Below are 57,671 nucleotides of genomic sequence, written 5' to 3' on the forward strand. Positions count from 1 at the left end.
GATAATTTATCTTTTACTAAACTTGCTTTTGTTCCTACTTCCCATTGGTTTGCATGTTCGGGATCAAAGTATGCAAAATATTTGGTTCCGTTTAGATCTGTGTTTTCCACAGGCTCTACATTTTGGAATCCGTTCATATAATTGGCGAAAATTGAAATTTTGTCTTTAATAGGCTGATAAACTAATCCTAACTTTGGAGATAGGGTAGTAGTTGCCTTTGATTTTTCAACTGCATAAGCTGTAGGATTTCCTGTAAAATGATCTACTCTTAAACTTAACATTGCAGATAGATTCGGTAGAATATTTACAACATCGGAAACATAAGCACTGTATATTTGTGTTTTCATGCTTCCAATCTGCTGGCTTGTTGCGGCTAAAGCGTTATCTACTGCCGGTTTTGTTAATGTTCCTGCTGCTGTGTCGCTTTGGTTAACTAATGAAACTGTTCCAAAATCAGCCCATCCTGTTCCTCCAATTAAAAATTCTCTTTGGAAATAATCTAAGCCAAACAATAATTTATTTTTTACGCTTCCGATATTGAATGTTCCTACAAAATTCTGTTGAATGGCTGTCGTATTTGTTTCTCCACCAAGTTTAGAGATATATCTTGTGAATTCATCTCCGTTTGCAGAATCCCACAGGTAATGATTATAACCGTCAGTTTTTGTATTACCTCGTGATAAAATAGTGCTTGAAGTCCAGTTGTCTGAAATTCTATATTGAGCCTGTGCTTGTATATTAAATGTTGAATTTTTTATACTTAAATCATTGGATGTGAAAGAATTTTTGTAATTCTGTTCAAATATATCAATAGAGCTAAACGATAAAGGGCTGTATCTGCTCAAGAAAATCATTGGAGCATTTGCAGCGTCAGACTTTTTTATTTCTGTATTTACAAAAAATGTCAGTTTATCATTTACAATGTATTTAATTGATGGATTCACGTAAATAGATTCGCTAAAACCTGCATCCTGAAAAGAATTTTGTTTTTGATAAGCAGCATTTATTCTTGCAAACATACTTTTTCCTACGGGCGTATTTACGTCTGCTGTAACTCTGTTCAGACCGTAACTTCCTGTAATATATCCAACCTCACCACCAAAATGATTGTAAGGCTTTTTAGTAATAACATTTAAAAGACCACCATAAGAAATAACGCTACCACCATAAAGTGTACCTGAAGGTCCTTTAATAGCTTCAAGCACTTCTATTCCTGCAGGATCTAAGGTTCCGTTATTGAATGCAGGCATTCCGTTTACAAGATTAGGTTGTAATGAAAACCCTCTCATTGAGTAATATTCACCACCATCATTTCCTCTACCTGTAGATTCCCAAAGTCTTGCAATACCTGTAATGTTTTTAATAGCGTCATTAAAGTTTGTAACTACTTGTTCCTTAATTACATTTTTATTAACAGTATTGTAAACCTGTGGATTTTCAATGTCTTTTAGAGGCATTTTGTTTGCAGAAGGACTATCTTTTGTCAAATATCCTGTAATAACAACCTCGTCAATTTTATCAGCCTTCAAAGTATCAGCTTCTTGAGCGTAGCTTAATAATGATCCTAATATTGAAACACCAACCAATGTTTTTTTCATGAAAGTCAAATTTTCTGCAAATATATTCTTTTTAATTATTCTAAATAAATTACCGCGTTGATATTTGTCATATTATTTTCCAAATATTATTCAATAAATAAGAAAAACCCGCTCCAATAAGAACGGGTTTTTGTGAAATTTATAATTTTTATCTCTTATGCGGGAATTTCTCCTTTATATAAGAAACTGATAATTTCTTTATTCATCTTATCAACCATCTCGCTGAATAGGTGGAAAGATTCCTGCTTGTAAATCACCAAAGGATCCTTCTGCTCATAAACAGCACCCTGAGAAGATCTTCTCAGATCATCCATTTCACGAAGGTGAAGTTTCCAGTTCTCATCGATAATTGATAAGGTAATATTCTTTTCAAAATCATTAATAAGACTATCGCAATGAGTTTCATAAGCTTCCTTCAGATCCGTAACAATTGTTGTGGTTTTGTGACCATCTGTGAAAGGAACCTGAATCATTTTAAACATAGAACCCTGATTCTGGTAAACATTCTCAATAATCGGGAATGATTTTTCTTTCAATAAGTTCAGCTTCATTTGATAGTCTTCCTGAGCTGCTTTGAAAACAATATCGGTAAGATCTGCAACCTGTTTAGATTTAAAATCATTTTCAGAAACCGGAGATTGCATGGTGAAATTCTTGATGATTTCAAACTCAAAATCTTTGTAATTTCCGGAAGCCTTTCCTTTAGCTACAATAGAATTTGCCACATCAAAAATCATGTTGGTAATATCATATTTTAAATGATCACCGAACAATGCATTCTTTCTTCTTTTGTAGATAACGTCACGCTGCTTGTTCATTACGTCATCATACTCAAGAAGTCTTTTTCTTACCCCAAAGTTGTTTTCTTCTACTTTTTTCTGAGCTCTTTCGATAGATTTTGAGATCATAGAATGCTGAATAACTTCACCTTCTTTATGACCCATTCTGTCCATCATTTTAGCGATTCTTTCAGAACCGAATAAACGCATCAAGTTGTCTTCCAGAGAAACATAGAACTGGGAACTTCCAGGATCTCCCTGACGTCCCGCTCTACCTCTCAACTGTCTGTCAACACGTCTTGAATCGTGTCTTTCTGTTCCGATAATTGCTAAACCGCCTGCTTCTTTTACTTCTTTGGAAAGCTTAATATCGGTACCACGACCTGCCATATTGGTTGCAATCGTTACAACTCCCGGTTGACCAGCTCCAGCAACAATTTCTGCTTCTTTTTTGTGAAGTTTCGCATTCAAAACCTGATGCTGAATCTTTCTTAAACTTAGTGCTTTTGATAATAATTGTGAAATCTCAACAGAAGTTGTACCCACCAATACCGGTCTTCCTGCTGCTGTTAATCTTTCGATTTCTTCAATTACAGCGTTATATTTTTCTCTGTTGGTTTTATAAACCAAATCTTGTCTATCATGTCTTTGGATCGGACGGTTGGTTGGAATTACCACAACGTCTAATTTATAGATCTGCCAAAGTTCTCCGGCTTCAGTTTCAGCAGTACCGGTCATCCCCGCAAGTTTGTTGTACATACGGAAATAGTTCTGAAGGGTAACTGTTGCAAATGTCTGAGTTGCTGCTTCGATTTTTACATTTTCTTTAGCTTCAATTGCCTGGTGAAGACCATCTGAATAACGTCTTCCTTCCATGATACGGCCTGTCTGCTCATCAACAATTTTTACCTCACCGTCAATTACCACATATTCATCGTCTTTTTCAAATAATGTATATGCCTTTAGCAATTGGCTCATAGTGTGAACTCTTTCAGATTTTTCTGCAAATTCTGAGAATAATTTTTCTTTAGCTTCGAATTCTTCTTCTTTAGATAAATTTTTAGCTTCTACTTCAGCGATTTCAGTTCCGATATCCGGAAGTACGAAGAAATTTTGATCAGAGTTTCCTTGAGACATGTATTCAACACCTTTGTCTGTAAGGTCAACCTGATTATTTTTTTCTTCAATTACGAAGTAAAGGTCTTTATCTACAATCGGCATATCGCGATTGTTATCCTGCATATACTGAGCTTCAACTTTCTGAAGCAATGCACGGTTTCCGCTTTCCGATAAGAATTTAATTAATTGTCTGTTTTTAGGAAGACCTCTGTAAGCCTGAAGCAATTTGAATCCTCCTTCTTTTGTGTTTCCTGCAGCGATTAATTTTTTAGCTTCATTAAATATTGCAGAAACAGTTTTTTTCTGAACCTCTACGATTCTGTCGATAGAAGGCTTCAGAACATCAAATTCCTGTCTGTCACCCTGAGGAACAGGTCCTGAAATAATCAATGGTGTTCTTGCATCGTCTACTAAAACAGAGTCAACCTCATCGACGATAGCAAAGTTCAGTTCTCTTTGTACCAATTCTGAAGGTGAAGTTACCATGTTATCTCTCAGGTAATCAAAACCGAATTCATTATTGGTTCCGTAAGTAATATCTGAGTTGTATGCCTGTCTTCTTCCGTCTGAGTTCGGTTGGTGATTATCAATACAGTCAATCGACATTCCGTGGAATTGGTACAATGGTCCCATCCAAGCCGAGTCTCTTTTTGCAAGATAGTCGTTTACGGTTACCACGTGAACTCCTCTTTCGGGAAGTGCATTTAAATAAATAGGAAGTGTTCCTACCAAGGTTTTACCTTCACCGGTTGCCATTTCGGCAATTTTTCCGCTGTGAAGAATGACCCCACCGATGAACTGTACATCATAATGCACCATATCCCAAACGACGGGTGTTCCGGCTGCATTCCATGTGTTTTTCCATACGGCCTGATCTCCTTGTATTTCAATGAAATCTTTTCCTGCTGCTGCCAATTGACGATCCCAGTCTGAAGCAGTTACACGAATTTCTCCGTTTTGTGCCCATCTTCTGGATGTTTCTTTAATCAAAGCAAAAGCTTCAGGAAGAACCTGCAAAAGAACTTTTTCTTCAATTTCGTAAGAATCTTTCTTTAAAGCTTCGATTTTAGAAAACAGAGCTTCTTTCTCATCAACATTGGTAGAGTTTTTTATTTGCTCTTTAATTTGTTCTATCTGCGCTGTGATACTGGCTGTCGCTTCTTTGATTTTAGATTTGAATTCGGCAGTTTTCTCTCTCAAACCATCATCAGATAATTCTCCGATGTTTGGTTCAACAGCTTTGATTTTTGTTACAACTTTTTTTACTTCCTTTAGGTCCTGCGCTTTTTTGTCTCCCAAAAACCCTTTAAGAACTTTATTTAAAAAACTCATAGAATTTGATTTAAGCTTAAAGTTTAGATGCTTTAAGCATATTAAAATTACACGCTTAGTGTGTATGTTATATTTAAAAAGCTTTAAGTGTACTACTTAAAGCTTATGCTTTGTCTTAATATTCGTCTTCGTTCCACAGATAATCTTCGTCTGTAGGATAGTCGCTCCAAATCTCATCGATCGCATCGTAAATTTCACCTTCATCTTCGATTGCCTGAAGGTTTTCTACAACTTCCATCGGTGCACCAGTTCTGATGGCATAATCGATAAGTTCTGCTTTTGTCATCGGCCAAGGTGCGTCGCTTAAATATGAAGCTAATTCTAATGTCCAGTACATAATTTTTTATTTTTTTGCAAAAGTATAAAAATAGGTTATATTATAAACTTTTTTATGACTTGATTTTCAATTCTTTTTATTAAACTTTTAATGCTTTCTGTGCCATTATACATTTATAGGGCATTTCCTGCATATTGCTGTCATTTTCTCAAAAACCATTCCACAAATTTTTTTGTGCCATTTTGGAAGTTGGTGACAGGATTATAGCCTACTAAATTCTTTGCTTTGGTAATATCTGCATTGGTTTTTGTGACATCGCCGGGTTGCATTGGCAGATTTTTTCTGATGGCAGATTTTCCTAAAAGTGTTTCCAAAGTTGAAAGCATTTCGTTTAAATTGATAACCTGGCTTTCTCCTAAGTTTATAATTTCGTAAACACCGGAATTTTTCTCAAGATATTGAGATGATTTTACGATCCCGTCGATGATATCATCAATATAAGTATAGTCTCTTGCCGTTGTTCCGTCGCCATAGAACGGGATTTCTTTGTCTTCAGAAATGAGTTTTGTAAATTTATGAATGGCCAAATCCGGTCTTTGTCTCGGTCCGTAAACCGTAAAAAATCTTAATTGAAACATATCAATTCCGTATAAACCGTGATAAACGTGTCCTAAAATTTCACCGCTTTTTTTGGTAGCTGCATAGGGAGAAATAGGTTTATCTACATTGTCGGTTTCAGAGAAAGGCGTTTTTTCATTGTTGCCGTAAACGCTCGATGAAGATGCACAAATAAATTTCTTAATGCCGAACTGTTTGCAAAGCTCCCAAAGATTCATCGTTCCGCGAACATTCACCTCTTCGTATTCTAAAGGACGTTCTATGGAAGGTCTCACACCTGCAAGAGCCGCAAGATGAATGATCTGATCGATTTTATGATCGGTAAAGATTTTTTCAAGCCCGTTTTTATCTCTTATATCCTGAAAATATAAAGTGTGGTTTTCTGACTTTGAAATAGAGATCAAATGTAGAATATCATTTTCTTTTTGTGAAAATTCAAATTCAGATTTTTTACCTAAAGATTCTAAAGTATTTTTGATTTTTACTTTATAATCATAAAAATCATCGAAGTTGTCAATATTTATGACAGAATGTCCTTCTTTCAATAATTTTTCAATCAAGTGAGAACCTATAAATCCGCTTCCTCCTGTTACGAGATATGTCATCTTAGTGTTTTAGTTGCACAAAAGTATAAATTTAAGAATTTCTTTTGTTTAATAAATTGATAATATTTAAAATACATAAACATCGTTTTTAATAAGTGAATTTGTTTTGAAAACTATTGATGATGATATTTCCTGTTTTTGTACTTTTACTTCAAATAAAATTAATATGCAGTTCAAGGGGCAAATTTTAAAAATGACGAGCTTTAATGATCAACCTATTCAGTATTATCTTAATCTTTCGGGAGATCTTATTCATATGAATGAGCTTTTTGGGAAAGAACTGACGATAAAACATGCCGGATTTCAGTGTGTGAATTGTGGTTTAGATAAAACGATTTACAGAATGGGGTTTTGTAAAAGCTGTTTCTTCGAAAGCCCTTATGCAAGTGATACCATTATCCGTCCCGAACTTTCTACGGCGCACTTGGGAATTGGTGAAAGAGATCTTGATGTAGAAAAAGAAATCCAATTGCAGCCCCATACCGTATATTTAGCTTATACTGGTGATGTGAAAGTGGGAGTGACCAGAAATACACAAATTCCGACACGATGGATCGATCAGGGAGCAACTTTCGCTTTGCCGATTGCAAGAACTGAAAACCGTTACGAAGCCGGAATGATAGAAGTTGCCTTAAAAGAGCATCTTCCGGATAAAACAAACTGGAGAAAAATGCTTCAGGACGATTTTGAAGATGATATAGATCTTGCAGATTTTCAGCAGAAAATACGAGAGTATTTTCCTGAAGATTTTCAGAAATTCTATTCTGAAGGCGAAAATATGTGGAAATTCGATTATCCTTTCGGGAAACCGGAAAAAGTAAGCTCGTTTACACTAGATAAAAATCCTGAGTTTACAGGAAGGCTTACCGGAATAAAAGGGCAATATTTGGGATTTGAAGGCGGAAATTTTATGAATGTAAGAGGACATGAAGGATATGTAATTGAACTTGAAGTGAAAAATTAGCATTTCCCTGATTTTCGGGATGGTCTGATTTTGGCAATTCAAATATTTTGTACCACATCAGTATTTGTACTCAATATTTTTTTGTTTTAAACTAAAAACTTACCACCATGAAAAAAAAATGGGTAAAAAAGCTTTTCCTTTTTTTAGGAATATTTGTCGGAGTGATTCTATTAGCGAATCTTGCTCTCAATCTTTGGCTTAAAACCCAGCTTCCTGATTACATCAAGAAAAATACGGATTATAAAGTTTCATACAAATCTTTGGATGTAGACCTTGGAACCGGAAATATTTTTGCAACCGGAATCACCGTCAACAATAAGAATCCACAAAATACAAACGTTATAGGTCTTCAGGGAACGATTGATACTTTAAAAATCAGCCGGTTCGGGATTTACGATGCAATATTCAATAAAGTTATAAGTTCTTCTGATCTATTATTGGCGAATCCTGATCTCAATATTATTTTGGCAAAACCTGTTGATAAAAAAACCGGAAAAAAAAGAAATCCGGTGATGTTTGAGAATATCAGAATCAATAAAGGAACAATCAATGTTTTTAAACATAACAAACAGAAATTTATAGGAGTCAATCAGCTTGATCTGTATGTAGAAAACCTGCAGATGACTGAAGAATCTGTTGAAAATAAACTTCCTGTAATTTTTGATCAATACAGAATTCGCGGAAAAGATTTTTTCTTTCAGCCGGATAACATTTATACCTTAAAAATCGATCAGATTACAACGACCAACGGACAAATGTATGTGGAAAACTTTCAGTTGATGCCTATGATTTCTTTTGAGCAGTTTAAAAAAACTTATCCTCAGAAAACTCAAATGTTTCAGTTCAGTATTCCCAAGATGAATTTTAAGGATGTTGTATTGGAAAAAAATAAGGTTTCGCTTGCCAATGCAGATTTTCAGAATCCTTTTCTTAAAGTGTATAAAACAGGTGCTTCAATCATAAAGAAAGATGAAAAAAAGCGCAGTTTTGAACTCAATTTAGATGATATTAAACTGAATAATGCCAAAATTCAGATTCTGAAACCGAATGAAACCGATCTTTTTCTTGCCGAAAATCTGAGCGTGAATGTCAATAAACTCGAATTTACCAAAGAAAGTTCCCAGGAAATCATACCCGTTTTATATAAAGATTTTAAAATTGCAGGAACTGGAATTCATTATAATGATCAGCAGAATATTTCTGTCGAGAGTTTTAGTTTGAATCCTAAAGGCGGACAAATTAAAAATATTATTGCAAGACCAACCCATTCGCCCGGAATGGGAATGGATTTTAAAACAAATCTTATCCAGTTTAATATCAATGATTTTAAGTTTGTAGATAAGAAATTAAACCTCGACGTAAAAGATATTTTAATTGATGGAATTAATGGTAAAATTGCAGCAGGAAAAGGTGTTCCGAAGAAAAAGACGGCGGTGAAAGGAATTCAGTTTCCTATTGTTGTTGGAAAAATTGCACTTAAAAATTCAAATTTAACATACGAAAGCAAAAATCAGCCTTTGACATTTAACGATCTGAATGCAACCGTAAATCAGCTTGAATTGGTTGAAAACAATGCGAAAAACGGAATGGCAGTCAAGATAAAAGATTATGACGTGACCACTAAAAATTTCATTTATAAAACAAAGTTCTATAAAATGAATGCAGCAAGTTTGGCTTTAACCAAAAACAAAATTGACATCAGTCAGTTTGCGATGATTCCTCTGGTTTCGAGAGCTCAGTTTATCAGAATGATTCCCGTGGAAAGTGATTTGTATGATATAAAAGTGAATCAGATTTCTGCGCAGGGAAATTGGGATTTATTTTCTGAAAACAAATCAATCAATGCAACAAATGTTACCGTCAATTCTGCAAATGCCAATATTTTCAGATCTAAAATTCCGGCAGATGATCCTAAGATAAAACCTTTGTATTCCAGAATGTTGAGATCGATTAAAATTCCGATGTATATCGCCAATCTTAATCTGAAAAATTCAATTTTAGAATACGAAGAAGATACTCCGAAAAGCAGCGGGCCGGGAAAACTGACATTCAGTAATTTTAATATGAACGTCAGAAACCTGAACTCCGCTAAGATGAAAGGAAAACCAACGCATGTGAAAATTAACATCAATACTACATTTATGAAATCTTCACCGCTTTCGGTAAACTGGGGATTTGATACTGCAGATCAGGGCGATCACTTCACCATTGCCGGAAATCTTGACAATATTCCTGCCACGGCTTTGAATTCTTTTGTAGTTCCTTATTTAAGCGTTTCTGCAACGGGAACCATTCAGCAGATGCTTTTTAATTTTAAAGGCAATCCAAAGGGAATTGGCGGAACATTCAATATTAAACATAAAGATCTTAAAGTTTCCATTTTAGATAAAAAAAGTAAAGAGAAGAAAGGTGTTCTGAGTGCTGTTGCTAATATTTTCATTAAATCGGATTCCGGTAAATTTCCCGAATCGGTTGTTGTAGAAGGAGTGGAAAGAGATCCTACGAAATCATTCTTTAATATGTTCTGGAAAGGTATTGAGGATGGTTTAAAGAAAACTCTGATCGGAATTAATGTTGATAAAACTAAAAAAACCGTTGAAGGAGCAGTCAATACGGTGAAAGATGTAAAAGGCGGCGTTCAGGACGTCAAAAAATCGCTGAATAATGCTAAAACAGATATTTCGAAGACTTTTTCAGACCCTAATACTGCTGAAAAGACAAAAGTTCAGTCTGAAACTGAAAAACCAAAAGAAAAGAAAGGATTGTTCAGAAAAGTATTTAAGAAAAAAGAAAATCCCGAAACTGAATAATTTCGGGATTTTATATGAAGGCGGTTTATTAATACTCGTCGCTTTCTTCAATAGGGATATTTCGTAGAAAACTGTCAAATTCAGGACCGGGATAGTTGCTTTCCGCTCCGTAAGAATCGATAATGATTCCGAAGTTTCGGTCATCTGCCTGTACAACGTACAAAACAACATTGTCGGCAGGATTGCTGTCACCTTCAAAACGGTATGTTTTAAGAATGGTAAGTTCCTCAGGCTTATAATTTTTTTCTGAATCTTCATATTTCATTTCACAGGATTCATTCATTCTAAATTCTTTGTGAATTCCTCTCTTTCTCAAAGTTTCCATGACCTGACTAAGGGTTGTCATTCTGTCTATATTGTCGGGATTTTCCATAATAATATTTTTTTACTGTAAGTACAATTATTAAACCATAAACCAATATGAAGACTATAATTTCATGGTAAGAGAAACGGATACATATTAACAAAAATTGTTACAATAATTTTTTAAAAAGGTACACTATTTGCTTGACCACATTACAAAATTGTAAAAAACATGAAAAAAGAAGTAGGAGTTTTGCTTGCCAGCGGAGTTGGTCTTTTGGCAGTACTGAGTTTTTTAAGTGTAAAAAAAATTTTAAGTAAAAAGCATAAAAAGTACAACGAATACTATTCGGATCATCACAGACACTTTGACAAAAAAAGTGACGAAGACGATCATGGTATTGAGTTTTACGCATTCAAATAAGAAGTAAGTAAAAGATATAAATTTTTTTAGAAGATCCGGTTTTTCAAATTTTTTGGAGCCGGATTTTTTTGTGGAAAACTTTAGTGTTAAAACTCATTATTTTAGAAAAAAACCATTCTAAATTTACAGTTGAAATGCAGAACGAAAATATCATAAAAGGTCAGGGTGCACAGCGAAATGTTATCAATCGTTTCGACAAATATACCTATGAACCTGAAGATGAAGATTTTGAATCTGTAAAAACTACATTCACCGAAGTTTTTCCTAAAACCATTGTCAATCAGGTGAAAAGCGAAGATTTACCGATGGAATATTCGATGAATCCTTATCAGGGTTGTGAACATGGTTGTTCCTATTGTTTTGCGAGACCCACACATGAATATTGGGGATACAGTGCCGGAATTGATTTTGAAAGAAAAATCATGGTCAAGAAAAATGCCCCGGAATTACTCGAAAAATTTTTCAGAAAAAGAGGCTATAAACCTGCGCCGATTTTGCTCTCAGGAAATACCGATTGTTACCAACCTGCAGAACGTCAATTTGAGATTACAAGAAAAATTCTGCAGGTTTGTCTTGATTATAGACATCCGGTGAATGTGCTGACAAAAAATGCATTGGCCTTAAGAGATATTGATATTTTAAAACCTATGGCAGAACAGAATCTGGTTTCCGTTTCACTTAGTATTCCTACAATCAATGAGGATTTGCGAAGAAAAATGGAACCCAGAACGAGCTCTGCAAAAAATAAACTCAAAGCCATAGAAATTCTCTCTGAAAATGGGATACCCACTCATGTCATGGTAGCACCGATTATTCCGGGATTAAACAGTGATGAGCCTTTAACTATTTTAAAAGCTATTTCTGATGCCGGAGCTCAAAGTTTTGGGTATACTTTGGTACGATTAAATGATACGGTAGAACCCGTTTTCATAAAATGGATTGAGACCGCTTTTCCCGACCGAGCGCAAAAGGTTTTGAATCTCATCCGTTCTATGCGCGGCGGAAAACTGGGCGACAAAAGAATGTTTGAAAGACAAAAAGGCGAAGGAAACATTGCAGAAATGATTCACAATACTTTTAAAATCGGCAGAAAGAAATTTTTTAAAGACAAAGAATTTCCTAAGCTTTCAACGGAGGGTTTTACTGGAACGAGGGAGCAGCAGTTGAGGTTGTTTTAAAAACAAAACCGCTCCAAAAGAGCGGTTTCAAATTATTTTTTAATCAATCCCAATTCAATTAATCGTTCATGCAAAAACTCTCCTGCCGTTGTATCTTCATACAGTTTAGGATGGTTTTCATCTACGCAGTTTTCTAAGGCATTCAACGACATTTCGCTTATCGGATGCATAAAGAAAGGAATGGAATATCTTGAAGTTCCCCACAATTCTCTTGGCGGGTTTACCACTCGGTGAATTGTAGATTTCAATTTATTGTTCGTGTGTCTTGAAAGCATATCTCCAACATTGATCATCAATTCATCTGGTTCTGCAATCGCATCAATCCAATCACCATTATGATTCTGAACCTGAAGTCCTTTTCCCTGAGAGCCCATCAAAAGGGTAATCAGATTAATATCCCCATGAGCTGCTGCTCTTACCGCATCATCTGGTTCCTGAGTGATTGGCGGATAATGAATGGGTCTCAAGATAGAATTTCCTTCTGCAATTTTATCATCAAAATAAAATTCATCAAGACCAAGATATAAAGCCAATGCTCTCAAAACATATTTTCCTGTTTTTTCAAGCATCTGGTAAGTTTTTTTACCCACTTCGTTGAACTTCGGTAGTTCATCAACGATTACGTTATCAGGATATTCGCTTTTGTATTTTGAATCATCCGAAACGTACTGCCCGAAATGCCAAAATTCTTTCAAATCTCCTTTTTTAAAACCTTTTGCAGTTTCTTTTCCGAAACCTACATAGCCTCTTTGTCCTCCGATTCCGGGAATTTCGTACTTTTGTTTGGTCTCTGTTGTGAGTTGAAAGAAGTTTTTTACTTCTCCATAAAGATCGTCTACGAGTTGGTCATCAAGGAAGTGTCCTTTTAAGGCTACAAAACCAATTTCTTCGTAAGCTTTTCCGATTTCATTTACAAATTTCTGTTTGCGTTCCGGGTTGTCCGAAAGGAAATCACGCAGGTCTACACTAGGTATTTTATCCATTTTATAGAAATTTTACGTGATGCTAAAATACATCTTTTTAAATTAAATCATTTTACAATTAATTATTTATAAACTAAATTTGTCTCATGAAATCGCAATGCCGCAATCGGTAAATAAATTCGGTAGAATCTAAGCGATTACATTAACAATAGAAATCTTCAAATGAAAAAATATTCTTCCAAAAGAAGTATTCAGGTACTTGCAAATCTTCTTCAGCAATATCAAATTTTAGACGTTGTCATCTCTCCGGGATCAAGAAATGCTCCTTTGGCGATTCATTTTTCGGAAATGGATGATTTCAACTGTTTCAGTATTGTAGATGAAAGAAGTGCTGCTTTTGTAGGAATGGGAATGGCGATGAGCGAGAAAAAACCGGTTGCAATTACCTGTACAAGCGGTTCTGCCGCAGTAAATTATTATCCCGCCATTACCGAAGCTTTTTATTCAAATATTCCTTTATTGATTTTAACAGCCGACCGTCCAACCGATTATGTGGATTTGTTTGACGGACAAACCATCAGACAAGACAATCTTTATCATCAGCATTCTTACGGTGATTTTCAATTGGTGGAAGATTCAAAGGATAATGCGGAGGAAATAAATTCAGATATTATAAAAAAGGCTATCGAGCTTTGTTTTGAAAAACAAGGTCCGGTGCACATCAATATTCCTTTGGAAGAACCTTTATACGAATTGGTTTCTGAGCTTCCAACCTTTCCGCAGGTGGAAAAAACTATTAAAAAGAAAGACTACGAAATTCCTTCAAATCTTGTCGCAGACTGGAATACTTCCCAAAGAATTATGATTTTGGTCGGAACGAGAGATTACAGTCCCGAACTGGAAAATCAGCTGACGCAATTGGTGAAAAACCATTCGGTGGTTGTTTTAACTGAGGCTAACTCAAATGTATATCACGAAAAGTTTTTCAGACATATCGACCGGTATATTTTTAATTTTTCGGAAGAAGATTTCAAAACATATGCTCCGGATCTGTTGATTACAATCGGACAGAATGTGGTTTCCAAAAAAGTAAAAATGTTTTTAAGAAATGCACATCCGAAACAGCATTGGCATCTTGATGAGGTTTGGCAACCCGATACGTATTTTGCCTTGACTCAGAAACTGGAGATTAAACCTGAACTTTTCTTTGCTAAATTATTGAATTTCATTAATCTGGAACCAAAACCATATTTTAATCTTTGGGATGTTTTAAGAGATAAAAAAGATAAAAAACACAAGGATTTTTTAAATTTAATTGAATTCTCAGATTTTTATTTCTTCAACAAAGCTTCACAAAGTATTCCGGAGCATTATAATATTCATCTCAGCAATTCTTCAGCAATTCGCTATGCACAGCTATTTGATTTCGGAAAAAGAAAGATCTACTGCAACAGAGGTACAAGCGGAATCGACGGTTCAACTTCCACAGCCATGGGATTTGCCATTAAAAATGCAAATCCGACGGTTTTGATTACGGGAGATTTGAGTTTTTTCTATGATATTAATGGACTTTGGAATCAATATATTCCGCCATTTACAAGAATTATTATTTTTAATAACGGGGAAGGAAATATCTTTAAAATCATTCCAGGACCAGGAAATGCAAACTCGAATACCGTGGATGAATTTATCGCAACAAAGCATCATAAAAATGCTGAGTTTTTAGCAAAGCATTTCGGTTTTTCCTATGTAAGAGTTGATGATGACGGAACTCTGGACCGCGTTTTTGAAAATTTCTTCAAACCAGATACTCATCCTAAAATAATGGAAGTCAACACGCAAGGCAAAACCAATGCTGATACGCAGAAAGCTTATTTTAATTTTTTGAAAGAAAGTAAGTAATTTACCCTCGCAGATTTTACAGATTACGAAGATTAAAAAAAAGAATCTGTAAAATCTGCGAGAGACATTAAATATCTAAATAATCATCATTTCCCGGAAGATTGATGATCTTATGAATCGGGTAAATGAACATGTCATCAAAATCATTCATCGCGTTAATCAGTTGAAAATGTGAATACTCCTTGATGTTTTGCATCGTGATCTCCGCTTCTTTGATCTTCTTCTTCTTTAAAAGATTTTGTCTTTGAACTCCATTTAAAAGATAAGTGAAAGGAGTAAACCAATCTTTTCCTTTTTGAAAAAGAATATTAGAAAAAGAAGTGTCGGTAATATGATTGTTTTTAACGATAATGATTTCTTCTGCCTTTGATTTCATCTTCATTTTTTCGAGCTCTTTACGGTCTTCAAATTTGAAAGAATAATCGTAGCTATTGTTTTCAACCAGTTGAAAATCCTGAATTTCAGGAATAGCATAAGGAATCATCTGTGTTCTGAATCTTTTATCAAGATCATAGACAATTCTCATTTTATAAAGACCATCTTCATCGTGCTCCAGATTTTTAAAAATTTTGGCAAGATCAATTGAACCTTCTTTCCCAAAGTGGGCGAAAGTCTCGTTTACACGTTTCTGATGAAACTCCAGCAGGAATAATTCCTGATCTTCTACTTTAATGCTTTCAATGAATTGGGACATAGATTTTGTTTTTCATTTCCTGATATTCGTCTTCTAATTTACTCATGTGTGTAATTCCGCCACCACTTTTGAAATAGAGCTCGTCGCCTTCTTTTTCGATAAAACGAATCATTACGCAACTGTCTAAGTTTTCGCCATCAAACCAACCGCAAACTCCGGTGTAAAAACCTCTGTCGAACCCTTCTGCTTCGAGAATAATTTCTAAGGTTTTAGGTTTTGGTGCTCCTAAAATTGAGCCAGCCGGAAGAAGTTTCTGCATAATGCTTCCAATCTTTCCTTTAAATTCAGGCTTTATGTTTCCTGAAATTTCCGAGCTCATTGCAAAAAGATCTTTCTGATGCGTTTTTAAAAAATCAATAAACTGAAATTTATCTACTTTCACATCATCGGCAACCATGCTCAAATCATTTCGTAACAGATCTACCACGGTATAATGTTCTGCCTTTTCTTTTTTATCATTTTTTAAAACTTCGGCAGCATTTTCCACAGAAGCATCAATCGTTCCTTTCATCGGATAGGTCAGAATTTTATCATCAATAATCTTTACGAAAGTTTCAGGAGAAAAAAATACGAAAAAATCTTTAAATAAAACTTTATATTTTGCCTTTGAATGATGAAAAATTTCTTCTAAACTTAAATTAGTTTCAATTCTTGTTTTTCGGGTGTAATTGGTTAAGTATGAGTTTCCTAGCCGGATATTGTCCTGAACATGGTCAAATCCTTTTCTGAAGCTTTCGAGTGTTTCCGGATAAGATTTCCATTCTGTCTTTTTGTGTAATGCTTCCTGTTTTTTTGTGTTCGAAAATGTTTGAAAATCAATAAGTAAGCCTTTTTCAGAAAGTTCGTTTTCTTTGCAGATTTCTACTTGGTCAACAAGAAAATCGATGATAAAGAAAAACGGAACTTTCTGCCGTGAAAGTTCGTCCATTTCCAAAAATTTTTGATGATTCGCTGAAAACATTCCGCAAAAGTAGTTATTGATGTTTACTTTTGCATAAAATTTTTTCAATGCAGGAGAACTATCCACAAAAACCGGGACTCGATTTTATTTTAAAGCAGGCTTTTTTTTACTGGAATAAAACTTTATTATACCAAATTTTATTTACGATAATTTACGGAACCATATTTTTTGCAGTTTCATTTTATATTATGCAGCGATTTGGGATTTATGATCAGTATGCTGAAGTTTTGGCAGATTATTCTAAAGTGGGAATAAGCGGGCTTGAAGAATTAAACGAAAAGTTAGCAGCAATAAGAAATACAGAGAATTTTGCTTATGCTTTGTATGGTTTTATGGCAGTTTCTGCTTTTTTATTTCCTATGAATTTAGGTTTTTTTCAGATTTTCAAAAAAATAGATCTGAAAGAAGATATCGGTATTGGCGATTTATTTGTGGGTTACAACGGGATCAATTTTTTCAGATATGTTTCTTATTTTGTTTTCTGGTATCTGGTTTGTGAGATCCTAAAAATTACAATTATCTTGCCTCTTTTCTGGATCATGGTTACAATTTTGGTGGCTCCTTTAATGTTCTTTCATAATAAAACAACTTTCGAAGCTATTTCGCTAAACTGGAAGGCTTTTAAAATGTATTTTCTTGAGATTTTAGTCTGTACGATCGTTGCAGTATTATTTAAGTACATCGGTTTTGCCTTATTTTTTGTTGGTGCTTTGCTTACTTTTCCTTTCTGGAATGCGATGATATATTCACTTTATAAAACAATTTTTAACGAAAAAAACTAAAGTTTTTACATTATCTGGTGTTTTTGTTCTTAAATAAATTAAATTTGAGAAACATTAAAAATTAAACACCATGTCAGAATTTAACGAATTTGATCAACAGGGCTCTGTTCCTGAAAGAAGTACAGGCTCCATTATTTCTCATGCTTTCGAAATGTATAAAGGCGTTTTTCTTTACGGTCTCGTGGCAATGATCATTTATCTTATAGGGGATTTTGTTATTCAGTCAATTTCCGGTTTCGGTTCCTGGACGAATTACAGTGATTTCAAAGATTTTGATGAAGATTCTTACAGAGAACTTTTACTTAATCGTCCCGGGGTAAGTTTATATTACTCATTTGCCGGAGTATTGAGCATTCTTCTTTCTCCACTTTATGTAGGATTAATTTACATTACCAATAAATTTAATACTAAAACTCCAATCGAGTTTACTGATCTTTTTATTGGTTACCGTCAGAATTTAGGTAATATATTGTTGTATAGTCTGATTACCAATATTATTTTATGGGTTTCTCTTGCATTGTGCTTTATTCCTTTTTTGTTTGTTTACCCTTTGTTTTTTCTTGGTTACCCAATTCTTTTATTTGAAAATACAAATGCAATGGATGCGATTTCCAAGACGTATAATATTGTAAAAGACAATTACTCTGTGTTCTTGGGAACAGCAATTTTAGCTGGATTAATTACATTTTCCGGTATACTGCTTTGTTGTATTGGTATAATTTTTACTTATCCTTTTATTTATATAGCCATGTATTCTGCGTACTGTGCATATTTAGGTAAACCACGACAAATAACATACAATAAATGACACCACACCACAAAGAAAACCAGATCAGCAGTGTAGTTATAAAGCAGATCTTTTTGCTAGCCATTATCTTGATTTTGGCGGCATTAATCTGTTTTAATCTTGCTATGTTTATTCCTTCTGTTTTAGGAGCAATTACCATTTATGTAGTCTGCAGAAAATACAATTTTTACTTGCAAGAAGAGCGAAAGTGGAAACCATGGGCTTCTTCTTTGGTTTTGATGTTGGCAAGTTTGATTATTATCATTCTTCCAATTTATTTTATTATTGATTTGCTGGTTGAAAAGTTGGGTAATGCACAAGCTTACATGGATAAATTCAATGTTTTCGTTGATAAAATTCATACATTTATTAAAAAAGAAATAAATGTAGATATTCTTAGCGAAGAAAACATGACAAAGCTGAAAGATTCGGCTGGACGTTTTTCTACAAAAGCTTTGAGCGGAACATTTAATACCCTGACTGTGATTATGTCAATGTATTTTATCCTCTATTTTATGTTTGAAAAGCCAAGGCTTTTTGAAAGGATCTTAGCTTCTGCGGCACCGTTGAAAAGAGCCAATGTATCTTTAATAGGAGAAAAAATGAGAAAGCTGATCATGGCAAATGCAATCGGACTTCCCGTTGTAGCATTGGGGCAGGGAATTATTGCAATGATAGGATATTTTATTTTTGGTGCGCCAAGTCCTATTTTATTATTTGCTTTAACGGCTGCAGCATCAATGATTCCGGTTGTAGGAGCTGCGATTGTATATGTTCCGATCTGTATTTTTATGATCGCTGAAGGGCAGACCGGGCCCGGAATTGGTCTCGGAATTTATTGCCTTATTGTAGTAGGTTTAACGGATAATGTCCTTCGTTTCACTTTGCTTAAAAAACTTGAAGATATCCATCCTTTAAATACGGTTTTCGGAATCATTATGGGGATGAGTCTTTTTGGGTTTATGGGATTGATTTTTGGGCCTATTTTAGTATCATTTACCTTGCTTTTGATTCAGGTATACCGGAATGAGTTTTCGGATGACGAAACTCCTGAACTCCAGCTTTCACAAAAAGATAAGAATGAAGATCTTGAAAATAAAATAGATTTAATAGTTTAAAAATGGAGCAGGGAATAAATCCTGAAATTTTACAGGAAATATGTGTCGTAAAAATGCCTTTTGGTAAGTATAAAGATACCATTTTAGCCGATCTTCCAATCAGCTATCTGGAATGGTTCCACCGAAAAGGAATGCCGCCGGGAAAACTGGGAATGCAGCTTTCTACGATTTATGAAATAAAATTAAATGGTCTAATGGATCTGCTGATCCCGATTCGTGGTGGAAAAGTGAATTATGAAAAACCTAAAACGAAGATTTATAAGTTTTAGAATTGGGCGGTTCCGTAGGAACCGCCCAAAATCAACTTTTCAAAGCAGCAATTTCATCTCTTAGCTTTGCCGCTTTTATAAAATCTAAATTCTTCGCGGCAGACTCCATTTCTTTTTGTTTTTGAACGATGATTTTCTCTACATCTTCAGAAGAATAACTTGCTTTTGTTTCGGCAACTTTTTGTACAATTTCTTTTTGAGTGTATCTTTCGTCTGGAAAATCTTTACTTCTTCCGACAAGATTTTCGGAGATTTTTTTATTTAATGCGGTCGGAACTTTGCCATGTTCTTCATTATAGGCTATTTGTTTTGCACGGCGATATTCGGTTTCATCTAATGTTGCCTGCATCGATTTCGTAATTTTGTCAGCGTACATGATTGCTCTTCCGTTGATATTTCTTGCGGCACGACCTACGGTTTGAATCATTGATCTTCTGCTTCTCAACATACCTTCTTTATCGGCATCCAAAATCGCCACCAAAGAAACTTCCGGTAAATCTAAACCTTCTCTTAGTAAATTAACGCCAATTAAAACATCAAATACGCCTAAACGAAGATCCTGCATGATCTGAATACGTTCCAAAGTTTCAACATCAGAATGAATATATCTTGTTCTGATTCCGAATTTTGTAAAATATTTCGTCAATTCTTCCGCCATTTTCTTGGTTAAAGTTGTTACTAAAACTCTTTCGTCAATTTCGGCTCTCTTATTGATCTCCTCCATTAAATCATCAATCTGATTAATAGTTGGTCGGATTTCAATAATCGGATCTAAAAGTCCTGTTGGACGAATAATTTGTTCAATATATTCTCCACCTGTTTTTTCCAATTCATAATCTGCAGGAGTTGCGGAAACATAAATGACCTGATTCTGAATGGCTTCAAATTCCTCAAATTTTAAAGGTCGGTTATCCATTGCAGCGGGAAGTCGGAAACCATATTCTACCAAAGCTTCTTTACGGCTTCTGTCGCCGCCATACATCGCATGAACTTGTGGAACGGTAACATGGCTTTCATCGATTACCATTAAAAAATCTTTCGGAAAATAATCTAAAAGACAGAAAGGTCTGGTTCCGGGAAGCCTTCCGTCAAGATAACGCGAGTAATTTTCAATTCCTGAACAGTAACCCAATTCTTTGATCATTTCAAGGTCGAGTTCGGTTCTTTCCTGAAGTCTTTTTGCCTCTAAAGGTTTCTCAATGGATGAAAAGAAATCCACCTGCTTTACCATGTCATCCTGAATATTTTTGATAGCTCCGTTCAATGTCTCCTTGGAAGTCACGAAAAGGTTTGCCGGGTAGATCTGAATCTGCTCAAAATTTGAAGTGACGTTTCCTGAAACAGGATCAAAACTCTGAATTTTTTCAATTTCATCTCCAAAAAACTGAATTCTTACACCATTGTCTGCATAAGCAGGAAATATATCAATCACATCACCTTTTACTCTAAATGTACCTCTCTGGAAGTCTCCCAATGTTCTGGAATATAATGCATTAACTAGAGAATGTAATAGTGCGGTTCTTGTAGTTTTTTCTCCGATTTCAAGCGAAATTAAAGATTTGTGAAATTCAGTAGGATTTCCGATACCGTAAATACATGAAACGGAAGCTACGATCAAAACATCTCTTCTTCCTGAAAGCAGACTTGCCGTTGCAGAAAGACGAAGCTTCTCAACTTCTTCGTTAATGCTTAAATCTTTCTCGATATAAGTTCCAGAACTTGCAATATAGGCTTCCGGTTGGTAATAGTCGTAGTAGCTCACAAAATATTCCACCGCATTTTCAGGGAAAAACTCTTTGAATTCCATGAAAAGCTGAGCCGCCAAAGTTTTGTTGTGCGCCAAAACCAAAGTTGGTTTCTGCACATTATTCACCACATTGGCAACGGTAAAAGTTTTCCCGGAACCGGTAACTCCCAATAAAGTCTGGTATTTTTCCCCGATTTCAATACCATTGGTCAATTTTTCAATGGCTCCCGGCTGATCTCCTGTAGGTTTATATTCTGATTGAAGATTGAATTTCATACTTCAAATTTAGGAAATAAAAAATGTTGGGAAGTAGAGTGAGGTCATAATTTTTTGTTTAAAAAACTTCTAATATCATTTCTAAATTCAATTGTTGAAATTTATTAACTATTTCATTGTTATTGTTTTCCATTCCATCACTGCTTCCCCATTTGTATTTAAATCTGAAATTTCTAAAAACTTAAATTTCCGTTTTGCCGTTTTCTTATAAAGTTTATGAAAATCTTTAAAAGCTTCATATTTTCCATTATTGGAATGAAAAGCAAATGTTGCTATTTGCTTCCATCTATTATTTTTAAGTGTCCAAATATTAATACTTTTAAAAACACTCGAGCAACTAGAATAATATTGTCCTATTTCGTTTCCTCCATCTTCGTCAATATCACCCATACTAAAAATACTTTCAGGATGGCAACAGTTTGATTCAGTTTGTATTCTCGGAATTATATTGTCGGTAAAATAATATGAATCACCTTCTTCACAAGAATTTAATGCACTCAATACAAATACGGAATCTGTCTTTTTATCATTATTTAAGTCTCCTAATTTATTAAATCCTTGGTTATAAAACTCACGGATTGTTTCCTTGCTCATTTTAATAGGATAGCAGTTATTTTTCTGGTTTTTAAAATCATATTTTAAAATATCTAATCTGAATTTTCCTTTTAAAATAGAGTCATTAATAAACTGAATATCATTTGAAACAATTGAATCTGAACCTTGATTTCCAATCGTTTCTTTTTTAGGACATATTTTCTCCTGAGGATTCGAGCTCATTACTACTCTCTTGTTTTCACCTTTTTTATTACATGAAGAAATAATGAAAAGAATAATTAAAAAAAAGAATGTTCTCATTTGATATTTTCAGACTGTAGATTATTCAAAAGTAAGATTTAAATACGAAAATTTTAATTTTAAAATAATAAAAAAACCGTAAAGCATCAACTTCACGGTTATAAAAAAATCTATTCGGAATAATATTTCTTATTGTGTTTTCTTATAAGTTTCAAAATTCATTGTTAATGGCAATTTGTATTGATAAGCCACGGTTTTACCATCTGCTATGGCCGGTTTCCAAGTTACATCCTGATTGGCTAGCTTTGTAACACGGTGTGCTTCACTGTTGAACTTTTCGTTTTCGCCTGATGCCTTAATGTCTCTTACTTTGCCGTTCTCGTCTACAACAAAGGTTATCGTTGTTTTTACAGTTCCTTCATCTCCTTTAAAAACAGAGCCATCAAAATTCGCTGCAACAAGACTTCTCAGCTTATTTGCTCCTCCCGGAAATTCTGCAGGCGTAAAATTGGCTTCTTCTCCATAAGCAACATCCCGTATCTTTTTTTCTTCAGATTTTTTAGCTTCAACATTTCGTTTTACGGGAATAGTATCTTTTCCTTTAATGAATGCTTTTGCTTTAAAGCCCATGAAGACCTTTTCTTTTTCATTTCGATAATCTTCAAAATATTTGTTTGTCATTAAGTTTACCTGATAAGGCTCCGGGTTTTTTGCACTTATTGCATTAGGATATCTTTTGCTTACAGATTGATGCGAAAAGTCTTGTGGCTTATACTTTTTAAGATTCTGATTTTGCGTTTTCTTACCATCAATCCACAAACCGTATTTCTTTGTGTTCATAAAATCATTGAGTTGATTTTCACTTACCTCTACTTTTTCAGATTTTTTTATATTGAAAAAATACAAAGGAGTTTCAGCCTGCTGTTCTTTTGTAAGCTTAAAATATAGTTCCTGCAACTTTACACGATCTTCTAAACTAATTTTTCTATCAAATTCAGCATATTTTTTCTGTTCCAAGAGATTACTATATTTTTTGATAATCTGGTTGTACTCGGTTGAAGGATCATTAGAAAATATTCCAGGAGTTGCCTTCTCCTCAATTTGAGCTGAAAAATCATGATTCTCTTTCGCGTAAGTTTTTTCTGCAAAAACGATTGCTAAAACAGCAAAAGCAGGAATCGCAAGATATTTTTTTGCTTTTGCAAATTTTGAATTTTTACTTGTCATCATTGTAAATCTTTTTTTAGTGTTATTAAAATTGAATTGGTGAATCAATGGGAGGTTTTGTTGTTTTAAAATTTCCTGTAAAATCATCTCCCGGTATTTTTTTACATTTTTATTTTGAGAGATTACGCTCTCATCGGCGATAAACTCATGGTTGTTGAGCATCGCTTTTTTGTAGAAATACACAAACGGATTGAACCAGAAAACGGCTTTTATAATTTCCACAAAAAGAATGTCTGCAGAATGTTTTTGTTTAATATGAATTTCCTCATGGAGAAAAATGGTATCATCAATTTTTGAATCCTTGAAATAATTTTCTGAAAGATAAATCGTATTCCAGAAACTGAAAGGGGCTAAGTCTTTTTCAAGGAGAACGATTTTTCTATTTTGATATATTAGATTTCTTCCCTTCAATCTTTTGATTTTCAAAACAGAATGCATCATTTTTAAAACTAAAATTCCTGTGATAATAAAGTAAGCAATTACCAAAAAATTTGTGAAATTAAAGCTTTCCTTTTGGTCTATAATCTGAGTTTCTAATATGGGCTGTCCGGTTTCTTCTGTAAAGACCGTCTCCTGATTTTCTTGTTGAAGCTGTTTTGTTTCAATCGTTGCGAAAGGAATGCAAAGTGAAAATAGCAAAGCCGATAATAAATAGAAACGGTTGAATATAAATGTTCTTTCTTTTGCCAGGAATAAATAATAAAGTCCCAGCAAAGCTCCTGAACAAAGGATCATTTTTAAAAGAATTATTTCCATGACTAATCTTTTATTTCTTTATCGATAATATCACGAAGTTCTTTCAGTTGTTTCTGCGTCAGCTTTGAATTTGATGTAAAAAACGAAGCAAACTGCGTCACAGAGCTGTTGAAAAAACGGTCAATCATAGAAGTCATTTCTTCCTTGAAATATTCACCTTTTGCTACTTTCGGAAAGTATTCGCGTGAATTTCCATACAGTGTAAAGCCTACCAAATCTTTATTCTGCATTCTTTTTAGCAGTGTTGCAACAGTTGTTGCTGCAGGTTTCGGCTCAGGATACGTTTCCAGAATATCTTTCATGAATGCTTTTTCTTTTTCCCAAAGAATATCCATTAAAGTTTTTTCGGAATTGGTCAGTTTTATCTCGTTCATATTCTACAATATTTCATTTCTTTCTACAAATGTAGAATAAAAATTTAACTGTGCAAATGTTTTTATGGCATTATTTTTCCACTTTATACAAAAACCTCTTTTAATATTATTATGAAAAAACTACTCTTACCCATTTTACTGGCTTCAGCAACCACGATTGTTTCGTGTCAGGGAAAAGGAAAACCCAGCGAACCATCTGCAAAAGAAGAAAAACCGAATACAGATTACAAACCTGCTTTTGAAGGACAGACTAGAATTAAGCCTGTTAAAACTACTACAGCATTTAATGTTGAAGTTTTAACTAAAGATTTAGGCAAACCATGGGGAATCATCAATTTGCCCGACGGAAAGTTTTTAATTACTGAAAAAACAGGATTTATGAATGTTGTTTCTGCAGACGGAAAACAGATTTCAAAAATTGAAGGATTTCCAAAAGTAGATTCAAAAGGGCAGGGTGGAATGCTTGATGTTGCTCTTGACCCTGATTTTAAAAGCAATAACATCATTTATTTTTGCTATTCTGAACCTTATACAGGAGGAAATCACACAGCCGTTGCAAAAGGAAAATTATCAGCAGATATGAAAAACATTTCTGATGTAAAAGTGATTTTCCGTGCTACTCCAACCTATGACGGTGATAAACATTACGGAAGCCGATTGGTTTTTGATAAAGACGGAAATCTTTTTGTGAGTACCGGTGAAAGATCTGATAAAGAAACCAGAGTGTATGCTCAGAAAACCGATAATTATTTAGGTAAAATTTTAAAAATTACCAAAGATGGAAAACCTGCCCCCGGAAATCCATTTATCGGAAAAGATGGCTATAAACCTGAAATTTATGCATTTGGAATCCGCAGTCCGCAAGGTTTGGCTTTGGATGAAAAAGGTCAGCTTTGGGATATCGAAATGGGACCGAGAGGCGGAGATGAAATCAATCTCATCCAACCCGGGAAAAATTATGGATGGGGCGACGTCACCTACGGAATTGAATACAATGGAGAGAAAATAAATAACGGAACAACGCAAAAAGCAGGAACTGAGCAACCTGTTTATTATTGGGATCCCGTAGTTTCCCCAAGTGGAGTTACATTTTACACAGGAAATATTGATGAATGGAAAAATAATTTATTCATTGCCTGTCTCAGTGGTCAACATATCAACAGAATTGTTTTAAAAGACAATAAGGTTGTTGGCGAAGAAAGACTTCTATTAGACCAGAAAGAAAGATTCCGTGATGTTCTGAGCGGAATGGACGGGAATTTGTATGGTGTGACCGACAGCGGAAAACTGTATAAAATTTCTAAGAAATAAATGTCTAGAAAAAGAGTCACGAAGTGACGACTTTCTACAGGATAGGATGCAATCCTATCAACATTAAATAAGAATCAAATCATATGCAATTCGGGCGCAAAATCGAAGATTTTGCGCCCGAATTTTTATTTTAAAAACAATTAAGCTTCTTCCAAATGAACGGTAAAGTGTCTTAAAATTTCAGGTTCCCAAGTAATATTGTATCCTTTTGAAATTTCGTTTCTTCTTTCGTACACATTTTTTACCGCAGCTGCAATATAATCCATGTGATTGTTCGTGTACGTTCTTCTCGGAATTGCCAAACGAACCAATTCTAATTTCGGATAACGGTTTTCTCTCGTTTCAGGATCTCTGTCTGCCAATAAAGTTCCGATTTCCACCGTTCTGATTCCTGCTTCTTTGTAGATTTCCAAACCTAAAGTCTGTGCAGGATATTCTTCACGCGGAACATTTGGTAAGAAATTCAAAGAATCAATGAAAACAGCGTGACCACCAATCGGCTTCTGTACAGGAATTCCGTACTCGATTAATTTATTTCCAAGATATTCAACCTGAGAAATTCTGCTTTCCAGATACGCAAATTCTGTTGCTTCATCTAGTCCGACAGCCAAAGCAGCCATATCTCTTCCTGCCATTCCGCCATACGTGATAAAACCTTCATAGATAATCGTGAAATTAGATGCTTTTCTGAAAACTTCTTCGTTGTTCAATGCAATAAACCCACCGATGTTTACCAATCCATCTTTCTTTGAACTCATCGTCATACCTTCTCCGTAAGAAAACATTTCTTTACAGATTTCTTTGATGCTTCTGTTTTCCTGTCCGGCTTCTCTTTTCTTGATGAAATAAGCATTTTCTGCAAATCTGGCAGAATCAAAAAATACAGGAATTCCGTATTGGTCTGAAAGTTCTTTTACTGCTTTCATGTTTTCAAGAGAAACAGGCTGTCCTCCTGAAGAATTACAGGTAATCGTTACCAAACAGAAAGGAATCTGCTCTTTCGGATGAGATTTGTAAACTTCTTCCAGTTTTTGAAGGTTGATATTTCCTTTGAATGGATGAAGGTCATTAATATCAAAAGCCTCATCAATGGTACAGTCGATTGCGTGCGCTTTTCTGATTTCGATATGTCCTTTTGTGGTGTCAAAATGGGAGTTTCCGGGAATTACATCTCCGTCTTTTACCAAAACCGAAAACAAAACGTTTTCAGCAGCTCTTCCTTGGTGAGTTGGCAATAGATATTTGAAACCTGTGATACTTTGTACTGTGTTGTGAAGTTGTTCGAATGAGCGAGAACCTGCATAACTTTCGTCTCCGGTCATCAATGCTCCCCATTGTCTGTCAGACATCGCTCCTGTTCCAGAATCTGTTAAAAGATCAATATAAACCTGTGAAGACTTTAGGTTAAATAAATTGAATTTAGCATCTTTCAGCCATTGTTCTCTTTCTTCTCTTGTAGACTGACGGATTTCTTCCACCATTTTGATACGAAACGGCTCTGCATATGGTAATTCCATGTGATATATTTTTTAGATTTATTAAAGAAAAATTTAATTGAAAATGAATTCAATCATCAGATGTATTTAAAGGAATAAAAAAGAACTTTACTCAGGAGCTTTAAATATATTTTCATCCGAATGAAAACCTGCAACGCCACCGCTTACTGCAAATTTCATTGCCGAAGCAGCAGTCATTCCGACCACAGGTTTTATATTCTTTTCTTCTGTAATAATTACCCAGCCGGAAATTGCATACGAATGCGGAAGATAAACTGCCACATAATTGTGTTTTTCAACATCTGCCATTTCTTTTTGGGTTAAAAAACCGATTCTCCAGATTTCAGGATTTTCGTTGGTTTTTACCCAAACCGGATCACTGAATTTTTTCTTGTCTCCGACGAATGAAGACATCACATCTTTTGTTGGCGAATAGATATGTTTGATTCCCGGTGTTTTTTCTAAAAGTCTGTCAACCGCATCCACAAAAAATCTGCCGACTACAAACTTGTTTCCTAAATAGCCCAATAAAGCTGTTAGCAATAAAGTTGATAAAAAAACCAATCCCGGAATTTCTCGTGCTACCGACGGAATAATATTATCAATGGAAGTAATGACCGACCAGATCACGAAAATTGTCAGCCCGATCGGACCAATAATAATTAATCCCTGAAAAAAGTTTTTCAGGAATGCGTTGGTCATGCTTTCAAAAGTCGGTTTTTTCAAATGTTTATCCGTGTATTGATTCTTTATTTCCGTAAGACTGAATGATTTTTGCTTCATATTCCAGCCACTCTTCCCATCTTTTATTTACCTGTTCTGCGTCGCCGAGTTGTCTTGCAAATCCGATAAAAGTGGTGTAATGATTGGCTTCAGAAATCATCAGTTCTTTGTAGAATGTTTTTAATTCTTCGTCTTTAATATTTTCTGTTAAAACTTTAAATCTTTCACAGCTTCTGGCTTCAATCATTGCAGCAAAAAGCATTTTATCTATAATTAATGTGTCTCTGTTTCCTCCTTTCTGGATGAAATTTACCAATTCGTTCACATAATCATCTTTTCGGGTTCGCCCAAAAGTGTAGCCTCTTTTAATAATAATCTGATGAACCTGATTAAAATGCTCCAGTTCTTCCTGAGCAATTGCCAAAAGTTCTGTTACAATTTCCGGATATTCCGGAAGCATCGTGATCAGTCCGATCGCATTGGTTGCTGCTTTTTGCTCGCACCAAGCATGATCGGTTAAAATTTCCTGTAGATTTCCTTCTGCAATATTTGCCCATCTCGGATCGGTGGGAAGCTTCAGCTTAAACATGACTTAAAAAATTTCTGTAAAATTAAAATAATTTGTAATAAGATTGATCGTTTTTATTTTCACGCTCAATGTTTTTGTTATTTTAACGCAAAGGTCGCAAGGTTTTTTGGAATACTCTACGCATATTTTTTAAGTTCGCAAAGGCGTTTCACTCAGCCAAGAACACAAATGTTTAATACTTGACATTAAAAGTTTCAATATTACTTCGAAGCGGTTTTTAATCTTAAAAATTCCAAAATTTTCCAGCCGAATGCATCAAATTTCTTTAAACCTGTTGCGATAATGAAGGCTAAAATTACATTCACTATATAAATTAAAACCATTAAAATCCACCACGGTATATTTTCTTTTAAAGGAACAACCAGGAAATAAACCAGTGACGAGCTGATTCCCTGCCCGAAGTAGAAAAAAATGGCATTTTTACCGATGTGAGTAACAAAATTTTCTTTTGTAATTTTTAATCTATTATATAACACAAATAAGGTTGTCAAAGAAAATAAAGACCAAATAATATAAGGTATTTTCGGCGGAAATTTTTGCTTATTGATTTTAAAGAATATATCATTTCCAAAATACCAGAACATCCAGATCAGTGCAGCAGCGACCAATCCGTAAAGTACAGGAATTATTTTTGTCGGAATTGTTTTTCCTTTCATTTTATTGGCAACCAGAAATACAGTCATATAAAATGCTACATAACCGACTTGTCCGTTCGGATATATTTCCGCGAAAATGTTGAATAATAAAGTTAAGGCCATGCAAATTCCGATAAACCAATTGATGTGTTTTGGGAAAAATCTTAAAATTAAAACTCCGAAAACCGTTAAAATAAAATAAACTTTAAGATACCAGAAACTTCCCATCACCACCGGAAAAGTGTCTGCATTGGTATATTCATGCAAATACCAATTTCCCAGATTTTGCCATTGTGGAGCAGTAGAAATACTTGTTGCCGCATATTTCGAACCGAAAGTAGAGTAGAAATTCTGCAGCCATTCGAGTGAGAAAAAAGTGAGGCCGAAAATTTTAAAGAAATAATCTAAAAAGAACAGCAACGTTACAAAAATCATGTAGGTAATCTGTAGTTTCAGTAACCTGTAAAACGTTTTTTCAATATTGGAACCTGAAGTGATTCCGCTTAAGGCATAAAACAGCGCAACATCAAAAACCAATGAAAATACTCTCAGCTCAGGAATAATATAAAATTGTCCCGACCAAAATGCGGTATGGATAAAAATAATGGAAAGGGTTGCTAATCCTTTAGCAAAATCAATGTAGAGATCTCTGTTCATCTAATTGTGGAATAATTTTTCAAAAGTACAAATAAAACAAGAGCGATTTAATTTCAGTTAATTTATTCAAACTTTAAAAGGTAAAAAACAAAAATTATAATATAGAAATACTTATCTTGAATCGTTTTAAAAGAAAAAATAGAAAAATTCTCAAAATCATATTGTTAGTGACCAAAAAATCATTACATTTGCACCTCGAATTAACTAAAAATTTATAGACAATGTTTGCAATTGTAGAAATAGCAGGGCTTCAATATAAAGTTGAGCAAGACCAGAAGTTGTTTGTGAACCGTTTGAAAGGAGATAAAGGAGGGAAAGTATCTTTCGATAAAATCTTACTTACTGTAAACGGAGCAATCACTGTAGGCGCCCCAGCTGTAAACGGAATCACTGTAGAGGCAGAGATCTTAGACCATGTAAAAGCTGATAAAGTAATCGTTTTCAAAAAGAAAAGAAGAAAAGGTTACGAAGTGAAAAACGGTCACAGACAATCTCTTACTCAGATCAAGATCACTGGTATTACAGGATTTGATGGTAAGAAAGCTGAAAAACCAGCTAAGAAAACAACTAAAAAAGCTGATGCTGAAGCAGCAGAAAGCGCAGAATAATTTAAACCAAAAAACCTTAGAATAAAATGGCACACAAGAAAGGAGTTGGTAGTTCCAAAAACGGTAGAGAATCTCACTCTAAAAGATTAGGCGTGAAAATTTTCGGTGGACAAGACGCTATTGCTGGTAACATTATTATCAGACAAAGAGGTACTCAACATCACCCAGGTGAAAATGTTGGTATGGGTAAAGATCACACTTTGCACGCTCTTGTTGACGGTAAAGTAGTTTTCAGAAAGAAAGCAAACAACAGATCTTACGTATCTATTGAACCAAACGCATAATTAAAAAGCGTTTTATAAAAATAAAATCCTCAGCATTTTTGTTGAGGATTTTTTATGCTGTAGAGTTTGTAGATTTCTTTTCTTGCAGATTAGATAGAAATAATATTTCTAAAACGCCAATTGACCACCAGACTGGATATTTAAATATTAGATACCAAAGATTAAAGCCATCAACGATTGTAAATTTTTTATAAATGTTTCTGGTTTCAATTGTGTTTGATAGATAAGGGATTAATATAAAGAAGAGTAAGAATGTAGATATTTTTGTCAAGTGATTTATCTTAATGCTTTTTCTGTTTCGAAATATATAAATATTGATTATTACTATTAAAATAAGGAAAGCAATATCATAATATGTAAATGACATAAAAGGCTTTGCTGGTTCATTAAAGAAATACATTGTTAAAAGAATTAAAATCCAAACTGAAAACCTGCTTTAATTCCAAACTTGGAAGCATCCGGTCGGTCTAAGTAATTTCCTCTCCAGTTGAAATCTACCCTGAAAATTCTGATATTTCCGAAACCAATATTTTCGATCCCAAAACCATATTCGTAATAGATCTGCTGATCAGGTGCAGAATACTTCAGATTATCTACATTGATATTTTTCGAAGCATCACTTAAAGATCCGTAAGCTCCTCTGATAAAGGCAACTTCTCTCAATTTCAATTTCTTGATTAAAGGAATGAAGGACAGGATTTTCCCGTTAAAATGATGCTCAATATGCATTGTTGAGTATGTGTCGGCAACAAATTCATAATAATTCAGCTGGGCAAAAGTATTGGGAACGATTCCGTAAGATTGGTTTCCGGGTATGATATTCTGTAAAGCCAAAGGAACCGTATCAAAGTTTTTTCCTGCCTCAAAACTGAATAAGGTTTTGCCCCAACTTCCTAGAAGAATGGGTTTGTAAAACATGAACTGCAGTTTATTATAATTAAAATCTGCATTAAACAGGCCTTCAATACCTCTCGTATATTTTAAAACAATCGTTGGTGCTAAAGTTCCGTGCTCGTATCGGTCAACTCCGGTTTGTGAAAACTTCGCTCCTGGTCTTGCAATGAAACTGATTGTTACTCTGGAGTCGTTTGTTGTTTTTCTTAAGTCACCGTTTCTGTAATACATGAGATTAAACCCATCAGGATTAGCCGATTTAATGCTTTGCAATGTTCCGTCTACTCTTACCTGAAAGTTTTTCCAAGGTTCAATAGAGGTGAAGAAACTGGTTTGGTTTACCGAACTTAAAGATGCATTTTCTCCTCTTGCAAAAACGGTTGAAGAAGCAAATGAACGAGATAAAATTCCGTCTTCTGTCGTCAGTTGTACTCCAAGCTGAGTAATGTCTCTTTTCGTTCCCCCACCGATCATAAAACGGTTTACTCTGTTAAACATATAACGTCCTTCAACGCCGTATTTGAATTGTTTATCTTTAAAGCCATAAGCATTATAAAACTCAACTCTCCAAGGATCATTTTGCGTGAAATAGGTTCTTGCTCCCAATCTTATTCTATCGCCTTCTACTTCATTTTTACCGTAAATTGAGGTGATGGGTCCCAAATCGATTCCTTTGGTCACATTATAGTATCTTGAAGCTAAAGTTTCAGTCAATTTTACGATCCTGTTGAATTTTGGAGTGTGCTGCAGTTTATCAAGCATTTCGTATACACCCTGTTCCTGTTTTGAAAGTGAATCAGGTCTTGCAGTTGTCCAGAATGCTTCATCTTTGTCTACAAACCGATCATCATATTCTTCTTTTCTTCTTGTGAAAACAGAATCTGCCAAAGGTTTATTAAAATCATACTCAGAATAATCTACAGATCGTTTGGCAATGATGCTTTTTGCACTTTTCTTTTTTGAAAATGGCGTCATCTCAATTTCTGTAACGAATTTTTTTGGAAGAAAAGTTTCGTCATCTGGATTATCATATTCCAATTCGGTTGAAATTGCGTTGATGAAATTAACATTGATCTTATTTGTAGATTTTAAAGTAGCTCCTAAAACCGCATAAGAATCGGTATCGATATAAAGATAACCCTGAAATGCCAAAACCTCAGTTCTTCTTGGTTGATACCTTATTTTGTAGGCATTTTCTCCGTTCACCGAAATAGTATCCACTAAATTATAATCATACGTGCTGAAACCATCGGTTCCGACAGGACTTGGAAATCCGATATCGAAATAATTTAAGGTGTTATCGTAAATATTAATGTCACGATAAAGGTTTTTAGCAGTAAGAGTAATGACCTGATTGTCTTGAAATCCCGATGTTTTTTGTGCAACTAAAAGCCTCTTATTCTTTTTATTTGGTTTGTTTTCTCCAAAATTCTGGTATATCGATTCATTAAGAAAAACCGGAAGTGCCATTTTCCCGCTGGCTGTAGAATCTGCGTAATCAAAAATAAAATCTAGCTTATTAAAGATTTTGCGATTCATAAAGGTGCTGTCGAGATTGTTGGCGTCAAACTGAATCTTTTCGTATTCTTTATAAGTGTAAGTATTGAACTTTTCCAAGCCGTTGTTTCGCTTGCGCTTCCATACTTCCTGCATGATTCGGTAAGCGGGGTTTTCTTTTTTACTCTTGTACTTCGTTTTCTCGTTATGAATCACTACTTCTTCAATGCTGCTTACTTTTTCCTGAGAAAGTTTTATAATTAGATTATTGGCATTGTCAGTGGAAATATCTACGGTTTCAAATGCATAGCTTTTTCTTGAAAATTTTAATTTATAAATGATAGAATCAGATTGAACGGTAAAATTTCCGCTTGTTGTTGTAAGCGCTGATTTTTGGCTTTCATTAATGAAAATTTCAACACCACTGATTTCCTTATTGGTTTTTTCGTCAATAATTTTTCCGGAAACTGTAGTTTGTGCTTGTAAGAGTCCTGTAATAAGGAGAGAAATATATAGGAAACAGTATTTTAAAAAGTTGGTTGGCATCATTCGTTTCTTCGAGCATTTAGCTTAAACAAAAAGTGTGCTGATTTGTTGAAAACATAAAATATTTTTATAAAAATTAACAATCATTCACAAAACTGCAAAGGTAACGAAAATAAGCTTATGAATATTGCGCCAATACAACGATTGTTTTATAAAAGTAATAATGATTTTGGATAGATTTAAAAATAAAAAAGACCTACATTTCTGTAAGTCTTTTTTGCTCCTCCTGCTGGGCTCGAACCAGCGACCCTCTGATTAACAGTCAGATGCTCTAACCAACTGAGCTAAGGAGGAATTTGCTTGTTTTAAGTGGTGCAAATATAATATGAAAAATAACATTAAGCAAATATTTTTCACACAAAAACAGCTGAGACAAGCTATCAGATTATTTTTCAGGAATTTAAATTTGAAATAATTAGACTCTGAAATTAATGTAAATAAAAAAGACTTACATTTCTGTAAGTCTTTTTTGCTCCTCCTGCTGGGCTCGAACCAGCGACCCTCTGATTAACAGTCAGATGCTCTAACCAACTGAGCTAAGGAGGAATGTCCTTGTTTTTAAGTGGTGCAAATATAGGACGGATATTTAAACCAAACAAATTTTTTAATTAAAATTTTCAAAAAAATTAAAATTTATTCGTAATGATTTTGAAAATGTCTGCTCCAAAAATCAGTAACATCAAGCCTAACAGGAAGATAACTCCAACCATCTGAGCGTTTTCTAAAACTTTTTGAGGAACTGGTTTACCAACAATCATTTCATATAATGTGAAAATAACGTGACCTCCATCCAATCCGGGAATCGGAATCAGGTTCAAAAATGCCAACCAAACCGAGAACATAGCGGTAAAACTCCAGAACAACGTCCAGTCAATTGATACACTTCCATCTTTCGCTTTATCAACAGGCATGTTTTTAATGATTGCCAATGGACCACCTACTTTTTTATATCCCTGTACTTTTGAATTGAAAATCAGTTTAAATTGCTTAACCTGATACGTCAAACTTTCGATACTTCTTGTAAATCCTCTTCCGATCGATTGAGCAAAAGTGAAATGCTTAGTTTCAGCATATTTTGTCAGCTGTTTGTAAGAAGCCAGACCTAAAGTTCCTTCTTTTGAAACCTGTAAAACCAGTGGCTGAACTGCTCCATTTCTTGAAACCTCAATATTAAGATCTTTTCCTGCATTATTTCTTACGACTTCCTGAAATTCGTCGTAATAGGCAATTTTCTTTCCGTTTGCAGAAATTACCTGATCGCCAACTTTTAAACCTGCAGCAGCTGTTTTAGCATTGTATATAGAATCAATTACAGCAGGATATCTTGGTGTAAGGAACGCTTTCGGGTTTGGATCTTTAAATGCTAAAGCTTTGCCGTCGTCATTTGTTGGGAAAGTAACTTCTTTACCGTCTCTCAAAACAGTAATATCGTCACTTAATAATATGTCTAATGAAAGTTTATCAAGATTATTCTGAACTTTTCCGTCAACTTTTAAAATTTTATCACCATCCTGAAAACCCATTGCTTTTGCAACATGGGTATAATTCATGGGTGCATTTACTTTAGTACTGTCGAAAACAGTTTCTCCGTTAAAAAACGAAAGGCATCCGTAAATGATCCACGCAAGGAAAAAGTTTACTGTAACTCCACCCATCATGATGATTAGTCTTTGCCAAGCCGGTTTTGCTCTGAATTCCCAAGGTTGAGCCGGTTGCTTTAGCTGTTCGGTATCCATGCTTTCGTCAACCATTCCGGCGATTTTCACGTAACCTCCGAAAGGAAGCCATCCGATGCCATATTCCGTTTCACCGATTTTCTTTTTAACTACAGAAAACCACGGGTCGAAGAAAAGATAAAATTTTTCTACTTTGGTTTTAAACCACTTTGCAGGTAAAAAATGACCAAGCTCGTGAAGAATTACTAAAATGGAGATGCTCAATATGAATTGAAAGATCTTGATTGCTAATTCCATTAATTGTTTTTAGATTTTAATTTGCAAAGGTAACAATTATCAAAAGGATGCCAAATAAAAAAGCTCCTCGAAATGAGAAGCTTTGTCATATATTGTGGCAGATTTAGAAATTAAAAGAAACACCAAGGCTTCCGTTGTTACCAACCTCTGCAAAAACTCCGAATTTATCTGTGAAGAAATACCTTGCACCAATGTGCGCTCCGATTCCGAAATCTCTTCCTAAAACACCCAAATCAACTCCCGGATAAATATCCAACTGCTCCGGCAATTCTAAAGCTTCTCTTAGATGAAAGTTTACTCGCCCGAAAATAAAAACCCTGTTGTCTTTATCGTTGTCTCTGTAATTGTCGAAATACGCATTTCCTCCGGCTCCGATGGAAATAAGCTGATTTAAACCATAGTCATAAGTTGCCGTGATTCCTGTTCCATATCCCCATGCATTAAGTCCTAAATTTACTTTCTGATCACCTTTCCCTGTGTAGGCTTGTGCGCTGACTGCTGCTCCCATAAAAAGCATCAACATCAAAACCAATTTCTTCATAAATTTTAATTTTAAATGTTTACTAAAAAATATCCGCAGCAAAAATAAAACCGAAGTCAATTAAAAGCCGTAATTTTATGGAACTTTGAATTGAGAATATGAAATCGCTATGCATGTTTTTGAATCATATGCATGCACTAACGTAGCGATTACATATGGTAATTAAAAAAAAGAAATCTACATATGAAAATTACAGGATTAAATTTTGACATCGTTTGGAGAGATAGGGCAAAAAATTTCGAATTGATTACCCAGCAACTGGAAAATGAAACTGCTGATCTTTTTCTTCTGCCTGAAATGTTTTCGACAGGATTTTGCATGGATGCTGCTGAAGTTTCAGATAAAAATGAAGAATCTCTGGAGTTTTTAAAAAAGATTTCAAAAGAAAAAAATGCAGCATTTTGTGGAAGCGCTCCGGTTGAAGCTGACGGTCAGTTTTATAACCGAATGTATTTCGTAAAGCCCGATGCTGAAGTTGTTTATTATGATAAAAGACATCTGTTTTCGTTTTCAGGGGAAGATAAAGTCTACACTCCAGGAAAACACAGAGTCATTGTTGAGTATATAGGAATCCGTTTTATGCTGCAGGTTTGCTATGACCTGAGATTTCCTGTTTTTGTAAGAAATAATGATGATTACGATGCCATTTTATATGTGGCAAACTGGCCTGAAAAAAGAGTGGGAGCGTGGGAACATCTCTTGAAAGCTAGAGCTATTGAAAATCTTTCTTTTGTTTTTGGTTTAAACCGAGTCGGAACCGATGGTAATAATCTTTTGTATCAGGAAAGTTCGCATTGTTTTTTTGCTGACGGAAAAGAAATTGCCGAGAAAGATGGAAACCTTGTTACTGCAGAGTTAGATATTAATGAACTGAAAGATTTCAGAGAACATTTTCAGTTTTTGAACGATCGGGATAATTTTGAAATTAAAATTTAGACTGAGATTGGGGCTGGAAAATCCCACAGATTACACAGATTTTCACAGATGAATGAGAATAAAGATCTGTGTGAATCCGTGAAAGTAAAATTATTTTTTTTAATCTTAGCCTCAACCTAAATATACTGTTCTAAAAGCTGTGTCAAACGATTCACGTCATGTACTCCGCTTTCTTTATACAACAATTCTCCGTTTTTGAAAACCGCTAGAGTCGGAACTCCTCGTACTCCATATTGAGAAGCGATTGCGGGATACTGATCAACATCTATTTTCACAATTCTTGCGCCTTCACCTATATTTTCTTTCACTGTTGTTAAAACAGATGACTGTACTTTGCAAGGTTGACACCAGGTTGCGAAAAAATCAATCAGTACCGGTCTTTCCGAATTGATGAGTTCCTGAAATTTTTGTGACATTGTAATTAATTTTTTAGATTCTGAATGGCTTTTACATTTTGAAGACTCGTTCCGTCATAAACTTCCACGCCGTTTTTCTTAAGAATTTCTACAGCTTGGTCAGCCTGAATACCCTTGTTGCAAAATACAACAACTTTCTTGCCTTTTAATTCGCTGCTTCTGTTTTCTATTTCCGCTAACGGAATATTGATGGCATTTTCAGCCGTTGCTTCTGCAAATTGTTCCGGAATTCTTACATCAACCAAAGTTACATCCGGGCTTTTTACAATTTCAATAATATTTGCGTTTGTACTTATAGCCGTATTTTGAGTTTTGCAGGAAAATATAAGAAAAGAAAAAATCAAAAAGTAAAATATTTTCAGTTTCATTTTACAGAGTTTTTGTCTGACAAACAAAATCTGAAACCGGAAATTTTTCCGTTTTTTTAATTCCGTTAAAGCCACCTTCTATTTCAGTAAAGTTTCTGATTCCGTGTGAGTTGAGGATGCTTGCTGCAATCATGCTTCGGTAACCTCCTGCGCAATGTAGAAAGAAATGCTCAGAATCATCAACCGTGGAAACCCAGTCACTGATTGTGTCTAAAGGTCTGCTGTAGGCGTTGTCAATATGTTCTGCAGAATATTCTGAGATTTTCCTTACATCAATCACTTTTGAATTTTCATTAAAGGCTTCAGCAAATTCAGAAGGAGAAATTCTTTTTATTTCGTCAGTTTCTTTACTGGAGTTTTTCCAGGCATCAAATCCACCTTTTAAATATCCTAAAACATTATCAAAACCCACTCTGCTTAATCTTGTAATGACTTCCTCTTCAGTTCCTTCGTCAGAAATCAGTAATAAAGGATGTTTTACGTCAACAATTAAAGTTCCTACCCATGGTGCAAAATCTCCTTTCAATCCGATGTTAATTGAATTCGGAACAAAACCTTTGTGAAATTCTACAGGGCTTCTTGTATCTAAAATCAAAGCTCCTGTTTCTTCAGCAAAGCTCTCAAAATCTTCTACCGAAACAGGGTTTAAACCTTTATTCATGACATCATCAAGACTTTCGTAGCCGCCTTTGTTCATGGCAACATTCATCCCGAAATATTTCGGTGGAGCTGTTAAACCATCAAGAACTTCTTTTACGAAAGATTCTTTATCCGGTTGATTTAGAGCGTAATTGGTTCTTTTTTGGTTTCCAAGGATATCAACAGTCTCTTTCTGCATATTTTTTCCGCAAGCTGAACCCGCTCCGTGTGCCGGATAAACGGTAATGCTGTCATCCAAAGGCATAATTTTAGTATGTAAACTGTCATATAAAATTCCGGCAAGGTCTTCCTGAGTTACGCTTCCGGCTTTCTGAGCCAGATCCGGTCTTCCAACATCGCCTAAAAATAAAGTGTCTCCTGTGAAAATTGCAGTTTCAACTCCGTTTTCGTCGATCAGAAGGTAAGTTGTGCTTTCCATGGTGTGACCGGGAGTGTGAAGTGCTTTAATTTTTACTTTTCCAATCTCGAAAATCTGATCGTCTTCAGCGATGATGGCTTCAAATTCAGGTTTTGCAGTCGGTCCGTAAACAATCGGAGCGTGAGTTTTTTTGCTTAAATCCAAATGTCCCGAGACAAAATCTGCATGGAAATGAGTTTCAAAAATATATTTTAAGGTTACATTATCTTTCTCTAAACGATCAAGATAAGGCTTCACTTCTCTTAAAGGATCTATAATTGCCGCTTCGTTTTCTGATACAATATAATAGGCACCCTGAGCCAGACAGCCCGTATATATTTGTTCAACTTTCATTGGATCTGTTTTAAATTATTTATAAAGATACAAAGTAAGTCAATAATTGTAAAGAAATATATATTGTTGCTGATAGTTTCTGTCGATTGTTAGAATTTTCAAACATTTTGTATGATGGAAACTCACTGATTTTTAGGCATAAATCAATTTTAAATATCATTAAAACGAAATTGCTGTTTTTTATCATATTAATTTAGTAGACTTTTAAAATTTTAATTAAAATAAATACCACAAATCATCATCAACATATTCTCTAAAAATTTTATATTTAAGAGTTAAAAAAATCAAATGGCAGATAAAACAAAATTTATTGATGAACTGAGTTCAAGATATACTCCGAAAGGAGAACATATTATATTAGGAAAAGGAATGCTGGATGGTGATGTGGTCACTGAAGTCAATGTTACCATTCCTTTAAAAACAATCAACCGACACGGATTAATTGCCGGAGCAACCGGAACCGGAAAAACCAAAACGCTTCAGGTTTTTGCCGAACAGCTATCTCACGCAGGAATCCCGTCTTTGGTTTTAGATATCAAAGGAGATTTTTCGGGAATTGCGGCAGCCGGGCAAATGAATTCAATCATTGAAGAACGTTATGCTAAAACCCAGCTTCCATACAATCCACAAGCTTTTCCTGTAGAATTAATGAGCATTTCGGGTGGAAAAGGAATCAAGCTGAGAGCAACCGTTACCGAATTCGGACCTGTTTTATTAAGCAAAATTTTAGAGCTGAATGATACGCAGCAAAGCATTATGTCGATTGTTTTTAAATATTGCGATGATAAAGGTTTGCCGTTAATTGATCTGAATGATTTAAAGAAAGTTCTACAATATGTAACCGATAATCCACAGGGAAAAGCGGAATTGGCAGCCAATTACGGGTCGATTGCACCCGCATCTTTAGGGGCAATTTTAAGATCGATTGTTGCCTTGGAACAACAGGGAGCTGCAGATTTCTTTGGTGAATTGAGCTTTGATGTCCATGATTTGCTGGAAACGAGAGATGGAAAAGGGGTTGTCAATATTTTACGAGTTGCGGATATTCAGAATAAGCCACAATTGTTTTCAACATTTATGCTTTCGCTTTTCGCTGAAATTTACATGACTTTCCCTGAAGAAGGCGACAGCGGAAAACCGAAATTGGTTTTGTTCATCGATGAAGCGCATTTGATTTTTGATGAATCTTCAAAAGCTTTGGTTTCACAAATTGAAACGATGGTAAAACTGATTCGTTCTAAAGGAGTAGGAATTTATTTTATTACTCAGATTCCGGGAGATGTTCCGGAAAGTGTGCTTTCGCAATTAGGCTTAAAAATCCAGCATGCATTGAGAGGATTTACGGCAAAAGATAAAAAAGAAATTTCTAAAGCGGTTGAAAATTATCCGACAACGGAATTTTATAATGCTTCGGAACTGATTCAGAATTTGGGTATCGGTGAAGCTTTTGTTACAGCTTTGGACGAAAAAGGAATTCCGACACCTTTGGTTCATACGTATTTGATTTCTCCGGAATCAAGAATGGATGTTTTGAATGATGCAGAAGTTTCTGATTTAACTTCAAAATCGGCATTGGTTTCAAAATATGAGAAAGCAATTGACAGCGAGTCGGCTTACGAAATTCTGGTGAACAGAATGGAACAGGCGGTTCAGAATTCGGCTCCGACAGAAAAAACAAAACCTGTAAAAGAAGAACCGGGAATGTTTGAGCAGGTGATGAAAAGCAGCGCCGGAAGAACATTTGCAAATACTCTGATGCGTGAAGGAGCCAAAGCGATTTTAGGAATGCTAGGTTTAGGAAAACGAAGAAGATAATTTGGAGTTTAGTGATCTCTTTGATTTTTAAATGTAATTTTATTATTTTAGCAGATTAGCCTTTTAGCAAGATACCGGATTTTAAAAGGTTTGGTTTTTGATTGTACAAGCTTAAAGTAAGACTACAAAATGTATTCAATTATTGATATAGAAAGTAATGGTGCAGGTTTCAGGAAAGAATGCATTATAGACATTGCCATTTATCGTTATGATGGTCAGAAAATCACTGACCAGTTTATTTCACTTGTGAATCCCGAAGGAGATATTACTCCTTTTGTGCAGAAACTGACGGGAATTACCCCGAAAATGGTAAAAACGGCTCCGAAATTTCATGAATTGGCCAAAAGAGTTGTTGAAATTACAGAAAACACTACTTTAGTCGGTCACAATATCGATTTTGATTACAGAATGCTTCGTCAATCATTCAGTCGGCTTGGCTATGATTTTAAAATCAATACTTTAGATACAATTCCTTTAGCAAAAAAACTGATTCCCGATGAGGTAAGCTATTCTCTTCAGAAATTGGTGAAATCTTTAGGGATTCCTCTCGTAAATGCTCATCGAGCTGATGGAGATGCGAGAGCTACTTTAGAGCTTTTTAAACTTTTGATTTCGAAAGATACCGAAAATGAAATTATTCAGAAGCAGCATGATGAAACCAATGCTAAGAATTACATCAACAAAATCAAGCAGTTAACTCAGGATTTGCCAAACGAAAAAGGCTTTATTTATTTTCAGAATGATGAAGGGAAGATTATTTTTTCTGATTACGTTCAGGATATCAACAGATATTCTAAAAAGCTTTTTAATTCCAAATCAAAAAAATGGGAAAACGTTCAGAATGAAACGGAACAAATCAATTTTGAATTAACAGGAACTGATATTATTGCGAAGCTGATTTTAAACTCAAAAGGGATAAAAAAGAGAGAAATCTTTCCTTTCGGATTGTATTATAAAAACCAAAAATATATAGTCGAAAAAAATAAACTGAATAAGACAGAAAAACCACTTCTGAAATTCAGGGCATTTACGCAGGGTTCAAAAGCGGTTCAGTTTATCAATACGTTCGAAGAATATCAGAATGTCGAAAATTTCAGAAGGAAAATCGATTTCAAAAAGAGAAATGAACTTTGGCTTGGAAGCGGAAGAAAATTAGGAGAAAAATTATTCCTGATTATTGAAAAAGGAAAAGTGGTTTCTTACGGTTTTTATGAGTTGTTTACGCAGATTCAGACCATGAGTAAAATTTCAAAGCTTAAAATCGATTTGCCTTTGTCAACCTCTGATCTGATCAATGAATTGCAGTTGGCACTGCTCCGTGGAGATTTTGAGACGCTGCCATTACCGAAGTAATCTCAGTTTTGGAAAAAATAGATGAACTTTATACTCAAAATAATTAATCTGAGTAAAAAATAGTATTTTTGCAAAAGAATAACAAAAGCAATGCAAAATTTTAAACAAAATAAAACTGGTAAAAAGGGAACTATAAAGTTCTCTAAGGTTTGGAATATTTAAGGAGTTGCCTTGCATAAAAAAATAATTATTGCGGCAGGCTCTTTTCGAAGAATCTGCCTTTTTTTATGTAAAATTTAGATTATGAATTCAAAAGAATTATTAAAGATCGCCAATGAATTTGGCACACCGGTGTATGTTTACGACGCAGAGTCAATCAAAATTCAATACGAAAAACTTACATCTTCTTTTTTAAAACACACAAAGTTCTTTTATGCTGCAAAGGCATTGACCAACATTAATATTCTGAAATATGTCAAGAACCTGGGTGCTTCTTTGGATTGCGTATCGATAAATGAAGTTAAATTAGGTTTAAAAGCAGGTTTCCCTAAAGAAAAAATCCTCTTTACTCCGAATTGTGTAGATCTTGCTGAAATCGAGGAAGCAATGACTTTTGGAGTACATATCAACATCGATAATATCTCTATTCTTGAGCAATTTGGAAACAAATACGGAAATTCTTATCCCATTTTAGTAAGAATCAATCCCCATATTTTTGCTGGTGGAAACTATAAAATTTCTACAGGTCATATCGATTCAAAATTCGGTATTTCCATTCATCAGGTTCGTCATATCGAAAGAGTGATGAAATCAACCAATCTTAATGTAGAAGGACTTCACATGCATACCGGAAGCGAGATTAAAGATCCTGATGTTTTTCTTCAGGCTTTGGATATCATGCTTGAATTATCTGAACATTTTCCGAATCTGAAATACCTTGATATGGGAAGCGGATTTAAAATCCCTTATCAGGACAGTGAAGAGGAAACCGATGTGAAAACTTTAGGGAAAAAAGTGGAAAAAGTAATTGCCGAATTTTCAAAATCTACAGGAAAAAAGTTTGAGCTTTGGTTTGAGCCCGGAAAATTTTTAGTAGGAAAAAGCGGTTATTTATTGGTAAAAGCAAATGTTATCAAACAAACTACGGCAACGGTTTTTGTTGGTGTAAATTCAGGCTTTAATCATTTGATTCGTCCGATGTTTTACGATTCTTACCACCAGATTGAAAATTTATCAAACCCGAAAGGTGCAGAAAGAATCTATACCGTTGTTGGAAATATCTGTGAAACGGATACTTTCGCCTGGGACAGAAAATTGAATGAAGTAAGAGAAGGCGATATTTTGGTGTTCCATAATGCAGGAGCTTATGGTTTTGAAATGAGTTCCAATTTTAATTCAAGATTAAAACCTGCAGAAGTTCTTTTCTTAGACGGAAAAGCACATTTGATTAGAAAAAGAGACGAGTTTGAAGATCTTCTGAAAAATCAGATCGAAGTATTGTAAATTTAAATTCATTACTCATAAAAAACTTCACATTCGTTGTGAAGTTTTCTTTATTTGGCTTGATTTTTAATGTAATTTAAAAAAGTAATTTTATGAAAACATTAGCTTTATTTTTAGGTCTTTTTGCTGCAAACTTCGCCTTTGCGCAGGATCTTGAAGACAGAGACGATTCATTTATTGTTGAGAATAATAAAAACCTTTTGAAAATTGATATTAAAGAACCATTCATGCAGGTTGCATTGAAAGGCTGTAATGATTTTCAGGCGGCAAGTTTCGAGGGTGGGGCTGCAGCTTACAAGGATATTTTAAGAAAATATATGTACACCTATCTCAATTCTGATTTTTATACGTTAACAGGTGATTTCACATTTACATTAACTATCGATGCAATGGGGAAAGTGACAGATGTTGCAGGAGACCCCAAAGTTCTGAACAGTGAAGTATTTTTTGATGATATGCAGTATGTCGTGAGAAGAATCAAGAAAAACTGGAAACCCGCAATGTGTAACGGACAAGCCGTAAAATCTGAAATGAAATTAAAAATGAATTTCTCATCTTTATCGGCAGATATGTAAATATGAATAAACATTTTTTTGTACTGCTCCTACTGATTGGGTTTAAAAGTTTTTCACAAGACTTAAAACCAAATACAGAAAATTCTATAATAACCAGTAATGCTGAATTTCCAGGAGGTGATAAGGCCTTCACTAATGAATTTTTAAGAATGATTCATGGGTATATTGATATGAGTAAATATGCGGTAAATGGTCAGTTTACTTTTCTCTTTGACATTAGTACTGAAGGAAAAGTTGAAAACCTGAATGTTTTACCTAAAGTGAAAAACAGCGAATTATTTATTGAAGACATGGAGTTTGCCATTAAAAAAGTTAAAAAGAAATGGAAGCCTGCAATGAAAGATGGAGTACCAATAATTTCTAAAAAAGTAATTAAAATAAATTTTACTTCTGATCATGTTGATCACGAATAAAATAATTTAAATACTCTTAAAATACACTAACGAATAAATTTTTTATTTTAGCTGTTGTAATTTTGCAATGGCTATTTTTAATTTATTTACCATGAAACTTAAAATTTTTATTCTTATTACCTCAATATTTTTTATCAGTATTGATGCTCAGGTTTTGTATAATTATCCAAAAGGTCAGGATTTTTATGAAGGAGGAAGGGAAGGTTTTAACAAAGATATTCAGGACGCTGCTGTAAAAAGCGGAATAAAGCCATGTGAAAAAACAGAAGCTTTGTTTATGAGGTTTATTATTTATCCTGACAATCAAGTAAAATATGTTGCAGATCCGGATACGCTTGCTGTCGCAAATAATAAATGTATAAAAGATAAGGTTTTGGGATTGATGAAATCTGTGAAAAACTGGAAGCCAGCCGAACTGGATGGGAATAAAACAGCTGCAATGTTCTGCACTCTTTTTACAGACGACCTTTTACTTAAAAAAGGATTTAGTGAGGAAGAATTTTCAAATCCTGTTTATATGTATAAGGATAAAGAAAGTGATATCATGAAATTCCGCGAGAACTTTGTTAAATGTTTTGATTCGAATGGGTATAGAGCAAATTTAGACTATTCTTTTGTTATTAATTTTGATGTTGATACAAAAGGCGAGGCAGGCTTTTTTTATATTGAAAATCAGTCTGATTTGGAGAAATTCAACAAGATGGTTGTCGATTGCGCTTCTAATACAAAAAAATCTTACTGGAAACCAGGTTACTACAAAGGAGTTCCTGTAAAGCAGGTATTCAGAATGCCTATACGATTTAATGCCTACTAATTCTTATTCAATAGGCTTTTTAATAGTCTACCCATTTCTATGACATTCTGTCACAAGATTTTGTATCTTTGCAAATTCAATTGATTTGAAATTTAATGTTTGAATTTGAAATTACACAGTAGTTTTGATTTCAAACTTCGAATCTCGAATCTCAAATTTTAAAAACCGTGCAGGAAAAATATATAGACGAAACAAAGCAGGGAGAGGCTTTTGCAATCGCTGAACGAGAGGGTAATTCCAAGAAGTTATTCTTGGAGAGTTATGGTTGTCAGATGAATTTTTCTGATTCTGAAATCGTTGCATCTATTCTTAATGAACAGGGATACAACACTACTCTAAAAGTAGAAGAAGCTGACCTTATCCTTTTAAATACTTGCTCAATCCGTGAAAAGGCTGAACAAACGGTGAGAATGCGTCTTTCTCAGTTCAAAAACCTGAAAAAAGAACGTCCGAATATGACGGTTGGTGTTTTAGGTTGTATGGCGGAAAGACTGAAAACCAAATTCTTAGAAGAAGAACAGTTGGTTGATTTGGTCGTTGGTCCTGATGCATACAGAGATTTGCCGAATCTTTTAAAAGAAACCGAAGACGGAAGAGATGCCATCAATGTCATTCTTTCAAAAGAAGAGACATATGCCGATATTAATCCTGTTCGTTTAGGCGGAAATGGTGTTACTGCTTTCGTTACGATCACGAGAGGTTGCGATAATATGTGTACATTTTGCGTGGTTCCGTTTACAAGAGGTAGAGAAAGAAGCCGTGATCCGCATTCTATTTTAGATGAATGTAAAAATCTTTGGGAAAGCGGTTATAAAGAAATCACTTTATTAGGTCAAAACGTTGATTCTTACCTTTGGTATGGAGGAGGTCCTAAAAAAGACTTCGCAAAAGCATCAGAAATGCAGAAAGCAACAGCAGTGAATTTTGCTCAGTTGCTTGATTTGGTGGCTAAAGCAGTTCCTGAAATGAGAATCAGATTCTCAACTTCAAATCCGCAGGATATGAGTCTGGATGTATTTAGAATGATGGCGAAGCACGATAATATCTGTAAATATGTTCATTTACCGGTTCAGAGCGGAAGTAATAATATGCTGGAAGCAATGAACAGACAACATACGCGTGAAGAATATTTAGATTTAATTAAAAAAGCTAAAGAAATTGTTCCTGATATTTCTTTTTCTCAAGATATGATTATTGGTTTCTGTAACGAAACTGAACAAGATCACCAAGATACATTGAGCTTAATGAGAGAAGTGGAATACGATTACGGTTATATGTTCGCTTACTCAGAAAGACCTGGAACTCCGGCTCACAAAAAAATGGAAGATAATATTCCTGCTGATGTTAAACAAAGACGTTTAGCAGAGGTAATTGCTTTACAAGGGGAATTGTCAAGAAATAGGATGAAGTCTTATGTTGGAAAAACACATAAAATCTTAATTGAAGGGATTTCGAAAAAGAATAAAAACCAATGGAAAGGAAGAAATTCCCAAAACGCGGTTTGCGTATTTGATATGCTGGAAGGTCAGAAAATAGGTGACATTGTGGATGTTTTTGTTTTTGATAATACACAAGGCACACTTTTAGGAGAAACTGTTTCAAAATAAAATATGTCTGCCGATTTAACGACAAAACAACTTTTAGATAATATTTCTGCATTACTGGATAATGCCAGAAAGAGAGTTGCGGTGGCTGTAAATCAGACGATGGTTCTCACTTATTATGAGATAGGAAGGATGATTGTAGAGGATGAGCAACATGGTGAAAGTCGAGCAGAGTATGGAAAGGCTGTCCTTAAAGATCTGTCTACACATCTTACAGAAAAATTTGGTAAGGGTTTCTCTCAACGAAATTTAGAACAGATGAGACAATTCTATTTGTCTTACTCAATTCCGCAGACACTGTCTGCGGAATTACAAAATTCAATAAGTCAGACAGTATCTGACGTTTTTCAAATTCAACAGACACCGTCTGTTAATTTCAATCTTTCATGGTCTCATTATCTTAAACTAATGAGAATAAACGATATTCAGGAAAGAAAATTCTACGAAATTGAAAGTTTTAAAAATAATTGGAGCTTAAGGGAGCTACAAAGGCAATACGATTCGGCTTTATATACAAGATTATCTTTAAGTAAAAATAAAGAAGAAATCCTTCAACTTTCTGAAAAAGGCCAAATTATAGAAAAACCGAAAGATCTCATCAAAGATCCGTATGTTTTAGAATTTCTTGGCTTATCCGAAAGACCACATTATTCTGAGAGCGAATTGGAATCAGAATTAATTGATAAATTAGAGCATTTTCTTTTGGAATTAGGAACTGGTTTTACCTTTGTGGCAAGGCAAAATAGAATTACTTTTGATGAAAAACATTTCAAGATCGATCTGGTTTTTTACAACAGGGTTTTAAGATGTTTTGTTTTAATTGATTTAAAAATCGGTGAGTTGAAGCATCAGGACATTGGGCAAATGCAGATGTATGTAAATTATTACGACAAAGAAAAACGCCTTGAAGATGAAAATAAAACGATAGGAATTATTTTGTGTCAGGATAAAAGTGAAGCATTAGTTCAATATACTTTGCCAGAAGATAACGAACAGATTTTTGCGAGTAAATATTTTACCGTATTGCCAAGTAAAGAAGATTTTATTAACATTTTAAACTCAGACAATGGAAAAACTTCATAAGTATTGCCTAAGTGTATTGTTGGTAATAATCTGCAGCAATATTTCGGCACAGGTAACAAACGGAACTGCCGAAAGTGAAGATTGTAAGCAGTTGTATGAGCTTTATAATCAGATTTTAAATCATGATTTTGAAGTTTCGGGAAAGTTTTGTGCTGAAAAGCAGGGTTGCAATCTTGCGATTCATGATAAAGAAACCGCAGCTGATCTAATTGGAAAAATCTGTTCCGGAAAAAATTGCGAATATTCTTATAAAAATAAATCAGAGACAGTTTTTTCTAATATAGAAAAGCATGATCAACTCCTGAAAAATTTCGAGAAAAACAGCAAAGAAAATCTTTTTGCTGAAATTTTATATTTTAAAACCAAAGTTTCAAAAGTCAGAAATAAAGATGATTTAGAATTAATCAGCTAAGATTTTTAATCAAATTATTAAGCTAATTATCAGATTTACAATTTAGTAAATCAAAATTCAAATTCAATAATCTAAATTTTACTTATGAGTAGCGAACTTCAAAATATAAAAAACCGTTTCGGAATTATCGGAAATTTTCCGGCTCTAAACCGAGCTTTAGAAAAATCAATACAAGTAGCGCCCACAGACATTTCAGTCCTTGTTATGGGAGAAAGTGGTGTTGGTAAGGAATTTATTCCGAAAATTATTCATTCAGAATCCAAAAGAAAACATCAACCCTATATCGTTGTAAACTGTGGAGCAATTCCGGAAGGAACCATTGATTCTGAACTTTTCGGGCACGAAAAAGGAGCTTTTACGGGTGCAACAGCAACCAGAAAAGGATATTTCGAGGTGGCAGATGGAGGAACAATTTTCCTTGATGAGGTTGGTGAACTTCCTTTACAGACGCAGGTTCGTCTTCTGAGAGTTCTTGAAAGCGGTGAATTTATGAAAGTAGGTTCTTCGCAGGTTCAGAAAACCAATGTGAGAATTGTTGCAGCAACCAATGTGAATATGATGAAAGCAATTCACGACGGAAGATTCCGTGAAGATTTGTTTTATCGTTTAAATACAGTACAAATTGATATGCCGGCTTTAAGAGAAAGAAAAGGAGATATTCATTTGCTTTTCAGAAAATTTGCCATCGATTTTGCCGAAAAATACAGAATGCCTGAGTTGGTGTTAGACCCAAGTGCCGTTCATTATATCGAAAATTATACTTTCCCGGGAAACATTCGTCAGCTGAGAAATTTGGTAGAGCAAATGACGGTGGTGGAACGTGAACGAAATATCACTGTCGGAAAACTGGCAGAATATATTCCGATGGATGCTCATTTGCCGATGGTCGTGAATCAGCCAAATACACAAAAACAAAGCGATTTTGGCAGCGAAAGAGAAATTATGTACAAAATTCTCTTCGATATGCGAAACGATATAAATGATTTAAAATCCTTAACTTCGGAACTGATTAAGAACAGAGGAACTGCGGATCTGAGCAATCAGGAAAAGAATTTAATTAACAGAATTTACACTCCTGAAACTCAGCAAGCTGCAAATTCGAATTCTTTGCTGTATTTTGAAAACAATAATAACATCAATCAGAATGTTCAGAATCCTACAATTATTTCAGATTCGGAGAATTCTTATGAGGACATTGAAGATATTGAGGTTGAGGAAAACAGACCGGAATCTTTATCGCTTCAGAATAATGAAAAAGATTTAATTGTAAAAGCTTTAGAAAAACACAACGGAAGAAGAAACAGGGCGGCAGACGAATTGGGAATTTCACAAAGAACTTTATACAGGAAAATAAAACAATATAACTTAGAAGAATAAAAAAAAGAACTACCTAAATCATGAATGTAAATTTAACACCTAAACCGATCAATTTTAAGTTTGGAGAATACATCAACAAAGGCTTTGAGCTTATGAAAAAAGACTTCGGAAGCATTTTCGTGGGCTTTTTAGTGACTTTTCTGATGTCTATCATTCCGTTTTGCGGACTTTTAGCGATGGGGAATTACTACAAATATCTTCGTAAACTGAATAAGAATCAAAATCCAAGTGCAGGAGAAATTTTTGATTTTAAAGATTTTATGCCTTATTTTATTTTACAGCTGATTATTATCGGTGGCGTATTTGTTTTGTATATACCTTTCATTATTTTTGCTGGTATTGCGGGAGCTACAGCAGATTCGAGTGGAGAAGTAAGTCCGATTTTCGGGATTCTGATGTTTCCTTATATGTTTGTGGTGTTTTTTGCAATTTATTATTTTGTGCTAAAAGGATTCTATATTTCACCTTTAATCAGCTATAAAGGGATCACAGATATTAAAACAGCATGGAATATTTCTAAAGTAATGACTAAAGGAAATCTACTCAATATTTTCCTGTTTTCACTTGTAGCCAGCATATTATCACAAATAGGTATTCTTGCTTGTGGTATTGGTATTTTTGTAACGGCTCCGTTTCTTTACGCAGCAAATTATTTTGCTTACGAAGATGCCATTCAGCAGATAGAATATGATGAAATTACCGAGATCGGTATTCAAGAAAAATATTAAAATAATTTTATAATGAATCAGCTTAAAAATCTTTTACTATTAATTATATCTGTCGGATTACTCAATTCCTGCTACAGTTTTTCAGGTTCGTCACTTACTGACGAAAAAACAGTTCAGATCAATGAGTTTCCTAATAATGCAGCGTATGTAAATCCTACCTTATCGCAGCAGTTTTCTACAGATATTCAGAATAGATTTTTACAGCGTACAACCCTTAAAGGAACAAAAGAAAATCCTGATATTTTGATTGAAGGTGAAATTACCGATTACTCAATTTCTCCGACAACGATTTCTTCCACCACGCAACAAACAACTGCAGGTGGAACAATTCAGGAATCTCAGAATAAATTAACGATCACGGTGAAAGTTCGTTACGAAAATAAGCTGCACCCGGAATTGAATTTCGACAGAAATTATTCTGATGAAGCCGTTTTCAACAGCAGCCTTTCGCAGAGTGACATTGAAGCTTCACAGGTGAAAATCGCAACAGACAGAATCATCAATAAAATTTTTAACGACATTGTCGCGAACTGGTAATTATGGTGAATACTAGAGTTTTAGAATTATTAAAAAATCCGAAAAATATACAGTCAGAAGATCTCAGTCTTTTGAAACAGGAAATTAATTCTTTCCCTTATATTCAAAACATCCGTGCTTTACATTTGTACGGAGTGCACCTTTTTGATAAAGAAAATTATCAGAAAGAACTATCTACAACGGCTGCTTATACTACAGATAAAAAGATTCTGTATCAGCTGATCAACGGGAAAATCCAGCAGATAAAAGCTGATCAGCTAACTGTAGAATCTTCTATAACTGAAAAAACAGATGATCTTCCTACTGAAAAGGTCGAAAATCCTGTTGCAGAAGAAAAAGTAGTGGCTCCTAAACATGATTATGAAGCTGTTTCCCAATCTTTGATTACTCCAAAGCCTGAAATCAAGCATGTATTTGTAAATGGAGAGCGCAACCGTATTTTATTTGAGGGGGAAGAGAATTTTCTCGATGAAACGAATAATGCAACGATCGATCTTGAAGCAACCTTAGAATCGGGAGTAATTGTTACCCAAAAACCATTTTCGACAGAAGAAGTTGTTGCTGAATCTGAAGTCGAACAAAAGCCTGAAACAGAATTTGTTGCTCCAAAGTCAGAAACAATTATTAACGAAGATAAAATAGATTCTGAAAAAGTTGAGAGAAAAATTAATGATGAGTCAGAATCCAGTTTCATTAAAATAGAACCTTTCGAACCTGAAGCTAAGGTTGTAGATGAAGACACTGTTGAAGAAAATATCACTAAGCCGGTAGATTCAAAACAAATTTCAGAAGATTTAAACATTGAAACTGTTATTAATGAAGATAAAATAGATTCAGAAAAAGTCGCTGAAAAAATCGGTGATGAATCTGAATTAAGCTTTTTAAAAATAGAATCATTACATCCTGAAGCCGAAATTTCGGAAGGAAAAAATATCAATGAAAAAAATGATTCTGTTGAATCGGAAGAAATCAGCAAGGTTTTAAATCCTGAAACAATCATTGAAGAAGATAAAATAGACTCTGAAAATGTTGCGGAAAAAATCAATGATGAATCAGAGTTGAGTTTCCATGGAACAGATTCTTTTTTACCGGAAATCAAAATTGAAGCCAACGATCCCGGAAATGATGCCGTCTCTGAAATTTCAAAATCGAACCTCAGTAAGCATGAAGATGAGATGCGTCGCTTAATTGAAGAGGTGGAGAAGAAAATGAAGTCTCAGAAAAAAAATGTAGAAGAAAAACCGGAAATTCAGCATGAAGAAATTGATGGAGAAATCAGTTTTGCTGAAACTCAGGCTTTCCATATCGGTGAAGAGCAAAAAGCAGCTGAAGAAGTTGTTGTAAAAATTGCAGAGAAAATTGTCGAAGAAAAACTCGAGGTTTTAAACACAGAAACTGAAAAAGAAGCAGTTTCAACTTGGAAGCCGATGAGTTTTGAATCTCATACCCCTGATTCGTTCAGCAAAAAAGTGGAAATTCAATCTGAACCTGCAGAAAAAGTAGAAAAAACTGAAGTAATTTCAGACAATAAAATAGAAGAAGAAAAATCAGAGATTATTGTAGAAAGCAATATTGAAGAACCTATAAATGAGGTAAAAAATATTGAAGAAAATGTAGAAACTGAGGCTACTGATTCTATCAAAGATGACGAAGTTCCGGTGATGAATGTTTCTTTCTTCGGAAATGATATTTCAAGTTTATCCATTCAAAAAGAAGAAAAGCAACCTATTGAAGAAAATCCGGAAATAGCTGTTCAAAATGAAAGTAACCTTTTAGACAGTAATGTTCCCGGTTTTATCAACACTTGGCAAAGCTGGCTGAAAATCGACAGAACAGAAGAAGTTGAAAAAGATAAGATTGAAATAAAGAATAAAGTTATTGAATCTTTTATTGAAAACAATCCTAAAATCAGTCAGCTGAAAGATGAAGTAAATTTCGTTGTAAAAGAAAAGACAGACGATATTTCGCATTTAATGACCGAAACACTGGCAAATCTTTATCTTGAGCAGAAACTGTACACAAAAGCAATCAATGCATTTCAGATATTAGTCAATAAACATCCTGAACGGAAAGAATATTTTGAAAATAAAATTCAGGAGATTAAAGACAATCGCGGAAAAAATTAAACTAAAATGAGAATGGCGGAATTTTTAAATTCCGCCATTTTTATGTCATATTATTAGAAATCTCTTTTCTTTTTTTGAGCTTACGATATGCTTTTTTACCTAAAATAATAATCACAACCAAAGTCACAATTGCTAAAAAAACTGCAATAACCGGAGCAATCATTGCTAAAACGGCCATAATTCCGGAGCCAGCCGTTTCAGTAGTCCCGACAACGGAATTTCCTAATCCGCCTGTTGTAGCAGTTGAAGCCGCCCGAATTCCCGCAAAACCTGTACTGATTGTTGCAGCCGTTCCGCCTCCTGCGATTAAAGCTAATCCCCATTGCGGAAATGTTCCCAAATCTGCAAACTGACTCGCAAAAAGAATGGAACCTGCAATTGTTGCCAACGGTACAGAAACAGTATCTAAAAAATTGTCTATAAGAGGAATGTAATATGCTAAAATTTCAGCTAAAGTGGCAATTCCTGTCGTAATTAAAGCGGGAAGACCCGAAAGCCAGTCAAAACTTTCATGGGTGGGAATCCATTGGAAATAAGATGCTAAACTCACCGCAAACATCGGCAGGAAAACTCTGAAACCTGTTGCAGCAGCTAATCCGATTCCGATAAATGCACTCAGAATATACGGAAGATAAGGAATTTGATCTAACATAATCATCAATTGTTATCTAAAGCTACAAAAAATATGAATACATACAGATCAAAACTTTAAATATAGTTAATGACGAGAGACAGGATATTCGGCTCCTTCGGAGCCGAACCTTTGTAGAAAAATGATGACCAAAGAAAATTGCGCTCCGGAGGAGCGCAACAATTATTTATAACAAAAATCAATTGACAATTGATAAATTATGATTTTTTTTGAGATTGTAATTGGCAAAGCTTGATAAACTGCGCTTCAACATCCTGAAATTTCTCAGGAAGCTCATTCGAAACCCAAAACAACATGGCAACTGTTTTTTCACCAAAACTGTCTCTGAAAAGCTCTTTATTCAAACGATAACATTCTCTTAAAAGCCTTTTCACTCGATTTCTGTAAACTGCTTTTTTAAAATATCTTTTAGAAACAGAAACTCCGATTTTCACATTTTCATTCTGCAGATCAGGATGGTTTTTAAGAATAATAATTCGCAGATTTCCATATGTTCTCCATTTACCTTTAGCGAAAAGTAAGTCGATCTCTGCTTTTTTCTTGAGTTTTTCTTCTTTTGGATATTTAAAATCAGACATTATCGTTTTTCACTAAATGATTGATAACTTCCGCTGCTGCGTACAATCCGAAAATCGCGGGTAGAAAGCTGATTGTTCCGTAAAAAGATCTTTTATAATTGGCTCCGTCGGTCATTTTTAAGCTGTCTTCATCCTGAATTTCGTCAGAAAATACACAACGAACACCTTTGTCAATTTTTACTTTTTTAAGTCTCTTTCTGATCTGTCTTGCCAAATGACAATGTTGCGTTTTGCTGATATCACGAACAAGAACTTTTGATGGGTCAGATTTTCCGCCGGCTCCCATTGAGCTTACAATTTTTATTCTTCTGCGTTTAGCCGCAATAATGAGTTCTAGTTTTGGGGTAACACTGTCAATACAGTCTAAAACAAAATCAAACTTTGCCGAATCTAAAACTTCCTCCATTCTTCCGGGATTCAGAAACTCATTGATTTTTGTAAGATTCAGATTTGGGTTGATGTCTAAAAGTCTTTCAGCAACGACTTCTACTTTATGTTTCCCTACGGTAGAATGCAACGCCGGAAGCTGTCTGTTGATGTTGGTAATGTCAACAGTATCTCCGTCAACAATCGTCATATTCCCGACACCGGCTCTTGCCAAAAATTCTGCTGCAAAAGAACCGACTCCACCCAATCCTACAACAAGAACCGTTGCTTTATTCAACTTTTCCAAACCTTCTTCTTTGATCAGGAGTTCTGTTCTTTCCAACCAGTATTTATCCATTTTTTATCGTCTCTAAGTTTTCTAAAATTTGCTTATTCAGTTGTTCCAAAGAAATTTCTTTTAATTCTGAAATTTTTAAGTATAATTCTTCGATATTAAAATCTTCATTATCAGTTTCAAGAAATATTTTATCTAAAGGAGTTGTCTTTAAAACATTCTGCAAAGATAGATTATACAAAACAGCTTTTCCAAAACTCAAATAAAAATTATTTTTCAGCAGATCATCGGCAATGCTTTGTTTTTTATTGAATCCATGAATAATCATCGGCTGTTCTGCATATTTTTTGAATGAAATCACTTCATAGAATTTTCTTACGCAATGAATAATTAAAGGTTTTTTGAGCTCATTCGAAATCTCAATTTGCTTTTTGAAAACCTCTTCCTGAATTTTTTGTTCAACAGAAATCAGTCCGTCGAGTCCGCACTCTCCAATGGCAAAACAATTTTCCGTAATGTTTGATTTTAACCAATTGATTTGATTTTTGATGTTGTCTGATTGAATATCTTGCGGGTGAATTCCTATGGAATACAAATGATTGGACGGAGTTTTTCCGTAGTTTAAATTATAAATTCCAAGTGGTTTATTTTCTTTATGATGATGAAAATCAAAAAAATCCATATTCAAAAATACTATATTTTAAACGGGATAGAAAATTATTAAACGTTCGTTTATAGATATGTTAAAAATTTCTTAACTTTACTAAAAACGTAACTATGGGAAAAAAGTTTTCTGACAAACAGATTCACATTCTTGATATTGCCGAGGAACTTATCGCTAAAAAAGGGTATGAGGGAACTTCTGTAAGAGACATTTGTACAAAAGCCAACATCAATGTGGCAATGATTTCCTATTATTTTGGGTCGAAAGAAAAAATGATGTCTTACCTTTATCAGTACCGTGTGCTGAAAACCAGAGAAAATTTTTCTCAATTTGCAGACACCATCAAAGACGGAAGGCCGGAAATGCAGATGAAAGAAATGATCAAATATATTGTGAGCCAGCTTTTTAAATATAATTATTTCCATGGTTTCGTGACGCAGGAACTTCGCCATACCGAAAATCTTAAAGATGAACTGCTTGATTTTTACCAATTGTTTGTAAGAAAGCTTGATGAAGTGATCAAAAAAGGGGTTACTTCAGGTGTTTTTACATTTACTCCGAAACCTGAAGATATTTTAACGACGATCATTGGTTCTACGTTATTTGTCATCAGAAACAAAAATTTTTACGAGTTATATGTTCCTCACAAAGATGAAGAATCTTATGTGAAGGAAGCAGAAAAAAAGGTGAGAATGAATCTCTTAATGAATATTTTTGCTGTTTTGGGATACGCAGCAGACTAATTTTACGTTAAATAATCATAAAAAAAAATCTTTTAGCAAAAAAGTTATATTTTTGCAAATTAATAGGTCGGTAAACCCGATAGCTGTTATTTTTTATATGAAAAAATATATTTTAGGTATTTTCGCTATTGCTGTGCTTGCTTCTTGCAAAAGTCAGCAGGAAAAAGCATTAAGAAGTGCAGACAAGAATTTTATCCTTAAAACGGCAAATGAAAATTTTGCTAAAAAGAAATGGAAAAACGCTTTGGCGCTTTACGATAGACTTCCGAATCTTGTGGCTGGAACAGATGATGCACCAAATGTGGTTTTCAATTCAGCGTATGCCAATTATTATGATAAAAACTATAGACTTGCGGGAAATCAGTTTAAAAATTTCTCTGTAAGTTTTCCTCAGGATAATAGAAAAGAAGAAGCTGCTTATATGTCGGCATTGTGCTACTACAACGGTTCTATGGATTATAACTTAGATCAGTCGAGTACAGAATTGGCAATTAACGAGCTTCAGGAATTCTTGAATAATTACCCGAACTCTGAAAGATCTAAAAACATCAACACGATGGTTGATGAACTTTCTTACAAGCTTGAATTTA

General features: G+C 34.5%; 53 protein-coding genes, 2 tRNA genes and 1 pseudogene (2 of these 56 cut by a window edge). 28 read left to right on the forward strand and 28 right to left on the reverse strand.

Annotated elements, in window-relative coordinates:
* The 4 genes from BM371_RS18490 to BM371_RS18505 form a co-directional block, all read right to left on the reverse strand.
* Nucleotides 1-1,598, reverse strand: the 5' portion of a protein-coding gene (locus BM371_RS18490) for a TonB-dependent siderophore receptor (protein WP_034677578.1). 532 nt of this gene lie to the left of the window's left edge; only the first 1,598 of its 2,130 coding nucleotides appear in the window; it begins with the start codon at nt 1,596-1,598; the stop codon falls past the left edge of the window.
* Between the two features lie 155 nt (nt 1,599-1,753).
* Nucleotides 1,754-4,828: a preprotein translocase subunit SecA gene (gene secA, locus BM371_RS18495; RefSeq protein WP_034677579.1), complete on the reverse strand. Its 3,075-nt coding sequence runs from the start codon at nt 4,826-4,828 to the stop codon at nt 1,754-1,756.
* Nucleotides 4,829-4,943: 115 nt separating this feature from the next.
* The gene (locus BM371_RS18500; RefSeq protein ID WP_027382805.1) at nt 4,944-5,165 is read right to left on the reverse strand and encodes a DUF2795 domain-containing protein; all 222 of its coding nucleotides are present in this window, start codon (nt 5,163-5,165) and stop codon (nt 4,944-4,946) included.
* 140 nt (nt 5,166-5,305) lie between these two features.
* Nucleotides 5,306-6,328, reverse strand: a complete 1,023-nt coding sequence (locus BM371_RS18505; protein ID WP_034677580.1) for a GDP-mannose 4,6-dehydratase — start codon at nt 6,326-6,328, stop codon at nt 5,306-5,308.
* A gap of 166 nt (nt 6,329-6,494) precedes the next feature.
* On the opposite strand from BM371_RS18505, the gene BM371_RS18510 reads away from it, so the two are divergent.
* Both BM371_RS18510 and BM371_RS18515 read left to right on the forward strand, forming a co-directional pair.
* The gene (locus BM371_RS18510; protein WP_034677581.1) at nt 6,495-7,292 is read left to right on the forward strand and encodes a DUF2797 domain-containing protein; all 798 of its coding nucleotides are present in this window, start codon (nt 6,495-6,497) and stop codon (nt 7,290-7,292) included.
* A 107-nt stretch (nt 7,293-7,399) separates the two neighbouring features.
* Complete coding sequence (locus tag BM371_RS18515; RefSeq protein WP_034677582.1) at nt 7,400-10,102, forward strand: hypothetical protein; 2,703 nt, start codon at nt 7,400-7,402, stop codon at nt 10,100-10,102.
* Between the two features lie 28 nt (nt 10,103-10,130).
* On the opposite strand, the gene BM371_RS18520 is transcribed toward BM371_RS18515, so the two are convergent.
* Nucleotides 10,131-10,475, reverse strand: a complete 345-nt coding sequence (locus BM371_RS18520; RefSeq protein ID WP_034677584.1) for a hypothetical protein — start codon at nt 10,473-10,475, stop codon at nt 10,131-10,133.
* A gap of 162 nt (nt 10,476-10,637) precedes the next feature.
* Between BM371_RS18520 and BM371_RS18525 the strand changes: the two genes are divergently transcribed.
* The gene (locus BM371_RS18525; protein WP_034677585.1) at nt 10,638-10,829 is read left to right on the forward strand and encodes a hypothetical protein; all 192 of its coding nucleotides are present in this window, start codon (nt 10,638-10,640) and stop codon (nt 10,827-10,829) included.
* A gap of 134 nt (nt 10,830-10,963) precedes the next feature.
* Nucleotides 10,964-12,007 (forward strand): PA0069 family radical SAM protein, encoded by a 1,044-nt coding sequence (locus BM371_RS18530; protein WP_034678262.1) that lies wholly within the window; start codon nt 10,964-10,966, stop codon nt 12,005-12,007.
* Between the two features lie 32 nt (nt 12,008-12,039).
* On the opposite strand, the gene BM371_RS18535 is transcribed toward BM371_RS18530, so the two are convergent.
* Nucleotides 12,040-12,990: an isopenicillin N synthase family dioxygenase gene (locus tag BM371_RS18535; RefSeq protein ID WP_034677586.1), complete on the reverse strand. Its 951-nt coding sequence runs from the start codon at nt 12,988-12,990 to the stop codon at nt 12,040-12,042.
* Between the two features lie 162 nt (nt 12,991-13,152).
* On the opposite strand from BM371_RS18535, the gene menD reads away from it, so the two are divergent.
* Nucleotides 13,153-14,832, forward strand: coding sequence for a 2-succinyl-5-enolpyruvyl-6-hydroxy-3-cyclohexene-1-carboxylic-acid synthase (menD, locus tag BM371_RS18540; protein ID WP_034677587.1), 1,680 nt, complete (start codon nt 13,153-13,155; stop codon nt 14,830-14,832).
* A 67-nt stretch (nt 14,833-14,899) separates the two neighbouring features.
* Here menD and BM371_RS18545 read toward each other — a convergent pair whose 3' ends face one another.
* Both BM371_RS18545 and BM371_RS18550 read right to left on the reverse strand, forming a co-directional pair.
* Nucleotides 14,900-15,526, reverse strand: coding sequence for an aminotransferase class IV (locus BM371_RS18545; protein ID WP_034677588.1), 627 nt, complete (start codon nt 15,524-15,526; stop codon nt 14,900-14,902).
* Nucleotides 15,510-16,487, reverse strand: coding sequence for an aminodeoxychorismate synthase component I (locus BM371_RS18550; protein WP_034678263.1), 978 nt, complete (start codon nt 16,485-16,487; stop codon nt 15,510-15,512). Before BM371_RS18550 ends, BM371_RS18545 begins: the two co-directional genes overlap by 17 nt.
* A gap of 47 nt (nt 16,488-16,534) precedes the next feature.
* Here BM371_RS18550 and BM371_RS18555 point away from each other — a divergent pair, with 47 nt between their 5' ends.
* The 4 genes from BM371_RS18555 (at nt 16,535) to BM371_RS18570 (ending at nt 19,443) form a co-directional block, all read left to right on the forward strand.
* Nucleotides 16,535-17,269, forward strand: a complete 735-nt coding sequence (locus BM371_RS18555; RefSeq protein ID WP_034677589.1) for a hypothetical protein — start codon at nt 16,535-16,537, stop codon at nt 17,267-17,269.
* 70 nt (nt 17,270-17,339) lie between these two features.
* A complete protein-coding gene (locus BM371_RS18560; protein WP_034677590.1) occupies nt 17,340-18,077 on the forward strand; it encodes a hypothetical protein in 738 nt (245 codons plus the stop codon).
* Nucleotides 18,074-19,174 carry an AI-2E family transporter gene (locus BM371_RS18565; RefSeq protein WP_034677591.1) on the forward strand — a complete coding sequence of 367 codons (1,101 nt, stop codon included), beginning with the start codon at nt 18,074-18,076 and terminating at the stop codon, nt 19,172-19,174. Before BM371_RS18560 ends, BM371_RS18565 begins: the two co-directional genes overlap by 4 nt.
* Before the next feature lie 14 nt (nt 19,175-19,188).
* The gene (locus tag BM371_RS18570; protein WP_051882938.1) at nt 19,189-19,443 is read left to right on the forward strand and encodes a DUF3820 family protein; all 255 of its coding nucleotides are present in this window, start codon (nt 19,189-19,191) and stop codon (nt 19,441-19,443) included.
* Between the two features lie 31 nt (nt 19,444-19,474).
* Here BM371_RS18570 and uvrB read toward each other — a convergent pair whose 3' ends face one another.
* The 4 genes from uvrB to BM371_RS18590 form a co-directional block, all read right to left on the reverse strand.
* The gene (gene uvrB, locus BM371_RS18575; protein WP_034677593.1) at nt 19,475-21,466 is read right to left on the reverse strand and encodes an excinuclease ABC subunit UvrB; all 1,992 of its coding nucleotides are present in this window, start codon (nt 21,464-21,466) and stop codon (nt 19,475-19,477) included.
* Between the two features lie 108 nt (nt 21,467-21,574).
* Nucleotides 21,575-22,321, reverse strand: coding sequence for a hypothetical protein (locus tag BM371_RS18580; protein WP_034677594.1), 747 nt, complete (start codon nt 22,319-22,321; stop codon nt 21,575-21,577).
* A 129-nt stretch (nt 22,322-22,450) separates the two neighbouring features.
* On the reverse strand, nt 22,451-24,244 hold the full coding sequence (locus tag BM371_RS18585; RefSeq protein WP_034677595.1) for a M56 family metallopeptidase: 1,794 nt from the start codon (nt 24,242-24,244) through the stop codon (nt 22,451-22,453).
* A gap of 2 nt (nt 24,245-24,246) precedes the next feature.
* Nucleotides 24,247-24,618 carry a BlaI/MecI/CopY family transcriptional regulator gene (locus tag BM371_RS18590; RefSeq protein ID WP_034677596.1) on the reverse strand — a complete coding sequence of 124 codons (372 nt, stop codon included), beginning with the start codon at nt 24,616-24,618 and terminating at the stop codon, nt 24,247-24,249.
* A gap of 111 nt (nt 24,619-24,729) precedes the next feature.
* Here BM371_RS18590 and BM371_RS18595 point away from each other — a divergent pair, with 111 nt between their 5' ends.
* A complete protein-coding gene (locus tag BM371_RS18595) occupies nt 24,730-25,929 on the forward strand; it encodes a PQQ-dependent sugar dehydrogenase (RefSeq protein ID WP_034677597.1) in 1,200 nt (399 codons plus the stop codon).
* A gap of 140 nt (nt 25,930-26,069) precedes the next feature.
* On the opposite strand, the gene BM371_RS18600 is transcribed toward BM371_RS18595, so the two are convergent.
* From BM371_RS18600 to BM371_RS18615, 4 genes are all read right to left on the reverse strand, one after another.
* The gene (locus tag BM371_RS18600) at nt 26,070-27,446 is read right to left on the reverse strand and encodes a tryptophanase (protein WP_034677598.1); all 1,377 of its coding nucleotides are present in this window, start codon (nt 27,444-27,446) and stop codon (nt 26,070-26,072) included.
* An 87-nt stretch (nt 27,447-27,533) separates the two neighbouring features.
* Entirely contained in the window at nt 27,534-28,127 is a 594-nt protein-coding gene (locus tag BM371_RS18605; RefSeq protein ID WP_177225359.1) for a DUF502 domain-containing protein, read from the reverse strand.
* Nucleotides 28,128-28,155: 28 nt separating this feature from the next.
* Nucleotides 28,156-28,737, reverse strand: a complete 582-nt coding sequence (miaE, locus tag BM371_RS18610; RefSeq protein WP_034677600.1) for a MiaE family protein — start codon at nt 28,735-28,737, stop codon at nt 28,156-28,158.
* Between the two features lie 200 nt (nt 28,738-28,937).
* A complete protein-coding gene (locus BM371_RS18615; RefSeq protein ID WP_034677601.1) occupies nt 28,938-30,029 on the reverse strand; it encodes an acyltransferase family protein in 1,092 nt (363 codons plus the stop codon).
* 221 nt (nt 30,030-30,250) lie between these two features.
* Here BM371_RS18615 and rplU point away from each other — a divergent pair.
* Nucleotides 30,251-30,610: pseudogene (gene rplU / locus BM371_RS18620) on the forward strand (50S ribosomal protein L21); the annotation flags it as partial.
* A gap of 53 nt (nt 30,611-30,663) precedes the next feature.
* Nucleotides 30,664-30,921, forward strand: coding sequence for a 50S ribosomal protein L27 (gene rpmA / locus BM371_RS18625; protein ID WP_034677604.1), 258 nt, complete (start codon nt 30,664-30,666; stop codon nt 30,919-30,921).
* A 411-nt stretch (nt 30,922-31,332) separates the two neighbouring features.
* Here the strand turns inward: rpmA and BM371_RS18635 are convergent, their stop codons facing one another.
* From BM371_RS18635 to BM371_RS18655, 5 genes are all read right to left on the reverse strand, one after another.
* Nucleotides 31,333-33,861: a DUF5686 family protein gene (locus BM371_RS18635; RefSeq protein WP_228376775.1), complete on the reverse strand. Its 2,529-nt coding sequence runs from the start codon at nt 33,859-33,861 to the stop codon at nt 31,333-31,335.
* A 217-nt stretch (nt 33,862-34,078) separates the two neighbouring features.
* Nucleotides 34,079-34,152, reverse strand: a tRNA-Asn gene (locus BM371_RS18640).
* Between the two features lie 178 nt (nt 34,153-34,330).
* Nucleotides 34,331-34,404, reverse strand: a tRNA-Asn gene (locus tag BM371_RS18645).
* An 80-nt stretch (nt 34,405-34,484) separates the two neighbouring features.
* Nucleotides 34,485-35,831, reverse strand: a complete 1,347-nt coding sequence (rseP, locus tag BM371_RS18650) for an RIP metalloprotease RseP (RefSeq protein ID WP_034677606.1) — start codon at nt 35,829-35,831, stop codon at nt 34,485-34,487.
* Between the two features lie 103 nt (nt 35,832-35,934).
* Nucleotides 35,935-36,372, reverse strand: a complete 438-nt coding sequence (locus BM371_RS18655; RefSeq protein WP_034677608.1) for a DUF6646 family protein — start codon at nt 36,370-36,372, stop codon at nt 35,935-35,937.
* A gap of 183 nt (nt 36,373-36,555) precedes the next feature.
* On the opposite strand from BM371_RS18655, the gene BM371_RS18660 reads away from it, so the two are divergent.
* On the forward strand, nt 36,556-37,308 hold the full coding sequence (locus BM371_RS18660; protein ID WP_034677609.1) for a nitrilase-related carbon-nitrogen hydrolase: 753 nt from the start codon (nt 36,556-36,558) through the stop codon (nt 37,306-37,308).
* Nucleotides 37,309-37,424: 116 nt separating this feature from the next.
* On the opposite strand, the gene BM371_RS18665 is transcribed toward BM371_RS18660, so the two are convergent.
* Genes BM371_RS18665 through BM371_RS18675 form a run of 3 tightly spaced genes read right to left on the reverse strand, consistent with a single transcriptional unit; the run spans nt 37,425 to nt 39,503 of the window.
* Complete coding sequence (locus BM371_RS18665) at nt 37,425-37,724, reverse strand: thioredoxin family protein (protein WP_034677610.1); 300 nt, start codon at nt 37,722-37,724, stop codon at nt 37,425-37,427.
* A gap of 5 nt (nt 37,725-37,729) precedes the next feature.
* Nucleotides 37,730-38,092, reverse strand: a complete 363-nt coding sequence (locus tag BM371_RS18670; RefSeq protein ID WP_034677611.1) for a rhodanese-like domain-containing protein — start codon at nt 38,090-38,092, stop codon at nt 37,730-37,732.
* Between the two features lies 1 nt (nt 38,093).
* Nucleotides 38,094-39,503 (reverse strand): MBL fold metallo-hydrolase, encoded by a 1,410-nt coding sequence (locus BM371_RS18675; protein WP_034677612.1) that lies wholly within the window; start codon nt 39,501-39,503, stop codon nt 38,094-38,096.
* 288 nt (nt 39,504-39,791) lie between these two features.
* Here BM371_RS18675 and BM371_RS18680 point away from each other — a divergent pair, with 288 nt between their 5' ends.
* From BM371_RS18680 to BM371_RS18740, 13 genes are all read left to right on the forward strand, one after another.
* A complete protein-coding gene (locus BM371_RS18680; protein WP_034677613.1) occupies nt 39,792-41,318 on the forward strand; it encodes a helicase HerA-like domain-containing protein in 1,527 nt (508 codons plus the stop codon).
* A 129-nt stretch (nt 41,319-41,447) separates the two neighbouring features.
* Nucleotides 41,448-42,671, forward strand: a complete 1,224-nt coding sequence (locus BM371_RS18685) for a 3'-5' exonuclease (RefSeq protein ID WP_034677614.1) — start codon at nt 41,448-41,450, stop codon at nt 42,669-42,671.
* Between the two features lie 243 nt (nt 42,672-42,914).
* Nucleotides 42,915-44,114: a diaminopimelate decarboxylase gene (lysA, locus tag BM371_RS18690; RefSeq protein ID WP_177225358.1), complete on the forward strand. Its 1,200-nt coding sequence runs from the start codon at nt 42,915-42,917 to the stop codon at nt 44,112-44,114.
* 92 nt (nt 44,115-44,206) lie between these two features.
* Entirely contained in the window at nt 44,207-44,689 is a 483-nt protein-coding gene (locus BM371_RS18695; RefSeq protein ID WP_034677616.1) for an energy transducer TonB, read from the forward strand.
* A 2-nt stretch (nt 44,690-44,691) separates the two neighbouring features.
* Nucleotides 44,692-45,102 carry an energy transducer TonB gene (locus BM371_RS18700; RefSeq protein WP_034677617.1) on the forward strand — a complete coding sequence of 137 codons (411 nt, stop codon included), beginning with the start codon at nt 44,692-44,694 and terminating at the stop codon, nt 45,100-45,102.
* A 91-nt stretch (nt 45,103-45,193) separates the two neighbouring features.
* Nucleotides 45,194-45,916 carry a hypothetical protein gene (locus BM371_RS18705; protein WP_034677618.1) on the forward strand — a complete coding sequence of 241 codons (723 nt, stop codon included), beginning with the start codon at nt 45,194-45,196 and terminating at the stop codon, nt 45,914-45,916.
* 167 nt (nt 45,917-46,083) lie between these two features.
* Nucleotides 46,084-47,523, forward strand: a complete 1,440-nt coding sequence (miaB, locus tag BM371_RS18710) for a tRNA (N6-isopentenyl adenosine(37)-C2)-methylthiotransferase MiaB (protein ID WP_034677620.1) — start codon at nt 46,084-46,086, stop codon at nt 47,521-47,523.
* Between the two features lie 3 nt (nt 47,524-47,526).
* Nucleotides 47,527-48,603: a PDDEXK nuclease domain-containing protein gene (locus tag BM371_RS18715; RefSeq protein WP_034677622.1), complete on the forward strand. Its 1,077-nt coding sequence runs from the start codon at nt 47,527-47,529 to the stop codon at nt 48,601-48,603.
* Nucleotides 48,587-49,015 carry a hypothetical protein gene (locus BM371_RS18720; RefSeq protein WP_034677623.1) on the forward strand — a complete coding sequence of 143 codons (429 nt, stop codon included), beginning with the start codon at nt 48,587-48,589 and terminating at the stop codon, nt 49,013-49,015. The genes BM371_RS18715 and BM371_RS18720 overlap by 17 nt, the downstream gene beginning before the upstream one ends.
* A gap of 84 nt (nt 49,016-49,099) precedes the next feature.
* The gene (locus tag BM371_RS18725; protein WP_034677624.1) at nt 49,100-50,392 is read left to right on the forward strand and encodes a sigma-54 interaction domain-containing protein; all 1,293 of its coding nucleotides are present in this window, start codon (nt 49,100-49,102) and stop codon (nt 50,390-50,392) included.
* A 20-nt stretch (nt 50,393-50,412) separates the two neighbouring features.
* Entirely contained in the window at nt 50,413-51,120 is a 708-nt protein-coding gene (locus tag BM371_RS18730; RefSeq protein WP_034677625.1) for a hypothetical protein, read from the forward strand.
* A 12-nt stretch (nt 51,121-51,132) separates the two neighbouring features.
* Nucleotides 51,133-51,657: an LptE family protein gene (gene lptE, locus BM371_RS18735; protein WP_034677626.1), complete on the forward strand. Its 525-nt coding sequence runs from the start codon at nt 51,133-51,135 to the stop codon at nt 51,655-51,657.
* Between the two features lie 2 nt (nt 51,658-51,659).
* On the forward strand, nt 51,660-53,783 hold the full coding sequence (locus BM371_RS18740) for a hypothetical protein (RefSeq protein WP_034677627.1): 2,124 nt from the start codon (nt 51,660-51,662) through the stop codon (nt 53,781-53,783).
* A gap of 40 nt (nt 53,784-53,823) precedes the next feature.
* On the opposite strand, the gene BM371_RS18745 is transcribed toward BM371_RS18740, so the two are convergent.
* The 4 genes from BM371_RS18745 to BM371_RS18760 form a co-directional block, all read right to left on the reverse strand.
* The gene (locus tag BM371_RS18745) at nt 53,824-54,435 is read right to left on the reverse strand and encodes a DUF4126 domain-containing protein (protein WP_034677628.1); all 612 of its coding nucleotides are present in this window, start codon (nt 54,433-54,435) and stop codon (nt 53,824-53,826) included.
* 197 nt (nt 54,436-54,632) lie between these two features.
* The gene (rnpA, locus tag BM371_RS18750; RefSeq protein ID WP_034677629.1) at nt 54,633-55,013 is read right to left on the reverse strand and encodes a ribonuclease P protein component; all 381 of its coding nucleotides are present in this window, start codon (nt 55,011-55,013) and stop codon (nt 54,633-54,635) included.
* A complete protein-coding gene (locus tag BM371_RS18755; protein WP_034677630.1) occupies nt 55,006-55,737 on the reverse strand; it encodes a tRNA threonylcarbamoyladenosine dehydratase in 732 nt (243 codons plus the stop codon). Before BM371_RS18755 ends, rnpA begins: the two co-directional genes overlap by 8 nt.
* Nucleotides 55,730-56,356, reverse strand: a complete 627-nt coding sequence (locus BM371_RS18760) for a TatD family hydrolase (RefSeq protein WP_034677632.1) — start codon at nt 56,354-56,356, stop codon at nt 55,730-55,732. The genes BM371_RS18755 and BM371_RS18760 overlap by 8 nt, the downstream gene beginning before the upstream one ends.
* Before the next feature lie 95 nt (nt 56,357-56,451).
* On the opposite strand from BM371_RS18760, the gene BM371_RS18765 reads away from it, so the two are divergent.
* Entirely contained in the window at nt 56,452-57,081 is a 630-nt protein-coding gene (locus BM371_RS18765; RefSeq protein ID WP_034677633.1) for a TetR/AcrR family transcriptional regulator, read from the forward strand.
* A 97-nt stretch (nt 57,082-57,178) separates the two neighbouring features.
* Nucleotides 57,179-57,671 carry the beginning of an outer membrane protein assembly factor BamD gene (locus tag BM371_RS18770; RefSeq protein WP_034677635.1) on the forward strand. 503 nt of this gene lie beyond the right edge of the window, so the window shows 493 of its 996 coding nt (coding positions 1-493); it begins with the start codon at nt 57,179-57,181; its stop codon lies beyond the right edge, outside the window.

Source organism: Chryseobacterium formosense (assembly GCF_900116415.1).
Taxonomy (GTDB): Bacteria; Bacteroidota; Bacteroidia; order Flavobacteriales; family Weeksellaceae; genus Chryseobacterium; species Chryseobacterium formosense.

Coding starts and splice junctions, on each gene's coding strand:
- secA (WP_034677579.1), bottom strand. CDS start 4,828: ATGAGTTTTTTAAATAAAGTTCTTAAAGGGTTTTTGGGAGACAAAAAA.
- BM371_RS18500 (WP_027382805.1), bottom strand. CDS start 5,165: ATGTACTGGACATTAGAATTAGCTTCATATTTAAGCGACGCACCTTGG.
- BM371_RS18505 (WP_034677580.1), bottom strand. CDS start 6,328: ATGACATATCTCGTAACAGGAGGAAGCGGATTTATAGGTTCTCACTTG.
- BM371_RS18510 (WP_034677581.1), top strand. CDS start 6,495: ATGCAGTTCAAGGGGCAAATTTTAAAAATGACGAGCTTTAATGATCAA.
- BM371_RS18515 (WP_034677582.1), top strand. CDS start 7,400: ATGAAAAAAAAATGGGTAAAAAAGCTTTTCCTTTTTTTAGGAATATTT.
- BM371_RS18520 (WP_034677584.1), bottom strand. CDS start 10,475: ATGGAAAATCCCGACAATATAGACAGAATGACAACCCTTAGTCAGGTC.
- BM371_RS18525 (WP_034677585.1), top strand. CDS start 10,638: ATGAAAAAAGAAGTAGGAGTTTTGCTTGCCAGCGGAGTTGGTCTTTTG.
- BM371_RS18530 (WP_034678262.1), top strand. CDS start 10,964: ATGCAGAACGAAAATATCATAAAAGGTCAGGGTGCACAGCGAAATGTT.
- BM371_RS18535 (WP_034677586.1), bottom strand. CDS start 12,990: ATGGATAAAATACCTAGTGTAGACCTGCGTGATTTCCTTTCGGACAAC.
- menD (WP_034677587.1), top strand. CDS start 13,153: ATGAAAAAATATTCTTCCAAAAGAAGTATTCAGGTACTTGCAAATCTT.
- BM371_RS18545 (WP_034677588.1), bottom strand. CDS start 15,526: ATGTCCCAATTCATTGAAAGCATTAAAGTAGAAGATCAGGAATTATTC.
- BM371_RS18550 (WP_034678263.1), bottom strand. CDS start 16,487: ATGTTTTCAGCGAATCATCAAAAATTTTTGGAAATGGACGAACTTTCA.
- BM371_RS18555 (WP_034677589.1), top strand. CDS start 16,535: ATGCAGGAGAACTATCCACAAAAACCGGGACTCGATTTTATTTTAAAG.
- BM371_RS18560 (WP_034677590.1), top strand. CDS start 17,340: ATGTCAGAATTTAACGAATTTGATCAACAGGGCTCTGTTCCTGAAAGA.
- BM371_RS18565 (WP_034677591.1), top strand. CDS start 18,074: ATGACACCACACCACAAAGAAAACCAGATCAGCAGTGTAGTTATAAAG.
- uvrB (WP_034677593.1), bottom strand. CDS start 21,466: ATGAAATTCAATCTTCAATCAGAATATAAACCTACAGGAGATCAGCCG.
- BM371_RS18580 (WP_034677594.1), bottom strand. CDS start 22,321: ATGAGAACATTCTTTTTTTTAATTATTCTTTTCATTATTTCTTCATGT.
- BM371_RS18585 (WP_034677595.1), bottom strand. CDS start 24,244: ATGGAAATAATTCTTTTAAAAATGATCCTTTGTTCAGGAGCTTTGCTG.
- BM371_RS18590 (WP_034677596.1), bottom strand. CDS start 24,618: ATGAACGAGATAAAACTGACCAATTCCGAAAAAACTTTAATGGATATT.
- BM371_RS18595 (WP_034677597.1), top strand. CDS start 24,730: ATGAAAAAACTACTCTTACCCATTTTACTGGCTTCAGCAACCACGATT.
- BM371_RS18600 (WP_034677598.1), bottom strand. CDS start 27,446: ATGGAATTACCATATGCAGAGCCGTTTCGTATCAAAATGGTGGAAGAA.
- BM371_RS18605 (WP_177225359.1), bottom strand. CDS start 28,127: ATGACCAACGCATTCCTGAAAAACTTTTTTCAGGGATTAATTATTATT.
- miaE (WP_034677600.1), bottom strand. CDS start 28,737: ATGTTTAAGCTGAAGCTTCCCACCGATCCGAGATGGGCAAATATTGCA.
- BM371_RS18615 (WP_034677601.1), bottom strand. CDS start 30,029: ATGAACAGAGATCTCTACATTGATTTTGCTAAAGGATTAGCAACCCTT.
- rpmA (WP_034677604.1), top strand. CDS start 30,664: ATGGCACACAAGAAAGGAGTTGGTAGTTCCAAAAACGGTAGAGAATCT.
- BM371_RS18635 (WP_228376775.1), bottom strand. CDS start 33,861: ATGATGCCAACCAACTTTTTAAAATACTGTTTCCTATATATTTCTCTC.
- rseP (WP_034677606.1), bottom strand. CDS start 35,831: ATGGAATTAGCAATCAAGATCTTTCAATTCATATTGAGCATCTCCATT.
- BM371_RS18655 (WP_034677608.1), bottom strand. CDS start 36,372: ATGAAGAAATTGGTTTTGATGTTGATGCTTTTTATGGGAGCAGCAGTC.
- BM371_RS18660 (WP_034677609.1), top strand. CDS start 36,556: ATGAAAATTACAGGATTAAATTTTGACATCGTTTGGAGAGATAGGGCA.
- BM371_RS18665 (WP_034677610.1), bottom strand. CDS start 37,724: ATGTCACAAAAATTTCAGGAACTCATCAATTCGGAAAGACCGGTACTG.
- BM371_RS18670 (WP_034677611.1), bottom strand. CDS start 38,092: ATGAAACTGAAAATATTTTACTTTTTGATTTTTTCTTTTCTTATATTT.
- BM371_RS18675 (WP_034677612.1), bottom strand. CDS start 39,503: ATGAAAGTTGAACAAATATATACGGGCTGTCTGGCTCAGGGTGCCTAT.
- BM371_RS18680 (WP_034677613.1), top strand. CDS start 39,792: ATGGCAGATAAAACAAAATTTATTGATGAACTGAGTTCAAGATATACT.
- BM371_RS18685 (WP_034677614.1), top strand. CDS start 41,448: ATGTATTCAATTATTGATATAGAAAGTAATGGTGCAGGTTTCAGGAAA.
- lysA (WP_177225358.1), top strand. CDS start 42,915: ATGAATTCAAAAGAATTATTAAAGATCGCCAATGAATTTGGCACACCG.
- BM371_RS18695 (WP_034677616.1), top strand. CDS start 44,207: ATGAAAACATTAGCTTTATTTTTAGGTCTTTTTGCTGCAAACTTCGCC.
- BM371_RS18700 (WP_034677617.1), top strand. CDS start 44,692: ATGAATAAACATTTTTTTGTACTGCTCCTACTGATTGGGTTTAAAAGT.
- BM371_RS18705 (WP_034677618.1), top strand. CDS start 45,194: ATGAAACTTAAAATTTTTATTCTTATTACCTCAATATTTTTTATCAGT.
- BM371_RS18715 (WP_034677622.1), top strand. CDS start 47,527: ATGTCTGCCGATTTAACGACAAAACAACTTTTAGATAATATTTCTGCA.
- BM371_RS18720 (WP_034677623.1), top strand. CDS start 48,587: ATGGAAAAACTTCATAAGTATTGCCTAAGTGTATTGTTGGTAATAATC.
- BM371_RS18725 (WP_034677624.1), top strand. CDS start 49,100: ATGAGTAGCGAACTTCAAAATATAAAAAACCGTTTCGGAATTATCGGA.
- BM371_RS18730 (WP_034677625.1), top strand. CDS start 50,413: ATGAATGTAAATTTAACACCTAAACCGATCAATTTTAAGTTTGGAGAA.
- lptE (WP_034677626.1), top strand. CDS start 51,133: ATGAATCAGCTTAAAAATCTTTTACTATTAATTATATCTGTCGGATTA.
- BM371_RS18740 (WP_034677627.1), top strand. CDS start 51,660: ATGGTGAATACTAGAGTTTTAGAATTATTAAAAAATCCGAAAAATATA.
- BM371_RS18745 (WP_034677628.1), bottom strand. CDS start 54,435: ATGTTAGATCAAATTCCTTATCTTCCGTATATTCTGAGTGCATTTATC.
- rnpA (WP_034677629.1), bottom strand. CDS start 55,013: ATGTCTGATTTTAAATATCCAAAAGAAGAAAAACTCAAGAAAAAAGCA.
- BM371_RS18755 (WP_034677630.1), bottom strand. CDS start 55,737: ATGGATAAATACTGGTTGGAAAGAACAGAACTCCTGATCAAAGAAGAA.
- BM371_RS18760 (WP_034677632.1), bottom strand. CDS start 56,356: ATGGATTTTTTTGATTTTCATCATCATAAAGAAAATAAACCACTTGGA.
- BM371_RS18765 (WP_034677633.1), top strand. CDS start 56,452: ATGGGAAAAAAGTTTTCTGACAAACAGATTCACATTCTTGATATTGCC.